The following is a 56,600-nucleotide window of genomic DNA, read 5'->3' as shown; positions in this document are numbered from 1 at the left end:
TATCGACCTGAATACGTTGAAAGCCGCTAACGTTGTTGGTATCCAAATCGAGTTCGTGAAAGTTATACTTTCTGGTGAAGTGGCTCGTCCGGTTACCCTGCGTGGTCTGCGTGTCACCAAAGGCGCTCGTGCTGCTATCGAGGCTGCTGGCGGTAAAATTGAGGAATAAGTGAGCTGATGGCTAAGCAACCAGGATTAGATTTTCAAAGTGCTAAAGGCGGGCTAGGTGAGCTGAAGCGCAGACTTTTGTTTGTCATTGGCGCGCTGATTGTCTTCCGTATCGGCTCTTTTATTCCGATTCCTGGTATTGATGCCACTGTGCTTGCCAAATTGCTTGAGCAGCAGAGAGGCACTATCATTGAAATGTTCAACATGTTCTCTGGTGGTGCCCTCAGCCGTGCTTCTATCTTTGCATTGGGTATCATGCCGTATATTTCGGCGTCGATCATTATCCAACTGCTAACGGTGGTTCACCCAGCGTTGGCGGAAATCAAGAAAGAAGGGGAAGCTGGTCGTCGCAAGATTAGCCAGTACACCCGTTACGGTACGCTGGTGTTGGCCATATTCCAGTCGATCGGTATTGCTACCGGTCTGCCTAATATGCCTGGCATGCAGGGCTTGGTAATGAATCCAGGCTTTGCATTCTACTTTACTGCGGTTGTGAGCCTGGTAACCGGGACGATGTTCCTGATGTGGCTGGGTGAGCAGATTACTGAGCGTGGTATCGGTAACGGTATCTCGATCATCATTTTCGCGGGTATTGTAGCGGGACTTCCGCCAGCAGTGGCCCATACTATTGAGCAAGCCAGGCAAGGTGACCTGCACTTCCTCTTGTTGCTGTTGGTTGCAGTATTGGTGTTTGCAGTAACTTTCTTCGTTGTTTTCATCGAGCGTGGTCAACGCCGTATCGTCGTTAACTATGCGAAACGTCAACAAGGTCGTCGTGTTTATGCTGCACAGAGCACACACTTACCGTTGAAAGTGAACATGGCGGGCGTAATCCCAGCAATTTTCGCTTCCAGCATTATTCTGTTCCCGGCCACGATTGCGTCTTGGTTTGGGGGCGGTACCGGTTGGAACTGGCTGACAACGGTCTCGTTGTATTTGCAGCCAGGGCAACCGCTTTATGTGTTACTCTATGCGTCTGCAATCATCTTCTTCTGTTTCTTTTACACGGCGTTGGTTTTCAACCCGCGCGAGACAGCAGATAACCTGAAGAAGTCCGGTGCCTTCGTACCAGGAATTCGTCCGGGAGAGCAAACGGCGAAGTACATCGATAAAGTGATGACGCGTTTAACATTTGTGGGCGCGATATATATTACCTTTATCTGCCTGATCCCGGAGTTCATGCGTGATGCAATGAAAGTACCATTCTACTTTGGTGGTACCTCGCTACTGATTGTGGTTGTCGTCATCATGGACTTTATGGCTCAAGTGCAAACTCTGATGATGTCAAGTCAGTACGAGTCTGCATTGAAGAAAGCAAATCTGAAAGGTTATAACCGCTAGTCAGATTGGTTTGAGAAGTTACGGAGAGTAAAAATGAAAGTTCGTGCTTCCGTCAAGAAATTATGTCGTAGCTGCAAAATCGTTAAGCGTAACGGTGTTGTTCGTGTGATTTGCAGCGCTGAGCCGAAGCATAAGCAGCGTCAAGGCTGATTATCTCGCATATTTTTCTTGCAAAGTTGGGTTGAGCTGGCTAGATTAGCCAGCCAATCTTTTGTATGTTGCTGCAATGCTATTTGAGTATCCTGAAAACGGGCTTTTCAGAATGGTGTTGCTGTATAAATAGTAGGAGTGCATAGTGGCCCGTATAGCAGGCATTAACATTCCTGATCATAAACATACCGTAATCGCATTAACGTCGATCTTCGGAATCGGTAAAACCCGTTCACAGTCTATCTGTGCCTCTACGGGTATTGCTGAAAATGTTAAGATCAGTGAGCTGTCTGAAGAGCAAATTGAACAACTGCGTGAAGCAGTTGCCAAATTCACTGTTGAAGGTGATTTGCGTCGTGAAGTTACCCTGAGCATCAAGCGTCTGATGGATCTTGGTACATATCGTGGTTTGCGTCATCGTCGTGGTCTGCCAGTTCGCGGTCAGCGTACTAAGACCAACGCACGTACCCGTAAGGGTCCGCGTAAACCGATCAAGAAGTAATCGGGGTGATTGAATAATGGCAAAGGCACCTGTTCGTACACGTAAGCGTGTAAGAAAGCAAGTCTCTGATGGCGTGGCTCATGTCCATGCTTCTTTCAACAACACTATTGTAACTATTACCGATCGTCAGGGTAATGCTTTGGGTTGGGCAACTGCCGGTGGTTCCGGTTTCCGTGGTTCTCGTAAGTCTACTCCGTTCGCAGCACAGGTTGCCGCAGAACGTTGTGCTGACGCAGTAAAAGAATACGGTATCAAGAACCTGGAAGTTATGGTTAAAGGACCTGGTCCTGGTCGTGAGTCTACTATCCGCGCTCTGAATGCGGCAGGTTTTCGCATCACTAATATCACCGATGTGACTCCGATCCCTCATAACGGTTGTCGTCCGCCGAAGAAGCGCCGCGTATAACGCCGCTGTTTTTCGGATTGTTGGAGAAAGAAAATGGCAAGATATTTGGGTCCTAAGCTCAAGCTTAGCCGCCGCGAGGGTACAGACCTGTTCCTGAAGTCTGGCGTTCGTGCGATCGATTCAAAGTGCAAAATTGATCAACCTCCTGGTCAACATGGTGCGCGTAAGCCGCGTCTGTCTGACTATGGTGTACAGTTACGTGAGAAGCAGAAAGTTCGTCGTATGTACGGTGTTCTGGAGCGTCAGTTCCGTAACTATTATAAAGAAGCAGCACGCCTGAAGGGCAACACTGGTGCAAACTTGTTGCAGTTGCTGGAAGGTCGTCTGGACAACGTTGTCTACCGTATGGGCTTCGGCGCTACGCGTGCAGAGTCACGTCAGTTGGTTAGCCACAAAGCAATTATGGTAAACGGTCGTGTTGTTAACATCGCTTCTTATCAGGTATCTCCGAATGACGTAGTCAGCATCCGCGAGAAGGCTAAAAAGCAATCTCGTGTTAAAGCTTCTTTGGAGCTGGCTGAGCAGCGCGAAAAGCCGACTTGGCTGGAAGTTGATGCGCTCAAGATGGAAGGTGTGTTCAAACGTATTCCTGAACGTACTGATCTGTCTGCGGACATTAACGAACACCTGATCGTCGAGCTTTACTCCAAGTAAAGCTTGAGTTTCAAAGAGAGGACACAATGCAGGGTTCTGTGACAGAGTTTCTAAAACCGCGCCTGGTAGATATCGAGCAAATTAGTTCGACGCACGCCAAGGTGACCCTTGAGCCTTTAGAGCGTGGCTTTGGCCATACTCTTGGCAACGCACTGCGCCGTATTCTGCTTTCATCTATGCCGGGTTGCGCGGTGACCGAGGTTGAGATTGATGGTGTACTGCATGAGTACAGCACCAAAGAAGGCGTACAGGAAGATATCCTGGAGATCCTGCTCAACCTGAAAGGGCTGGCGGTGAGAGTTCAAGGAAAAGACGAAGTTATTCTTACCCTGAATAAATCTGGCATTGGCCCTGTGACCGCTGCCGATATCATCCATGATGGTGATGTCGAAATCGTCAAGCCGCAGCATGTAATCTGCCATTTGACCGATGAAAACGCTGCTATCAGTATGCGTATCAAAGTTCAGCGTGGCCGTGGTTATGTGCCGGCTTCTGCCCGAATTCATTCGGAAGAAGATGAGCGCCCGATTGGTCGTCTGTTGGTTGATGCCTGCTTTAGCCCTGTAGAGCGTATTGCCTACAATGTTGAAGCAGCGCGTGTAGAACAGCGTACTGACTTGGACAAGCTGATAATCGAGATGGAAACCAATGGCGCGATCGATCCTGAAGAAGCGATCCGCCGTGCGGCTACCATTCTGGCTGAACAACTTGAAGCTTTCGTTGATCTGCGTGATGTACGTCAACCGGAAGTAAAAGAAGAGAAACCAGAGTTCGATCCAATCCTGCTGCGCCCTGTTGACGATCTGGAATTGACTGTCCGCTCTGCTAACTGCCTCAAGGCAGAAGCTATCCACTACATCGGTGATCTGGTACAGCGTACCGAGGTTGAGTTGCTGAAAACGCCGAACCTGGGTAAAAAATCTCTTACTGAGATTAAAGACGTGCTGGCCTCACGGGGTCTGTCTCTGGGCATGCGCCTGGAAAACTGGCCGCCGGCAAGCATTGCTGACGAGTAACCGGATCACAGGTTAAGGTTTTACTGAGAAGGATAAGGTCATGCGCCATCGTAAGAGTGGTCGTCAATTGAACCGTAACAGCAGCCATCGACAGGCTATGTTCCGTAACATGGCCGGCTCTTTGGTTCGTCATGAAATCATTAAGACGACCCTGCCAAAAGCGAAAGAGCTGCGTCGCGTTGTTGAGCCGCTGATTACTCTTGCCAAGACCGACAGCGTAGCTAATCGTCGTCTGGCATTCGCCCGCACTCGTGATAACGAGATCGTGGCAAAACTGTTTAATGAGCTAGGCCCGCGTTTTGCGAGCCGTGCTGGGGGTTACACTCGTATTCTGAAGTGTGGCTTCCGTGCGGGCGACAACGCACCGATGGCATACATCGAGCTGGTTGATCGTGCTGAGTCTCAAGCAGAAGTGGCAACTGCAGAGTAATCTGTAGACACGTAAAAAAACCGGGCTTGCCCGGTTTTTTTACGCCCAAATTCCCATTGATCTTAAGCTCCCTATCCCTTTAACTAAGTCGACATGATATCTAAGTGTGTTGCAGGGTAAATTTAGCTGGGAGGAAAAGTGATGTTCAAAATCGGTCAATTGGCGAAGCTCGCTGACGTAACTCCAGATACGATACGCTACTATGAGAAGCAAGGCATGATGGATCATAATGTCCGTACAGCAGGAGGCTATCGGCTGTATAGCGATCAGGATCTGCAACGCCTACGTTTTATCCGCTATGCCAAACAATTAGGTTTTACGCTAGAGATGATCGCCGAACTGTTGTCGATCCGCATCGACCCAGAGCATCATACCTGCAAGGAGTCGAAGTCTATCGTTGATGCTCGCTTGAATGATGTTGAAAACAAGTTGGCTGAGTTAACCCGGATGCACGGGTCCTTGAAGCGGTTGAGCGATGCCTGTTGCGGTGCCGCCCACTCCAGTAACTATTGTTCTATCCTTGAAGCGCTGGAACAGGGTGCCAGGGATGAAAAGTGCGAAAAAGGCCACTGAGGAACCTTTAATTTTTACATGGACGACAATATCAACAGTACACTAACCTTTCATCGCCATATCAACAATGGTCTGATGGGTTGCGGGTTTAGCGCTGTTGTAGCGATAGCTGAGCTGGAAGGTTTTCAGGCAGTGTTTACAGCGATAAAGCTGTGCTCCTGAGCGGGAATGGCTGTTCCGAATTACCCTCTTCGTTTCAGAACAATGAGGATAAACCACATCAATCTTTGTCATAGGTGCATTCAAAAGCCGAAAGAGTACACCAACACTACATCGGCGTCACGACCGCTTTTATTTGAATGGGTCTAGTCTGTATTCTACAGTTTTGGTTGTTGTTGGCTCAGCAAATCACGAATTTCAGTCAGCAGTTTTTCTTCTGCGGTTGGTGCTGGTGGGGTAACAGGCTTTTCTTCCTGTTTACGACGCGCTTTGTTCATTAATTTAATCGCTAGGAAAATAGCGAAAGCAACAATAACGAAATCGAAAATGGTCTGAATAAATGAACCGTAGTTTATCACTACAGCAGGAACAGTGCCTTGAGCTTCGCGTAATACCAAATGGAATTGTTTGAAATCAACACCACCGATCAGTAAGCCCAGTGGTGGCATGATGATATCCGCAACCAAAGATGAAACGATCTTGCCAAACGCCGCACCAATAATAACCCCCACGGCTAGATCAACCACATTGCCACGTATGGCAAATTCACGGAACTCTTTCAACAAACTCATAGATCGCACCCCTTGCAGAAATTAATAACTCAAGTTTAACAAAGTACTTCCCCTTTGCCATAAATGGAGGAAAAAGTTTTATCTCTTTCCTCGGCAGAGAAGAATATCTGTTAATAGATTTGTTCTACAGGAAGAATGGACTTGGCTGAAATAGCCGCTCTACATCAGGGACGAATTTCTTGTCGGTAATAAACATAATAACGTGATCGCCCTGCTCAATTTTGCTGTTGCGGTTAGCGATAATAACGTCATCACCGCGCACAATGGCACCGATGGTAGTGCCTGGTGGCAGTTTGATCTCTGCCACGATCCGCCCAACCACTTTCGAGGTACTTTCATCACCGTGGGCGATGGCTTCAATTGCTTCGGCTACACCGCGGCGTAATGAAGAAACACTGACAATATCTGCTTTGCGTACGTGGCCCAACAATGCTGAAATCGTTGCCTGCTGTGGCGAAATAGCGATATCAATCACGCTTCCCTGTACTAGATCGACATAGGCACGGCGCTGGATCAACACAATTACTTTCTTGGCACCCATCCGCTTTGCCAGCATGGCAGACATAATGTTGGCTTCATCGTCGTTGGTGATAGCGATAAATACGTCCACTTGATCGACGTGTTCTTCTGCCAGTAGTTCCTGATCAGAGGCGTCACCATAAAACACGATAGTATCATGAAGCTGCTCGGCCAGTTCGGTGGCACGTTGCCGATTACGCTCAATCAGCTTCACGTTGTAAGACTTCTCCAGCCTCTGAGCCAGCCCAGCGCCAACATTGCCACCACCGACGATCATGATGCGTTTATAGGGTTTCTCCAACCGTTGCAGTTCGCTCATTACGGCACGGATATGCTGTGAAGCGGCGACAAAGAATACCTCATCCCCAGCTTCAATAATGGTTGAACCTTGTGGGCGAATGGGTCTATCCTGCCGGAAAATGGCGGCGACACGGGTGTCGATGTGCGGCATATGCTCGCGCATTGAGGATAACGCATTACCTACCAGCGGCCCACCATAGTAGGCTTTTACCGCCACGATGCTGATCTTGCCTTCGGCAAAGTTCACCACTTGTAGTGCGCCGGGGTATTCGATCAGCTTGTAAATGTAATCGATAACTAGTTGTTCCGGTGAAATCAGGTGGTCAATTGGCACCGCTGCCGGTTGGAATAGCTTCTCTGACTCGCGGATGTAGTCTGGCGCACGTATACGGGCAATACGATTGGGGGTATTAAACAGCGAATAGGCGATCTGGCAGGCGACCATATTAGTTTCGTCAGAGTTGGTGACGGCGACCAGCATATCTGCGTCTTCGGCACCGGCTTCGCGTAGTACACGCGGATGAGAACCGTGCCCCTGCACCACTCGCAGGTCAAATTTATCCTGTAATTGCCGTAGGCGACCAGAATTAGTATCGACGACGGTGATATCGTTATTTTCGCCTACCAGGTTTTCCGCCAGCGTACCGCCAACCTGGCCTGCACCAAGAATAATTATTTTCATTTGGTTCCCTGCTTCACACTGAAAGATTTAGGGGGCTGGGGCATGCCCTGAAGAATTATATTTTAATCAGCTTAGCGTAAAAGAAGCCATCACCATCCTTGGGATGTGGAAGGTTCTGTCGGCCCGGCTGCTCTGGGCTACCGGTCTCGACCAACCTGGCGTCGTAATGGTGTTGCAGGAAGGCGGCGATTTGTTCGCTGTTTTCTTCCGGCAGGATCGAGCAAGTGGCGTAGACCATCACACCGCCGGATTTCAAATGTGGCCATATCGCTGCCAGCATTTTCGCCTGTAGGCCAGCTAACTCGGCGATATCACGGTCACGACGTAGCCATTTGATGTCGGGATGCCGGCGAATAACGCCGCTGGCCGAGCAAGGAGCATCCAGTAAAATGCGATCGAACTGTTTGTTGCCGCACCACTGTTGCGGTGTGCAGCCATCGCCCAGTTTTACCTCGGCATGCAAGTGCAGGCGCTGGAGGTTCTCTTTGACACGAGTGAGTCGGTGCTCATCGATGTCAATGGCCATCACCTGTGCCTTGGGCGCGGATTCCAGAATATGGGTGGTTTTGCCACCAGGAGCCGCGCACAGGTCGAGGATTTGTTCACCGTTTTGTGGATCGAGCAGAGCAATACAGCCCTGCGCCGAAGCATCCTGTACAGTAACCCAGCCATCGGCAAAGCCAGGCAGAGCGCTCACAGCGCACGGTGTTAGAAGGCGTAGTGCGTCAGTATATTCAGCGTGAGGTTCGGCTGCTATGCCGGCCTGGGTCATCAGTTGCAGGTATGCTTCGCGGGTGTGATGCAGACGGTTGACGCGCAGCCACATTGGCGGTTTCTGGTTATTGGCATCGACAATCTGCTCCCACTGCGCCGGGTAGGCCTGCTGGATGCGTTTTAACAGCCAGCTTGGGTGTAAGTAGCGGCAGTTGTTATCGGCAGCGTGCTGCATCAACGCGTCTTGTTGACGCTGAAACTGGCGTAATATGCCGTTAATCAGTCCTTTAAGTTGCGGACGTTTCAGCGCTACTGCACCGTTCACCGTTTCAGCTAGCACCGCGTGCGGTGGGATGCGAGTATACAGCAGTTGGTAGAGGCCAACCATCAGTAAATAGTGCAGTGTGCGTTGTTTGCCGATCATTGGCTTGGCCATCAACTGCTGAATGCACCATTCAAGTTGGGGCAGCATGCGTAAGGTACCGAAGCACAGTTCCTGTAACAATGCACGATCCTTGTCATTGATGGTACTTTGCATTGCTGGCAGGACAGTGCTGAGCGACTGACCTTGATCCAGTACCTGGCCGATGGCTTTGGCAGCGTGACTTCGGAGGTTGTAATTGTTTTTCATGATAACGGTCAGCATTAAAAAAGAAACAGCCCGGCGATTAATGGCCGGGCTATGGAGGAGGCTACAACTGGTTGCCAGGGGTAAACCATGCGCGGCGTGAATTCAGTAAATCCTGCGCTGACATCGGTTTTTTCCCTGCTGGCTGCAACTGGGTTAGGTTAAGAATGCCGTTGGCAGTCGCCACCTGAATGCCGTGCTTGTCGGCATGGACAATGGTGCCTGGTTCTGCGTCTGCGGTTTCCACCAGCACACTGGCTTGCCAAACTTTCACCGGCTGCCCATCCACGGTGAAGTAACTGACCGGCCATGGGTTAAAGGCGCGAATGCAACGCTCTAACTGCGCAGCGGACAGGCTCCAGTCCAGGCGCGCTTCTTCTTTGCTCAGTTTCTCAGCGTAGGTCACCTGCGCCTCATTCTGAACTTCACGTTTAACCGTGCCATCTGCCAACAGTTGTAACGTTGTCAGCAGCCCCTGCGGGCCAAATTCGGCCAGTTTGTCATATAGGCTGGCGCTGGTATCTGTTGCTTCGATAGGACAAACGATCTTGTGTATCATGTCGCCGGTATCCAACCCCACATCCATCTGCATGATGGTCACCCCGGTTTCGTTGTCGCCTGCCCACAAAGAACGCTGGATTGGTGCCGCACCACGCCAGCGTGGCAGCAGTGAACCGTGCACGTTAATGCAGCCCAAATGGGGCATATCCAATACTGTTTTCGGCAAAAGCAGTCCATAAGCCACCACAACCATCACATCGGCGTTAAGATCGGCAACCAGTTGCTGATTCTCTTCAGGCCGTAATGATTTCGGCTGAAACACCGGCAGTTGATGCCGTTCCGCCAGCACCTTGACTGAACTCGGTGTTAGCTTATTGCCACGTCCAGCCGGACGATCGGGCTGGGTAAATACGCCGACGATCTGGTGCTCAGATGATAACAACGCGTCAAGGTGACGCGTTGCGAAGTCTGGTGTTCCGGCGAAAATAATCCGTAAAGAGTCAGACACGCTGATTTCCTGATCGGTTAGGCACGGGCGTTAAGCTTGGCCATTTTTTCCAGTTTCTGGCGGATGCGCTGGCGCTTGAGTGGCGACAGGTAATCTACGAACAGCTTGCCCACCAGGTGATCCATCTCGTGTTGGATGCAGATCGCCAACAGGTCGTCCGCTTCCAGCTCGAAAGGTTTGCCGTCGAAGTCGAGCGCGCGGATCTTCACGTTGGCTGCGCGCGGTACCAGAGCGCGTTGCTCGGGTAACGAAAGGCAGCCTTCTTCGATGCCTGTTTCGCCGCTTTTTTCCAGCAGTTCCGGGTTGATCAGCACCAGGCGCTGATCGCGGTTATTGGAAATATCAATAACGATAATGCGCTGGTGGATATCCACCTGAGTTGCAGCCAAGCCAATGCCTTCCTCTGCGTACATGGTTTCAAACATGTCATCCACGATGCGCTGGATATCTGCATTGACTTCTTTTACCGGTGCTGCAATTTTGCGCAGCCGATCGTCTGGGAAATGTAATACCTGCAAGACTGACATATATCTTTAGATCTGTATCCGAGTGATAAACGAGGTTTAGCTTTCATTCTAGACATTTCCCTGCCTGATTGACAGCATTGTACATCAATTGCTCGAATGGGTAATACCAGCGCTTTCTGCGAGGGAAAGGGTGATGCAGCCAGAAGAAATTAGCTTACGGATGCGTGGGGTGAAGGGGCTGGACACGTCATTAGCTAGCCAGATTATGCGGCAGTTGATAGCGGCCGGTACTGAACCTTGCAAGTTGTTGCGGGAGATAGGGCTGAATGACCGGCAGCAAGCTCAATTTCAGCAGGCGGATGCCCGCTATTTGGCCTCCACACTGCGCTGGTTGGAGCAGGTGGGCTGCCAGATGCTGCTCTATGGTGAGGTCGGATACCCAGAGCGCTTGAAGCATATTAATGATGCGCCGTTGTTGTTGTTAGTGCAGGGCAACCCGCAAGTACTGCAACAGCCACAAATTGCTATGGTCGGCAGTCGGCAATTTAGCCACTACGGTGAGCATTGGGGGCGCTACTTTGCTGGTGAATTAACGTATTGTGGCCTTACCATTACCAGCGGCTTGGCTATTGGCATTGATGGTATCTGCCATCGCGCTGCACTGGCGGCCAGTGGTTGCACCGTGGCAGTCTTGGGCAGCGGGTTGGCCAACGTCTATCCGCGTCAGCATTGGCGGCTTGCTGAGCAGATTGTTGAACAGGGCGGTGCGGTAGTTTCTGACCATCTGGTCACCGATTTGCCGTTGGCCGCACATTTTCCACGGCGTAACCGTATTATCAGCGGCCTGAGCCTGGGCGTGCTGGTGATTGAAGCCTCGCTGCACAGTGGCACCCTGATCACCGCCCGCTATGCGTTGGAGCAGGGGCGTGAGGTGTTCGCTCTTCCTGGCGCGCTAGGGAACCCGATGAGCGAAGGCACGCATTGGCTCATCCAGCAAGGCGCTTATCTGGTCACTAGCCCGAAAGACATCGCCGAACAGTTGGGAAGTAGTCTTCATTGGCTGTCAATGAACGAAAATACACCTATTTGTGTATCTGAGGCCGAAGTTGAATTGCCATTTGCCGATGTGTTGGCTAACGTAGGGGATGAGGTGACGCCTGTTGATGTCGTCGCTGAACGTGCCGGCCAACCCGTGACAGAAGTAGTGATCAAGTTATTGGATTTGGAGCTAGCAGGCTGGATTGCAGCGGTACCTGGTGGTTATGTCCGAATAAGGAAGGCAAGTCATGTTCGACGTACTTATGTACTTGTTTGAAACTTATCTCCACAATGGATCAGAGTTGCACGTCGATCAGGATCAACTGACCGACGATCTCGCTCAGGTGGTCTTTCATCCAGATGATTTCTTCAATTCATTGAATTAGTTATAAAATTTTCTGATTTTCAGGTGGAAGAAAATGCATCTTACTTTATCGATACTGACCCACTAACGATGCGGATTTACACCAAAAAGGAGAACGTGCGTTTGGATGCCAGTTGCCGTGGTTTCCTCCTATTTTTGGAACAGATTCAGGTATTAAACCTTGAAACCCGTGAAATGGTTATCGATCGTGTTATGGCCTTGGACAACACGGAGTTTGATCTCGAAGATCTAAAATGGGTGGTGCTGATGGTACTGTTTAATATCCCCGGATATGAAAATGCCTATCAGCAAATGGAAGAACTGTTGTTTGAAGTAGAAGGCTATCTGCACTAAACCGGTTACACGCATAGAAAAAGTTATGACCAAAACAGCGATTTTTGCCACCAGGCAAAATGAATCCTGTCCGGAATGCGGGGCTAAATTGGTGATCCGCTGTGGTCGCCATGGCCCCTTCTTGGGCTGTTCTCATTATCCCGAATGCCAGCATATCCGGCCGCTTAAGGCACAGGCCGATGGTCATATCGTCAAGGTATTAGAAGGGCAGTCATGCCCGAAGTGCCAGGCGATGCTGGCGCTGCGTCAGGGGCGTTATGGTATGTTCATCGGCTGCTGTAATTATCCAGAATGTGACCATACCGAATTGATTGATAAGCCGGACGAAACCAGCATCACTTGCCCGCAATGCAGACAGGGAAAACTGCTGCGGCGCAAGTCGCGTTACGGTAAAGTGTTCCATTCCTGTGATCGTTATCCGGGGTGTCAGTTTGCTCTCAATTTTAAACCAGTTGCTGGCGAGTGCGCCTACTGCCACTATCCATTACTGATGGAGAAGCGTACGGCAAAAGGGTTGATCCTCTGCTGTGCTAATAAACTTTGTGGAAAACCCGTAGCAACCACCGAATAACCACATAATGAACTCAGAACCTACTTCCACCCTCGCGTCTATTATTGACGCGCTGCATAATCAGCAGGTTATCGCCTATCCTACCGAAGCTGTATTCGGTCTGGGATGTGACCCCGATAGCGAACAGGCGGTTAATACGTTGCTGTCCTTGAAACAGCGGTCGTGGGAGAAGGGATTGATCCTTATCGCCGCCGACTACCAGCAGTTAATCCCGTATATTAATGACAGCGCGTTGAGTGAGCCGCAACGTGCTGCGATATTCGCCAGTTGGCCGGGGCCGGTAACTTGGGCGATCCCTGCCCGGCCTGAAACTCCGCGCTTTCTGACTGGCCGTTTCAACTCGCTGGCGGTGCGCGTCAGTGCCCATCCGCTGGTGCAGCAACTGTGTCGGCAGTATGGCAAACCATTGGTATCGACCAGCGCTAACTTCAGCGAGCGAGAACCCTGCCGTAATACAAATGAGGTGACACAGCAGTTCGGTACTGCGTTCCCGGTGTTGGTGGGTAAAGTTGGTGGTTACCTCAACCCTTCAGAAATCAGAGATGCTTTGAGCGGCGAACAGATCCGCCAGGGTTAGACAGAGGTAATGTGCATGGAGAAATTTGCGGTATTCGGCAACCCTATCAGCCACAGCAAATCACCGTTGATTCATGCGTTGTTCGCCGAACAGACAGGAATTGATCACCCGTATGGCACCGTGCTAGCACCCCTAGAGAGTTTTGAGGCCAGCCTGCAAGCGTTTATCCGTGCGGGTGGTCAGGGGGCGAACGTCACGGTACCTTTTAAGGAGCGTGCCTTTCAAGCCGCGTCTGAGCTGAGTGAGTTCGCCTCGCTGGCTGGTGCTGTGAATACGCTTAAGGTGTTACCAGAAGGCGGTTTGCTGGGAGATAACACGGATGGCATCGGCCTATTAACCGATCTTGAACGCCAACAACTGATCTGGCCGCAGGATCACATTTTGCTGGTGGGGGCAGGTGGTGCAGCGCGTGGTGTGATCTTGCCGCTGTTGTCCTTTGGCTGTGAACTAACGATCACCAACCGAACTTTCAGCCGGGCGAAGGAACTGGCTCAGCTCTTCCAACACCGTGGTGAGATCTCGGCGCAACCGATGGATCAGCTTGATCAGCACCGGCCATTCAATCTGGTGATCAATGCCACGGCTTCCGGCATCAGCGGTAAGATACCGGCGTTGCCAGTCGGTGTGGTCAACTGCCAAACTCGGTGTTATGACATGTTCTATCAGCAGGGAAGGACACCGTTCCTCGCTTGGGCGCAGCAACAGGGGGCAACGGAGTTTGCCGATGGTCTGGGGATGCTGGTGGGGCAGGCTGCTCATGCGTTCTTGCTGTGGCACGGTGTAATGCCTGAGATCGAACCGGTATTGCGCTGTGTGCGTAGTCAGTTGGCGGCATAAGCGAAGCACCTGTTCCCGATCAGGTAATAGGTGCTAGTCAGATAGCTTTCGGCAGGTATTCGTCTTTCCAGCGCACATAGTTGTTGGCAGAGTAGAGTAATCCATCCAACTCGGCGGCGGTCAGCGGGCGAACCTGGCGCGCTGGGCTACCCATATAGAGATAACCGCTGACCAGCCGTTGACCTGGTGTCACCAGGCTGCCAGCACCAATCATCACATCATCTTCTACTACTACACCGTCTAGCAGGATCGAACCCATACCTACCAATACCCGATTGCCGATGGTGCAGCCGTGCAGTATGGCCTTATGGCCAACAGTAACGTCATTGCCAATCAATAATGGGTAACCTTCGGGGTTATGTTTCGATCTATGGGTCACGTGCAGCACACATCCATCCTGAATATTGCTGCGTGCGCCAATCTTAATCGCATTAACGTCACCACGAATGGCGACCAGAGGCCAAATACTGACATCGTTGGTCAATTCAACATTGCCGATCACTACGCTGGAGGGATCGATCATGACGCGTTGACCGAGTTTAGGAGAGTAATGGAGATAAGAACGTACTGCATCGGACATGGTAATAGCCTCATCGGGATCATATTTATCGGCAATACTAGACTTTGATGATGAAATTACAATTATTTACGGCGACGGATTAATGATATTTATCGCACAAGAACCACCCAAAAGGATGAGAAAGTGTGCAAGAAAAAAGAAAGATCAAAAAAGGGGTTGTGCAAAAAAATTGGAACCCTATAATGCGCCCCCACTGGCCCGGTATTTCGGCAGATACGCCGCCGGATCAGCAAGGGAAAAGTCAAAATAATGGCTTGACTCTTCAGAGGGAAAGCGTAGTATACGCCACCTCAAGTTTGCCGCCGTGCTGCGGCTGACTTACCGCTCTTTAACAATTTATCAGACAATCTGTGTGGGCACTCCACAAGACAATATCCCGTCCCTGTTGGGACGAAAAAATATCAAGTCTTGAAGAGTGACTACCTGAAGTAACATTCATGCAGTAAATCTTTGAGCAGCGCTTCACAAGTTGAAGCATATCAAGCTTTGAATTGAAGAGTTTGATCATGGCTCAGATTGAACGCTGGCGGCAGGCCTAACACATGCAAGTCGAGCGGTAGCACAAGAGAGCTTGCTCTCTGGGTGACGAGCGGCGGACGGGTGAGTAATGTCTGGGAAACTGCCTGATGGCGGGGGATAACTAGTGGAAACGGTAGCTAATACCGCATAACGTCGCAAGACCAAAGTGGGGGACCTTCGGGCCTCACGCCATCAGATGTGCCCAGGTGGGATTAGCTGGTAGGTGGGGTAACGGCTCACCTAGGCGACGATCCCTAGCTGGTCTGAGAGGATGACCAGCCACACTGGAACTGAGACACGGTCCAGACTCCTACGGGAGGCAGCAGTGGGGAATATTGCACAATGGGCGCAAGCCTGATGCAGCCATGCCGCGTGTGTGAAGAAGGCCTTCGGGTTGTAAAGCACTTTCAGCGAGGAGGAAGGGTAATGTGTTAATAAGACATTGCATTGACGTTACTCGCAGAAGAAGCACCGGCTAACTCCGTGCCAGCAGCCGCGGTAATACGGAGGGTGCAAGCGTTAATCGGAATTACTGGGCGTAAAGCGCACGCAGGCGGTTTGTTAAGTCAGATGTGAAATCCCCGCGCTCAACGTGGGAACGGCATTTGAGACTGGCAAGCTAGAGTCTTGTAGAGGGGGGTAGAATTCCAGGTGTAGCGGTGAAATGCGTAGAGATCTGGAGGAATACCGGTGGCGAAGGCGGCCCCCTGGACAAAGACTGACGCTCAGGTGCGAAAGCGTGGGGAGCAAACAGGATTAGATACCCTGGTAGTCCACGCTGTAAACGATGTCGATTTGGAGGTTGCGCCCTTGAGGGGTGGCTTCCGTAGCTAACGCGTTAAATCGACCGCCTGGGGAGTACGGCCGCAAGGTTAAAACTCAAATGAATTGACGGGGGCCCGCACAAGCGGTGGAGCATGTGGTTTAATTCGATGCAACGCGAAGAACCTTACCTACTCTTGACATCCAGAGAACTTTCCAGAGATGGAGGGGTGCCTTCGGGAGCTCTGAGACAGGTGCTGCATGGCTGTCGTCAGCTCGTGTTGTGAAATGTTGGGTTAAGTCCCGCAACGAGCGCAACCCTTATCCTTTGTTGCCAGCGATAAAGTCGGGAACTCAAAGGAGACTGCCGGTGATAAACCGGAGGAAGGTGGGGATGACGTCAAGTCATCATGGCCCTTACGAGTAGGGCTACACACGTGCTACAATGGCGTATACAAAGAGAAGCGACCTCGCGAGAGCAAGCGGACCTCACAAAGTACGTCGTAGTCCGGATTGGAGTCTGCAACTCGACTCCATGAAGTCGGAATCGCTAGTAATCGTAGATCAGAATGCTGCGGTGAATACGTTCCCGGGCCTTGTACACACCGCCCGTCACACCATGGGAGTGGGTTGCAAAAGAAGTAGGTAGCTTAACCTTCGGGAGGGCGCTTACCACTTTGTGATTCATGACTGGGGTGAAGTCGTAACAAGGTAACCGTAGGGGAACCTGCGGTTGGATCACCTCCTTACCGAAAGATATTGATTTGTGTGGCGTGCTCACACAGATTGTCTGATGAATGTCGATGAGCAAGAAAACCCTTTCGTTGAAAGGCGCTAGAGGCGACTGAGTGGTTAACACCGTGGTTGCTTGACTTTGCCAGCAGAGTTGCGCCTTTACACGGAAATAGCCAATCAGCGATTTGCCAGGCAATTTCTGTGTCCCCATCGTCTAGAGGCCTAGGACACTGCCCTTTCACGGCTGTAACAGGGGTTCGAATCCCCTTGGGGACGCCATTGTGATAATGAGTGAAAGACATTATCACCGACTATCTCAAAGCTGACTTGCGAGTCGGGTTTGAGATAGTGCTCTTTAACAATCTGGAACAAGCTGAAAATTGAAAAATGACGGCTGAAGCTTATCCCTGCGTAGAGGTATTGGGGTAAGGGTCAAGCTGTCATGGTGACACTCACCTGTTTGCAATGCGAAGTGAGACACCTTCGGGTTGTAAGGTTAAGTGACTAAGCGTACACGGTGGATGCCTAGGCAGTCAGAGGCGATGAAGGGCGTGCTAATCTGCGAAAAGCACCGGTAAGGTGATATGAACCGTTATAGCCGGCGATACCCGAATGGGGAAACCCAGTGTGATACGTCACACTATCGTTAAGTGAATACATAGCTTGACGAAGCGAACCGGGGGAACTGAAACATCTAAGTACCCCGAGGAAAAGAAATCAACCGAGATCCCCCCAGTAGCGGCGAGCGAACGGGGGCCAGCCCAGAACCTGAATCAGCGGGTGTGTTAGTGGAAGCGTCTGGAAAGTCGCGCAGTAAAGGGTGATAGCCCCGTACACAAAAATGCACTGGCTGTGAGTTCGATGAGTAGGGCGGGACACGTGACATCCTGTCTGAATATGGGGGGACCATCCTCCAAGGCTAAATACTCCTGACTGACCGATAGTGAACCAGTACCGTGAGGGAAAGGCGAAAAGAACCCCGGCGAGGGGAGTGAAAAAGAACCTGAAACCGTGTACGTACAAGCAGTGGGAGCACCGTTGAGGTGTGACTGCGTACCTTTTGTATAATGGGTCAGCGACTTATATTTTGTAGCAAGGTTAACCGCATAGGGGAGCCGTAGGGAAACCGAGTCTTAACTGGGCGAAGAGTTGCAAGGTATAGACCCGAAACCCGGTGATCTAGCCATGGGCAGGTTGAAGGTTGGGTAACACCACCTGGAGGACCGAACCGACTAATGTTGAAAAATTAGCGGATGACCTGTGGCTGGGGGTGAAAGGCCAATCAAACCGGGAGATAGCTGGTTCTCCCCGAAAGCTATTTAGGTAGCGCCTCGTGAATTCATCTTCGGGGGTAGAGCACTGTTTCGGCTAGGGGGCCATCCCGGCTTACCAACCCGATGCAAACTGCGAATACCGAAGCATGTTATCACGGGAGACACACGGCGGGTGCTAACGTCCGTCGTGAAGAGGGAAACAACCCAGACCGCCAGCTAAGGTCCCAAAGTCATGGTTAAGTGGGAAACGATGTGGGAAGGCCCAGACAGCCAGGATGTTGGCTTAGAAGCAGCCATCATTGAAAGAAAGCGTAATAGCTCACTGGTCGAGTCGGCCTGCGCGGAAGATGTAACGGGGCTAAACCATGCACCGAAGCTGCGGCAGCGGCGCTGATGCGTTGTTGGGTAGGGGAGCGTTCTGTAAGCCGTTGAAGGTGTCCTGTGAGGGGTGCTGGAGGTATCAGAAGTGCGAATGCTGACATAAGTAACGATAAAGCGGGTGAAAAACCCGCTCGCCGGAAGACCAAGGGTTCCTGTCCAACGTTAATCGGGGCAGGGTGAGTCGACCCCTAAGGCGAGGCTGAAAAGCGTAGTCGATGGGCAACAGGTTAATATTCCTGTACTGGGTGTGACTGCGAAGGGGGGACGGAGAAGGCTAGGCAGGCCGGGCGACGGTTGTCCCGGTTTAAGCGTGTAGGGGGGCGTTTTGGGTAAATCCGGAACGCCATACAGAAACCCTGAGGCGTGATGACGATGCACCAAGGTGCAGAAGCTGTTGATGCCCTGCTTCCAGGAAAAGCCTCTAAGCATCAGGTCACCTTTAATCGTACCCCAAACCGACACAGGTGGTCAGGTAGAGAATACCGAGGCGCTTGAGAGAACTCGGGTGAAGGAACTAGGCAAAATGGTGCCGTAACTTCGGGAGAAGGCACGCTGGCATGTAGGTGAACTCCGTATCGGAGGGAGCTGAAGCCAGTCGCAGAGACCAGCTGGCTGCAACTGTTTAATAAAAACACAGCACTGTGCCAACACGAAAGTGGACGTATACGGTGTGACGCCTGCCCGGTGCTGGAAGGTTAATTGATGGGGTTAGCCGCAAGGCGAAGCTCTTGATCGAAGCCCCAGTAAACGGCGGCCGTAACTATAACGGTCCTAAGGTAGCGAAATTCCTTGTCGGGTAAGTTCCGACCTGCACGAATGGCGTAATGATGGCCAGGCTGTCTCCACCCGAGACTCAGTGAAATTGAACTCGCTGTGAAGATGCAGTGTACCCGCGGCAAGACGGAAAGACCCCGTGAACCTTTACTATAGCTTGACACTGAACATGGAGCCTTGATGTGTAGGATAGGTGGGAGGCAGTGAATCGTGGACGCCAGTCTGCGAGGAGCCACCCTTGAAATACCACCCTTTAATGTTTGATGTTCTAACTTTGCCCCGTGACCCGGGGTGAGGACAGTGTCTGGTGGGTAGTTTGACTGGGGCGGTCTCCTCCCAAAGAGTAACGGAGGAGCACGAAGGTCAGCTAATCACGGTCGGACATCGTGAGTTTAGTGCAAAGGCATAAGCTGGCTTGACTGCGAGAGTGACGGCTCGAGCAGGTACGAAAGTAGGTCTTAGTGATCCGGTGGTTCTGAATGGAAGGGCCATCGCTCAACGGATAAAAGGTACTCCGGGGATAACAGGCTGATACCGCCCAAGAGTTCATATCGACGGCGGTGTTTGGCACCTCGATGTCGGCTCATCACATCCTGGGGCTGAAGTAGGTCCCAAGGGTATGGCTGTTCGCCATTTAAAGTGGTACGCGAGCTGGGTTTAGAACGTCGTGAGACAGTTCGGTCCCTATCTGCCGTGGGCGTAGGAAGATTGAGAGGGATTGCTCCTAGTACGAGAGGACCGGAGTGAACGCACCGCTGGTGTTCGGGTTGTCATGCCAATGGCATTGCCCGGTAGCTAAGTGCGGAACAGATAAGCGCTGAAAGCATCTAAGCGCGAAACTGGCCTCGAGATGAGTCTTCCCTGGGTCTGAGAGGTCCCTGAAGGCACGTTTAAGACGAAGACGTGGATAGGCTGGGTGTGTAAGAGCAGCGATGCTTTGAGCTAACCAGTACTAATGAGCCGTGAGGCTTAACCTTACAACACCGAAGGTGTGTTATAGGCAGGGGTGGAGTTATTTTCAGCGAGTTCCGAGATTGGTTCTGGTGGTTACGTGAGTAACGGCCGAGAATGAAACAGACTTTGCCTGGCGGCAATAGCGCGGTGGTCCCACCTGATTCCATGCCGAACTCAGCAGTGAAACGCCGTAGCGCCGATGGTAGTGTGGGGTCTCCCCATGTGAGAGTAGGACACTGCCAGGCATCAAATAAAGTAGAAAGCCTCATGCGAAAGCATGGGGCTTTTTGCTTTGTGAGTTACCGAGAGTGAATGGCCTGGGCCTGTGCAGGTGAAACGAAAGAGTCGGGAAAACGTTAGGCGTTGCTTGACAGCGACCTGAAGGGGAGTGAGCAGGAAAGCCCGCTGACGGGCCTTCACCTGCGGCGATATCCGGTAGGTGTGAGCTTAGAATGAGCTGAACACTGTTGGTATCAAATAGTAAGCCAAGAGGCCATCCGTGAGGAGACCTCCTGGTTTTTCTGCCTTGAAAAAACTGCCGATTTCTACCTGGCACCACAGCGATGAAATATTTTCACCTTCCCACTGATTACGCGACATCCATTTTTGAAAACGCTATTCTTGGGTATCTAGATAGCTAAACATCCAAGTTGATATGTGAGAGTCAAGTAATGCCGATTCGTGTTCCTGATGAGCTACCCGCGGTGAGTTTCTTGCGTAATGATAATGTCTTTGTGATGACATCTTCTCGGGCAAAAACACAAGAAATCAGACCGTTGAAAGTGCTGATCCTGAATCTGATGCCAAAGAAGATCGAGACAGAAAACCAGTTTTTACGTTTGCTCTCCAATTCTCCATTGCAGATTGATATCCAACTGCTGCGTATTGATAGTCGCGAATCAAGGAATACGCCGACCGAACACCTGAACAATTTCTACTGTAATTTTGAGGATATTCAGCAAGAGAACTTTGATGGACTAATCATCACCGGAGCGCCGCTGGGCCTGGTTGATTTTTGCGATGTTGCCTATTGGCCGCAGATTGAACGGATTATCAATTGGGCTAAGAACCACGTCACTTCCACGCTATTTGTTTGTTGGGCAGTGCAGGCTGCGCTAAATATCCTATATGGTATCCCCAAGATGACGCGTGAGGTGAAGATCTCCGGCGTCTACCAGCATCAGACGCTGCAGCAGCATGCTTTGCTGACCCGTGGTTTTGACGAGACCTTCCTGGCACTGCATGCGCGTTATGCCGACTTCCCGACTGAGATCATCGGCCAATATACCGATCTGGATATCTTGGCCGAATCGGAGCAAACCGGTGTTTATCTGTTTGCCAGCAAGGACAAACGCCTGGCGTTTGTCACCGGTCATCCAGAGTATGATGCGCTGACTCTGGCGAGTGAATATTTTCGCGATAGCGACGCAGGCCTTAACCCCGCTTTACCGCTCAACTACTTCCCCGGCGATAACCTTGAACGCATCCCGAAAGCTACCTGGCGTAGCCATGGTCATCTGCTGTTTTCCAACTGGCTTAACTACTACGTCTACCAGATCACACCGTTCGATCTGCGGCATATGACCCCCACGTTTGAGTAACTTTTTTCTTTTGTCAGTGACCAGAGTTTGTAGGGGGGTAGGGTTCGCTACCGCATTCAAATTCGCGGCCTAGAGCTGCGGGCTGATGTGACAAACTTGACCGTGACCCGACAGTGCAGATCTTGGGCTACACTTGGAACCTGTTGTATTGTGGGCATGGGGTGAATAGCATCTCCGGCAGACTCCGATGTAGCCTGAAACCCATTGGGTAAAGGTCATTCTCTTGTTGGGCATTTAATGGAGTATATCTTCCGTGTTGACCCTTCTTCACCTGCTTTCGTCAGTCGCGCTGCTGGTATGGGGTACCCACATTGTACGCACTGGGATCATGCGGGTATACGGTACCAACTTGCGCCGCATTTTGAGCGACAGTATTGAAAAAAAGCCACTGGCCTTCATTTCTGGCATCGGCGTTACCGCGCTGGTACAAAGCAGCAACGCCACCGCGTTGTTGGTCACTTCATTTGTCGCGCAGGGACTAGTAGGGCTAGCACCTGCACTGGTGATCATGCTCGGTGCGGATGTCGGTACCGCGCTGATGGCAAGGGTACTGACTTTTGATCTTTCTTGGCTGTCGCCGCTGCTGATTTTGGTCGGTGTATTCTTGTTCCTCAGCCGTAAGCAAACCCGTATTGGTCAAATGGGGCGTGTGAGCATCGGCCTTGGGCTGATCATACTGGCGTTGGAGCTGATTGTTGCGGCGGCCACACCGATCACCCAGGCGTCCGGTGTAAAGGTATTGTTCTCATCGCTGACTGGTGATGTGATGCTGGATTCCCTAACCGGCGCGTTGTTTGCTATTGTCAGCTATTCCAGCTTGGCAGCAGTATTGTTGACCGCGACCCTGACTGCATCCGGTGTGATCTCGTTGAAGGTAGCGCTTTGCTTGGTGATCGGTGCCAATCTTGGCAGTGGCCTGCTTGCGGTGATCACCACCAGTGGCCAGAACGCTGCTGGTCGCCGGGTGGCGCTCGGCAGCCTGCTGTTCAAACTGCTCGGTTGCGTACTGGTGCTGCCGTTCGTCGTTTATTTGGCCGATATGATGAGCCGAGTACCTGGTAGCAATAAAGAGTTGGTGATCTACTTCCATGTATTTTACAACTTGATCCGTTGCCTGGTGCTAATCCCACTGACAGGGCCGATGGCAAAGCTGTGCGGTATGCTGATCGCCGACGTGGCGGCCGACGATCCCCGTCTGCGGCCACGGCACTTGGATGCCAGCGCACTGGATACCCCAACGTTGGCACTGGCTAATGCAGCGCGTGAAACCTTGCGTATGGGCGATGTGGTGGAGCACATGATGATACTGCAACGGGAAGTGCTGCATGGCAAGCGTGGGCAAGATAAAGAGGTGCGTCGGCTAGACGATGATGTTGATGTGCTGTACACCGCCATCAAACTTTATCTGGCGCAGATTCAGAAAGAGGATCTGGGTGAAGAGGATTCCCGCCGCTGGGCGGAGATCATCGAAATGGCTCTTAACCTGGAGCAGGCTGGCGATATCATTGAACGCATGGCAGGTGACGTGGCAGCTAAATCGTACGCGGTGCGGCGAGCGTTTTCAACTGAGGGGCTGGCAGAGCTGGATGCGTTGCATGAGCGGCTAATCGACAATCTACGCCTGAGCCTGTCGGTGTTCCTGTCCGGTGATATTGCTAGCGCTAAACGGCTGCGTCGCTCCAAACACCGTTTCCGCATTTTAGATCGTCGTTATGCGCATGCGCACGTTGACCGTCTGCACCAGCAAAATGTGCAGAGCATCGAAACCAGCTCGCTGCATCTCGGATTGTTAGGGGATATGAAAAGGTTGAACTCACTGTTCTGTGCGGTGGCCTACAATGTGCTGGATCAAGATGAAAAGGATGCCAGGTCGTGACTGAAAAGATAACCCAAGTATGCTGAAAAATTGTGGGGCGCAAATGTTTGCGCCCTGAGAAAGACGACTTACTTATTCGAACAGATTATGATGTAGAGTGCGGACTACCTGATCGGCATCGTCACCCGGCACCAGAAAGCATAGGTTATAACTGCTGGCACCGTAGCAGATCATGCGGATGTTGAAGGGATCGAGTACCCCGAACACTTCTTTGCCCACGCCACAGGCCTGAGATAGCTTATTGCCGATTAACGCCACCAGCGCCAGGTTTTCCTCCACTTCCGTCCGGCACAGCGATGACAGTTCGGTTAACAGTGAAGTGGTCAGCAGGTTACCGCTGATAGAGGTAGAGCCGGTGGTGTCCATGGTCAGCGCTACGCTGACTTCTGAAGTAGTAATCAGGTCAACCGAGATATTATGCCGCGCTAGAATGTTGAACACTTCGGCCAGAAAGCCGCGTGCATGCAGCATATTCAGGCTGTGCAGCGTCAACAGGGTTTGTTTGCGACGCAGTGCTAGCGCGCGGAACAGCGGCAGATCCTCGGTAGTGTTGCATACCAGCGTGCCGCCAGCGGCTGGCTCCTTGCTGGAACCGACAAACACCGGAATATCGTTGCGCACCGCTGGCAGCAGGGTGGCCGGGTGCAACACTTTGGCACCGAAGGTGGCCATTTCCGCCGCTTCTTCGAAGGTGATTCTATCGATGCGTTTGGCCAGCGGCACCACGCGTGGATCGGTGGTATAGATGCCTGGCACATCAGTCCAAATATCAATCTGGCTGACATGCAGCGCTTCGCCCAACAGTGCGGCGGTGTAATCGCTACCGCCACGCCCCAGCGTGGTGGTACGGCCTTTCGGGTCGCTGCCGATAAAGCCCTGAGTAACCACTAGCGCCTTCTGTAGACAGGGTTTCAGCATCGTCTGGGTAAGTTCCCTCAACGCGGTGCTGTCCGGCACGGCACGGCCGAAGTGATCATCGGTACGCATCACTTTGCGCACGTCAAACCATTCAGCCTGCACGTTGCGGGCGCGTAAAATATCGACAAACAGCAGGGTGGACATCAGTTCCCCGTGACTGACCAACTCGTCGGTCAACGCCGGGGAGGTAGCTAACGCTGCGGCTTCCGACAGCATGGCAATATTTTCCAGCATGCGATCGATTTCTTTACGGCTTGCGTCCGGCGCGTTGAGGCGATCGAGGATGGTGTATTGGATGCGGCGGATCTCATCGAGCCGACAGTTGCGGTTGTCGGCATCGCAACCTTCGGCCAGAGCCACCAGCAGGTTGGTGATGCCTGCCGAAGCGGACAACACCACCAGGCGCACCTGAGGGTTAGCGAGCACGATATCGGCGCTGCGGTTCATGGCTGCGAAGTCGGCAACGCTAGTGCCGCCGAACTTGGCTACCACGGTAGAATTTTGGGGTACTGCTTGGATCATTAAAAACCTCGTGTCAGGGATGCTATCTTCAGACAGCATTTTATTTCATAGCCTTGGCACAAGGGGAGAGCGGTAAACAGGGAGCAGGCGTAGAGGTTAAAGCTACGATACACCCAGGAGCGCTCCACCTTGCTGACCGCCCCATAGGGGTGATCTTGGTGACAACTCAGGGGATTCAGCCCCTGTAGCCGATACGATGATTGCCGTGCATCATCCTATCTCGGCATCGCACCCCCTCTAGTGCCGTCATTGGAAAACGGTTCCTCTGACACCTTACCTGGGCGATGCACCTCTTCTGGCTTGCGCATCCGGTACGCAAGTAAGGCTGTTAGGAATAGCGGGTTATTGCGTGGCTGTCAACGGGCCGATGTTGCGGGATGTGTCGCACCTGGCGCAAACGATGCCATAGGCTTTGATAATGAGTACCTATCGCAAGAAAAGAGATCATAATCACAGTCGAACAAGGCTACAATCAGACAATTGTTTCACATTATTCTCGAGTCTAAGAGTATTGCTATGAAAAGTATCAATCCAACTCAAACTGCTGCTTGGCAAGCCTTGCAGCAACATTTTGCACAGATGAAAGATGTTCGTATCGCCGATCTGTTTACGCAGGACAGTGAGCGTTTCTCCAAGTTTTCCGCCACTTTTAACGACCAAATGCTCGTGGACTACTCCAAAAACCGCATCACTGTGGAAACGCTGGAGAAACTACAGGCGCTGGCGAAAGAAACCGATCTGCAAGGTGCAATCGCGTCGATGTTTGCCGGTGAGAAAATCAACCGCACTGAAGACCGCGCGGTGCTACACATTGCCCTGCGCAATCGCAGCAACAGCCCGATTCTTGTTGATGGCAAAGACGTCATGCCGGAAGTTAACGCCGTGTTGGTAAAGATGAAACGATTTTGCGTCCGGGTGATCAGCGGCGATTGGAAAGGCTATACCGGCAAACCGATCACTGATGTGGTGAACATCGGCATCGGCGGTTCTGATCTTGGCCCTTATATGGTGACTGAAGCGCTACGGCCCTATAAAAATCACCTGAACATGCATTTTATCTCCAATGTTGATGGCACCCATATCGCTGAAACCTTGAAGCCGCTGAACCCGGAAACCACGCTGTTCCTGGTGGCGTCCAAGACTTTCACCACTCAGGAAACCATGACCAACGCCCACAGCGCGCGCGATTGGTTGCTGAATAACGCTAGCGACCAGCAGCATGTAGCGAAGCACTTTGCCGCGTTGTCCACCAACGGCAAAGCGGTGGCCGAGTTCGGAATCGACACTGACAACATGTTTGAATTCTGGGACTGGGTGGGTGGCCGCTACTCCTTGTGGTCGGCGATCGGCTTATCAATTGCGCTGTCAGTGGGTTATGATAACTTTGAACAGTTGCTGAGTGGCGCACACGCAATGGATAAACATTTTGCAAAAACCCCGCTGGAGCAGAACCTGCCGGTGCTGTTAGCGCTAATCGGTATCTGGTACAACAATTTCTTCGGCGCTGAAACCGAAGCTATTCTGCCTTACGATCAGTACTTGCACCGTTTTGCCGCCTACTTCCAGCAGGGCAATATGGAGTCCAATGGTAAATACGTGGATCGCAACGGCAATCTGGTTGATTACCAGACCGGCCCCATCATCTGGGGGGAGCCGGGCACCAATGGCCAACATGCGTTCTACCAGCTCATTCATCAAGGCACGAAGTTGATTCCTTGCGACTTTATCGCCCCGGCAGTCAGTCATAACCCACTGAGTGACCATCATGCCAAACTGTTATCGAACTTCTTCGCCCAGACCGAAGCCTTAGCCTTCGGCAAATCGCTGGAGGTGGTGGAAGCGGAGTTCACCGCTGAGGGCAAAAAGCCGGAAGATGTCAAGCATGTGGCACCGTTCAAGGTATTTGAAGGCAACTGTCCGACCAACTCTATCCTGCTGCGAGAAATTACCCCGTTCAGCTTGGGCAGCCTGATTGCTCTGTATGAGCACAAGATCTTCACTCAAGGTGCCATTTTGAACATTTTCAGCTTCGACCAGTGGGGGGTGGAGCTAGGTAAACAGTTGGCTAATCGCATACTGCCGGAACTGGCAGGCAACGAGAAGGTCAACAGTCACGATAGTTCGACCAATGCCTTGATCAACCGCTTTAAAGAATGGCGTTAAACATCGCCTGAGTTGCTGCCAATAAAATCGCTCATCACCCGACGGTCAGGCGATCGTCGGCGTAGCGCTTTTGGCTAAAGCTTTGTGGGCTACCGGGTTATCACCCGTTTTCGCGGCCATGGATCTACAGGGTTCCAGCCTACTTTTCGATCTGTCAAATTGACGAACTGCAACCCCCACGAACCCGCCTGCCGCTTTTGTATTTCTAGGTTACAATGCGACCCTGTTAACAGTTTGTATCGTCTGGCGTGGTCTGTAAGGGGCGGCCCCAGACGTGGAGTAGAGCAATGTCTGGTAATAAGGATTCCATCCTACCACCGCTTGAGTGGTTGTTCGATCAGTATCCGCCACTGCCTGCTGCCATCAGCGACTGGCTGATGGAGTTGGGTTCCATGACCTGTCGTTTTGAGCGCCATTGCACGCGGGTACACATCGAACTGCAGCGCGAATGTTTTTTGACCCGTGATCAATTGGGCGAAGAAGCCGAGTATCTACCGGACAGCCCGCGCTACTGGCTGCGAGAAATTGTGCTACTGGGCGACAATCAACCCTGGCTGTTGGGGCGCACGGTGATCCCACAGGAAACACTGACTGGCCCGGAGCAGGTGCTGGTGGATCTGGGGACGCAGCCGCTGGGACGCTATTTGTTTAACAGCGGCAATATGACCCGAGATTATATTCATATTGGTCGACAGAATGCGCTATGGGCGCGCCGCTCCCGCCTGAGGCTAGCGGGCAAGCCGCTGTTGCTGACTGAGCTGTTTCTACCGGCTTCACCGCTGTATGTGTAACCCATATAGACAAATATACCTTGGAGGAAGTGTGACTCAAAGCAAATGGCGGGCTTACAGCCATCTGATGCGCATCGATAAACCGATCGGTAGCCTGCTACTGCTGTGGCCAACGCTGTGGGCGCTGTGGCTAGCCGGGCAGGGTGTGCCGCCGTTGTCGATCCTGCTGGTGTTCGTGCTTGGCGTGTTCCTAATGCGTGCTGCTGGCTGTGTAGTGAATGACTATGCCGATCGTGCCATTGATGGCCACGTGAAGCGCACTGCCGAACGTCCAATGCCGAGTGGTCAGGTGAGTGAAAAAGAGGCCAAAGTGCTGTTTGTGGCGCTGGTACTGATCTCATTCGGGCTGGTGTTGACGCTAAATGCGATGACCATCTGGCTATCGCTGGCGGCGCTGGCACTGGCATGGATTTATCCCTTGATGAAACGGGTGACTAATCTGCCGCAATTCGTGCTGGGTACTGCCTTTGGCTGGGGCATCCCGATGGCCTACGCCGCAGTCAGTGAATCGCTGCCACTGAGCTGCTGGCTACTGCTACTGGCCAATATCTGCTGGACTGTGGCCTACGACACACTGTATGCGATGGTAGATCGCGATGACGATCTAAAAATCGGCATCAAGTCTACCGCCATCTTGTTTGGTCGCTATGACAAGCAGATCGTTGGGGTGTTGCAGTTTGCCGCCCTGCTGCTGCTGCTGTGGGTTGGCTATCTGGCGCAACTGGGTGAGGTATTTTACGGGGCGTTGTTGCTAGTGGGCGTGCTGTTTATCCATCAGCAAAAGCAGATCGCCACGCGTGAGCGTGAAGCCTGTTTCAAAGCATTTCTGCACAACAATTACGTTGGGCTGGTGGTATTTATCGGTATTGCGCTGAGTTATTTGACAACTTAGAACCTATCCCAGTAGGCATACATTGTTACAGCCAGTTTGGACACCGACAGCGTGCAACAACCGGCGCGTACAGGGAGTCCGTGAGGATGGTGAGCATTAGGGCCAAAATGGCAAATAAAATAAGGGTTCTTAACGGACTGCGGGTAATAAACCAAGGCACCTCTCGGTGCCTTTGGCGTATTTGTTACAGGTTGCCGTTCAGTCCTCTTTCGCTTCCTCGGTAGCCGCTTCATGTTGCGCGTTGATTTCTACCGGCATGCTGACGCTTTCGATAGTCAGCCTGATTTCTGGGGTAATCAGGTCGCTCAGCATGGTGTAAACCTCCAAAGTAGGCTCACGGATCGCATCGCCGATATCGTTGATGTAGCCCTCTTCACGCAGCGTCGCCACCAAGGTGGCGAATACTGCTTTGTCGAAGAACTCCGGCGCGTTGATGCCGTGTAGCATCGACAAGCGCTGTGCCATGATACGGCTCTCTTTCTCCAGCGCACCACGGTTGATGCTTGGGTTAGTGCTGAGCACTGACATGGTGATGGCATAGCGTTGCAGGGTTTCACGCACGCCAGCGGCCAGCAACTGCAATGGACGGATACGAGCCGGATTTAGCACCAGATCCTCGTTTTTACCACAGATCAACTGTTGACGAATCATTTCATTGATTAGCGGCTGTAGCACCTCCGCCAACTGTTCCTTTTCGTAATGCAGGAACAATTCAGCCTTCAGCATGGGGTAAATCAGGTCAATCTGCCGCAGTAACTCGCTGCGCGACACTTTGCGGTGATGCATCACTATAGTGGCGATCAGTGAAGGCAGTACCAGCAGGTGGTGAATATTATTGCGGTAATAGGTCATCAGCACCGCTTGCTCACGCGGCAAGATGATGATATCGCCGATGTTATCCTGCTCTACCGCGAACTTGTTCATACTCAGCGCATGATCCAACAATTCATCCGGCGTCTGAGCCGGCACGGTAACATCGTGGGCGTAAGGCACGTTACGCATTAATTGCAGGTAGCACTCAAGTTGTTCAAGCAATTGCTCGCGGGTCAGCGAATGTTGGCGGGAGGCCAGCAGCGCGGTAGAGCATAGATTTACGGCATTGGCCGCAGCGGCATTGTTGATGCGCACCATGATTTTTTCCGCCAGATCGTTGACCGTTGGTGTCATCCAACTTGGGCGTTGGGCTTCGATCGGATCGATCGATTCACGCCACTGCGGCACATGCTGGTTCAGATAGGCGGTCAGTGGTAGCGGATCGCCGAAGTTGACGTAACCCTGGCCCAGGTTGCGTAGCTTGCGCAAGCCGCGCAGCATCTGAAGCAGACCCTCTTTTTCCTTAGTGGCACCGCGTAGTTCTTTGGCGTAAGTGCCCACTTCCATCACATGTTCGTAGCCGATGTAAATCGGCACCAAAGTGATCGGCCGGGTGCCGCCGCGCAGCATCGCCTGAATGGTCATCGACAGAGTGCCGGTCTTTGGCTCCAGCAGGCGTCCAGTGCGAGAACGGCCACCCTCCACAAAGTATTCTACCGAATAACCCCGAGTGAACAACTCACCGAGATATTCGCGGAACACCGTGGAGTACAGCTTGTTGCCCTTGAAGGTACGGCGGATGAAGAATGCGCCCAGGCGACGGAAGATCGGCCCGGCTGGCCAGAAGTTGAGGTTGATGCCGGCCGCGATGTGTGGCGGCACCAGCCCTTGATGATACAGCACATAGGACAGCAGCAAATAGTCCATGTGGCTACGGTGGCAGGGTACATAGACGATCTCGTGGCCGTCTTGGGCCAGTTGGCGAACGCGCTCAGCATTGGTAACGTTGATGCCCTGATACAGCCGGTTCCAGGTCCAGCTCAACACGCGGTCGGAAAGGCGCACGGCCTCGTAGGAGAAATCAGCGGCGATCTCTTCCATTAACACGATGGCGTTCTGTCGGGCTTTATCAAGGGAGATTTTCTTGCTGTGTGCTTCGTCTTCGACGGCTTTTTCGATCGCTTTGGAAGCCAGCAGCTTGTTGAATAGATCCTGACGTGCTGGCAGGCTGGGGCCGACTGCGGCCAGACGCTGGCGCGAAAAGTGCATGCGCGCCACGCGTGCCAGTTTCTGCGCGATGGCTTTGTCTGTGCCGTATTCGGAGGCCATGCGGCGCAGCGAAACAGTATTGGAGAAACGTACGAAGCTGTCACGGCCGAGCCACAGCACAGCTAATAATTTCTGCACGCCGTTCAGCAGGCGCAGGTGTGGTGTGCCTTGGCCTTCTCGCCCAGGTGAACGGCCAAACATCACCGAGACCGGCAGCATCTGGATATTGAGACGCGGATTACTGCGGTGCAGATCCAGATAGTCGTGGAACAGCTTTACTGACTCTTCCTTCGGCGTGTAATAACGGAACAGGCGCGGGCCATCGTGAATAAACACGTGGCTCGGCAGCACCGTGCCGTCGATTTCCAATAGGTCAAGAGGATCGGGCAGATCCTGCTCCAGGCACTGAGTGCGTAGCGTCAGCAAATCCGTCTTGGAATTATAAGGCAAAACATACAAAATCGGCCGTGAGGGATCTAATCCTAACTCCCTGACAGGATCTGAAGGGATAACCTTGCTTCTTACCAATAATTTGAGTGGTAAATTCAATAATTTATAATAAATTTTACGCCAACCTGACATAACTACGTGAAGCCTCTTGTTAGCAATGCAACACAAGCATACCAGAAACCGGGTAGCAGATCTGCGGTGTTGGAAAACGAGAGCCGACATCACTAAGTGATCTAGACTCTTTTTATGATTTACCCCTGAGAAAGGCACAGAAACATGGCAAATCAAGCAACCAGCCTGACCCGTATTATTAAAGCCGCTGGCTATTCTTATAAAGGACTTGCCGCTGTTTGGCGGCATGAGGCGGCATTCCGCCAGGAATTGGTGGTGGCCATGCTGGCTATCACACTGGCAATTTGGCTGAATGTAGGTGCGATAGCGCGCATTTTATTGATCGGATCGGTGGTATTGGTGCTGATTGTTGAGATCCTGAACAGCGCGATAGAGGCGGTGATCGATCGGGTAGGTAGTGAATATCATGAACTGTCTGGCCGTGCAAAGGATATGGGGGCAGCGGCAGTGTTGCTGGCGATCGTGTTGGCGCTGTTCGTTTGGGGGTCGATTTTGTTGCAACACTTCATTTGAACGGGGCGTGACACCCTGATTTTATTCATTCGTCGGTTCCCAATTCAGGCATGCCTGTATATACTTACAGCAAAACTGTATAAACGAACAGGGGGTGGAATGAAAGCACTAACTACCAGGCAGCAAGAGGTTTATGAACTGATTCGCGATCATATTTTGCAGACAGGCATGCCGCCGACACGTGCTGAGATCGCTATGCGTCTGGGGTTCCGCTCACCAAATGCCGCCGAAGAACATCTGAAGGCGTTAGCGCGCAAAGGGGTCATCGAGATCATCTCCGGCGCGTCGCGCGGCATACGCCTGCTGATGGAAGATGAAGCAGGTTTACCGCTGATTGGTGGTGTGGCTGCTGGCGAGCCACTGTTGGCTCAACAGCATATTGAAGGCCACTATAAGGTAGATCCTTCCTTATTTAAACCAAACGCGGATTTCCTGCTGCGGGTTATCGGCATGTCGATGCGCGATATCGGCATTTTGGATGGCGATCTGTTAGCGGTACACAAAACTCAGGATGTGCGCAATGGCCAAGTCATAGTGGCGCGCATTGAAGATGAAGTTACCGTCAAACGACTGAAAAAAAGCGGTAACATGGTTGAATTGCTGCCGGAAAACAACGAATTTCAACCGATAGTGGTCGATCTGCGCCAGCAAAATTTCACTATCGAAGGTCTGGCAGTCGGTGTGATCCGCAATGGCGACTGGATTTAAGCGTCACGCCTAACTAAACCGTTGTCCCCTGATTTAACCCGCCCCTGTTTTGGGGCGGTTTCGTTTTACTCCACCTAATGTGGCAACTGCACTACCATGGGAACATTGCATAATGCACCTGATCTCTGCCTTTACCAGCGACACCGATAAAGCCCTGTGGCACCTGGCCCTGCCGATGATCTTCTCCAATATCACCGTGCCGTTGCTAGGGTTAGTGGATACTGCTGTGATCGGCCATCTTGATAGCCCGATCTATTTGGGCGGTGTGGCGATCGGCACGATGGTCAGTAATTTCCTGTTTATGCTGCTACTGTTTCTGCGCATGAGCACTACCGGGTTGGCCGCCCAAGCGCTGGGAGCGCAGAGCCAGCAGAGGCTGGCGCGTGCCTTTATGCAGCCGCTTCTATTGGCACTATTGACCGGGTTGGCAATGGTGCTGCTGCGCCACCCGCTGATTGATTTGGCGCTGCGGATCGTTGGTGGCAACGTTAAGGTACTGGAACAGGCGCGACTGTTTCTGGACATTCGTTGGTTGAGCGCCCCGGCAGTACTGGTCAATATGGTGCTACTCGGCTGGCTGCTCGGCGTGCAGCATGTGCGTGCGCCGGTGATCTTCCTGATTGTCGGCAACCTGCTGAATATTGTGCTGGATATCTGGCTGGTAATGGGACTGGGCTGGAAGGTGCAAGGGGCAGCGATGGCGACTGCCATCTCAGAATATGCCACGCTGCTACTGGGGCTAGGGCTAGCGTGGCGGGTAATGCGCATGCGTGGGATATCGTTGCTGATGTTGCAACAGGCTTGGCGCGGCAACCTTAGGCGCTTGCTGGCCCTAAACCGCGACATCATGTTGCGCTCGTTGCTGCTACAACTGTGCTTCGCCTCGCTGACCCTCTTTGCCGCACGCCTAGGCAGCGAGGTGGTGGCGGTAAATGTGGTATTAATGAACCTTCTGGCCTTCTCCGCCTACGCTTTAGACGGCTTTGCCTATGCGGTTGAAGCACATTCGGGTCATGCCTATGGTGCGCGTGATGACAGCCAACTGAGAAAAATATGGCACGCTGCCTGTCGTCAGGCTTGCCTGGTAGCGTTGGCCTTTGCTGTGCTCTACTTCTTGGCTGGTCAGCAGATAGTGGCGGCCTTGACCTCGCTGCATGAATTGCGTGCGTTGGCTCATCATTATTTGCTGTGGCAGGTTGTCTTGCCGTTGGTTGGCGTGTGGTGTTATTTGCTGGATGGTATGTTTATTGGTGCCAGCCGTGGTGCAGAGATGCGCAACAGCATGGCGGTGGCGGCCGTTGGCTATGTATTGACACTGTTTAGCGTACCGTGGCTAGGCAACCACGGGTTGTGGCTGGCGCTGGCGGTATTCCTCATACTGCGTGGTCTGACGCTGGGCTGGCGCTGGCATCTCCATAGGGTGCATGGCAGTTGGTTTGCAGCACCAGAATGATGGAAATATCTAATACGCATTGATGCTGCCAGAAAAAAGAGGCGGCTGAGAAAGAAGTGAAATCTTGGGGAACTTACAACAAGTAGCGCTAATAGCACCAGAGGCATTCGCGGATTGACGCCTGAAGCTACTATAGCTGGCTTGACGATAGCTACAAAGAGATCCTGTTAGCCCAGCCTATTTCCTTTTGATGGCGATGCTATGGTCGTGTTCGCCACAATCATGCTTGCTGTCGCAAGCTTCAACCTCAACACAGCCAGTACACAGACCGTGTGCTTCCACCACGCTGTGGCGCAGCGCAAACCCTGACTCTTTCGCTAGCTTTTGCAGCGTTTTTTCCACGTCCTCGGTGGTGCGCTCGGTCACTTGGCTACAGCGATCACAAATAAACAGCGCAGAGGTATGCATCGGCTGGCCAAAATGGTGGCACAGTATATAGCTATTAGCCGACTCTACCCGATGGATAAACCCTTGATCCATTAGGAAATCGAGCGCGCGGTAAACCGTGGGTGGCTTAGCCTGTGGCTCGGCGATCCGCAGCAGGTCGAGTAGGTCGTATGCGCTGATTGCACCGGGCTGCTGTGACATCAGGCGCAGTACTTCCAGCCGCTGCGGCGTTAATCGCACATTGCGTTGCCGACAGAGTTGTTCAGCCTGCGCTAACAGATTTTCCTGGGTGGTTGAATTCATCGCAAATACCGCTCCCGGAGTTAAATGACCTATTTTAACATAATTACGGCGAATCACCGAGACAACGGATTCTATTTGGGTTACCCAGGTAGCAGCGCCAGCTTTTGCGAACCTATGGGGTCAGAATATTTTGCTTTCACGATAAATACACTTGCCGTCTTATTGCACGCCCGCAATGTAACGGTAGTGGAAGCAACCTGATAGGCTCTCCCCATTTTCTGCACCACGACTGGAGTATCAGCGGATAGAGTTTTGTCGCATTAACACAATAAAGTTAGCCGGATAGATATCGGTGATAATAATCGCAATGTGGCTGCGGCATCCCGTTTAGCGGTCAGCAGGAACTCACCGGCACACACGCTCAGTGGGCCTTCGGTATACAGCGAAACACTTACGTCCAGGGTATCCCGCACCGCCATGGCCAACGTTCAACGTCTGTTCACCCTGTGCCTGCATCAGCCCGCTGTTGTTAAGCATCTGTGCCGTTATCTGGCTGTTACGACTGGCGGCCAGTTGGCCCGCGTTATTCAGATTATTGGCCTGTCACGCCAGATCGCGCCCGGCAGTGAGTTGCCCCAGCCAATCCGCGTTGCCACTGAAGGTGAAATGAAGATCCTGTTGTGCGCTGAGTACGCTGCTGGCTGCACTTTGCAGGCTGGCACCCTGCACGGTGAAATCCCCACCGGAACTAGCTTTCCCCGCCAGATTCAGCGCGCCACCCTGCAGCGTTACGCCACTCAGCCCGGTCAGTTGGGAGCCGCCATCCAGCACCAAGCCACGCAGGGCTTCGGCAATCACAGTCCCAGCCCCAAGTTGGCTGTTCAGCCACTGCTACTTACCGGCTGTTACCGCAAGCCGCTGCGTGGCGGTCAAGTTACCTTGTACGTCCGTGCCTGCCAGCAGGGTGCTGTTGGTCGAACGCAGCAAACCCGCAGCACTCAACCGGATATCCTGTGCCGCGCTGAGCGTGGTTTGCTCGAGCGCCAGTTCACCGCCATTGAGCGCGATCTGTTGACCGGCTTTCACCGAGGTGTTGTTCAGTGCCAATTAGCCCTGGCTGTTCAAGGTGACGTTCTGAGCGGACTGATGGCTGCCACTCAGTGCAATATCGGCTGCATTGACGCTCAGGCTCCCCTGCGCCAGCGAGTTATTCAGCGTCAGTTTGCCGCTGGCATCAAGGGTAATATCCCCATCACGGGCATTGAGGTTGCCGCGGTTGACGCCAACGCCGGTTTCACTGGCGACCAGATGAATGCGATTGGCATACATCCCGCCTAGCGCGCCAGTGTACCTCGACCTGACCGGCGTTCGGCGTAACGTTGCCTTGTGCATCCACCCGGTTGGCTCTGAGCGTGATGGCCGCGTCTTTGGCATGCAGTTGCACGTTGATGTCGGTGGCGCGGGCAATCAGCGCGAACTTGTCGCTCTGGCTGGCATCCAGCCCTTTGCCCTGAATGCTGATTGCCCCCCTGGGTCACTTCCAGCGCCTGCAAGCTACCATCGGCACTCAGAACCGGTTTGCCGGTGGGCAATATTGCATTCGGGGTGTTGGGGTGGTGACAGCACCTTGCTGAACAGCGGTATGTAACGCAACGAGGGCACAGAACGCGAGGTGGGCGAGGTCTTCACGGTCTGATCAGGAGGCGTTTGTCATTGATGCCATCATGTTGACTAACGTGGAGGCAAAGGGTAACTAAGCCAGATGCGTGGGGCAACCTCAGTCATTGAGCATGGCGGCGTCACAGACCCAAAATCCCGTAGTAAAGGCATAGGTATAAACTGAATAACGTGCAGTAGCGGCTTTTGGGGCGGGCTAGGGCCATTTGCAGTGACGAGCCGCTTATTATTTGGCCCACTAAACTTCACCGCCTGCACCTGGGCTGCGTGTTCAAATGACCCCAGCGCTCACCTGCCATTGCCGGATATCGCCTCGCACAGTTGCGAGGCGATATCTGCTTGGTGCCCATAGGTGCCGTTTTAGGAGTGCTGCCAGCGTAGACCTTTCCTCCGTTATCCAAGCATGGGTGGGTATGCCTGTAGCGCGCTGTAACATTTGTCTAGTCATTAATTTATCTTATTAGTTATTGCATTATTTTTTTTTTGACTATAATAGATTCCGTGAGGTAATTCTTCCTCACATATCATGTTACTAATTATTAACCTAAACAAAGAAGGGTGATTTTTATGAACAAATTCAGTAAATTACTTGCTTCAGCATTGCTTGCTGGTACCGCGTTTTCTGCTGCTACTGCTTATGTCCAAGCTGCCCCTGCACCTATCCAATGCCAGGATGATGAAATTGCAGTGAATGTTGCTGGCAAATGGGTATGCGTTAAGGTTAAGTAATCCTTAACATTAAGGGTGATTGCTAAATCACCCGCATGATTTTTAAACAGTAGTGCGCTGCGGCGTGCTACTGTTTCGCTTAGTGTAAAATAGTGCTAACTCTGTGACGTTTCGTTGCGAGGGTACGGTAGTAGAACGTTAAATCAGCGCGTTAAAACTGCATGAAATGGGTTTTACTGAGCCAAAAATTTTCAGATCAATATAAAGGCGGGGAGCCGAGTGGCCGAGTTTTGAAACGGCGGTGTAGCCACATATATTGCTCTGGCGCGCGCATGATCTCCTTTTCCACCACTTTATTCATGTAGGCAGCCGCCGCTAGTTCATCGGTGAGCGGATAATCTTCCAGCGCCGGTTGGATCAGCAGGTCATAGCCACGGCCTTTCTCGCGGCGGATCAGCACCACTGGCACCATCGCTGGCTTGGCCATGCGCGCCAGCATAAAGGTGCCGCTGGTGGTAGCAGCTTGCTCGACGGCGAACAGCGGGGCGAACACACTGCCACGTGGGCCATAGTCTTGATCTGGAGCGAACCAGACAGCTTCACCATGCTTCAGTGCGCGCACCATACCGCGCAGATCCTTGCGATCGAGCATGGTTTTATTGGAACGCATGCGGCCTTTAGTCTGCGCCCATTCCATCGCCTTGTTATTGTGCGGGCGGTACATCGCCATCATCGGTTGGCACAGGCCCATGGCGCGGCCACCCAGCTCCAGCGACATAAAATGCACGCCAATCACCAACACGCCGCGTTGGTTCTGCTGCGCCATTTTCAGGTGATGGATGCCGGTAGCCTTGAACCAGCGTTTGACACGCTTGTCCGACCAGAACCAGGCCATACCGGTTTCCATCAGACCCATGCCCAGCGATTCGAAGTTGCCCACTACTTTGCGTTCGCGCTGTGCTTCATCCATATCGGGGAAGCACAGCTCCAGGTTACGGTGGGTAATGGAGACTCGGCGTTTCAGAAAGCGCATTGAGCTGCGGCCCATCCACCTACCAAGCCGATGCAACAGCGGATAGGGGAGTTGAACCAGCAAGAATAACGAGACCAGACCGAACCAGGTTAGCCAATAACGTGGGTGCAGCAGCGCCGATTGAAATTTTTGCGGATGCTTCATATGAACTCATTTATGCATTTGGGAACGGCAACCGGTGACCGTTAACGGAACCATTCAAAAGCGATACAATTTCTCAGACCCCGAGTAACACCATGGCTTAGGCAGATTCTTGACTCATTGATATTCGAAGGTGGTATACGTTGCTAATCTGGCTTCAGAGGGATAGCTGTTGGCTAGTCGAAAGCGACGCTAAGTATATCTATCCTACCATAGAATCGAGAGACAATAGGCAAGAGAACATATCTTCACTCTAGTCTTTCGTCTGAATCACAAAACTGACTATCAATCATTACGTTAAAGCTAATGTTGCTCTGGTCGCCGGGTTTAAAGCTGACCGTAAAGGAAATCTCTGCACCGGAGCCAGCACCGAAGATACTCCAGCGTTAGTAGAAGCCACCGCTTTCCACGATGTTGTGAACACACAGCGGACAACGAACGCCTTCCTTAAGGGGGGCAAAGCACGATGAACATTGACACCACTAATCCCCAGTATTTCGCCAGTACGGGCGATATTCCTGCTCTCCATAAACGTCATGAAAATTTCGCGCTTTCGGAAGGTGACCGCAACGTCTATTTTCATGGCAAGGCTCGTTAAAATTAAGAAAGGCGATACATTATCTTACCCGACTACCCCGGAACCGATGCTACAAGGGCAGGGGAAAAGTGTAAACGGCCGGTTTTGTTGGTAGATCGGCGATGGCGGTGATAATGCCCACCTCGGATAAATACCGCCATTCTGCTGCACCTGTTATCCGCTGGTAAAAAAGGGCTGGCGAAAGTGTGACGGCATCAGGAAGCGCTATTTAGGATTGAAAATCGTCTCTAACCTACTATAGCCTTTATCTATATCTATCTCTCAAGGTACAGCCAATCCGCTGTGCCCTTTCGTTAGGATCAGAGCATCACATGCGCATACCCCGTATTTACCATCCGCAGCCATTGACCGACTATGAGGAAATCGCCCTGAGCGCTGAGGCGGCCAACCACGTTGGGCGCGTACTACGCATGAGCATCGGTCAGGCGTTGGCGCTGTTCGACGGCAGCAATCAGGTGTTCGATGCCAAGATCCTCCAGGTGGATAAGAAAAGTGTTCAGGTGCGGCTCGGTGCTGGCCGGGTGGAAGACCTTGAGTCACCGCTCAACCTGCATCTTGGCCAAGTGCTCTCGCGTGGCGAGAAGATGGAGTTCACCATCCAAAAATCCATTGAGCTGGGCGTCAACGTCATCACCCCGCTGTTTTCTGAACGCTGCGGCGTTGTGCTTTCTGGCGAGCGCCTGATAAAAAAAATTCAGCAGTGGCAGAAGATCGCCATCGCCGCTTGCGAACAGTGCGGCCGCAACCGCATTCCTGAAATTCGCGCGGCGATGCCGCTGGAGGCCTGGTGCGCCGAACAGGACGGCAGCCTGAAACTGAATTTGCACCCATGCGCCCGCCACAGTATCAACACCTTGCCGCTGCCAGTGGATCACCTCCGCCTGCTGATCGGCCCAGAGGGCGGTTTATCCGCCAACGAAATTGCGATGACCACCGGCCATGGATTTACTGATATCCTGCTGGGGCCACGCGTTCTGCGTACAGAAACTACAGCGCTCACCGCAATTACCGCTTTGCAGGTACGTTTCGGCGATCTGGGATAAAGGAGAAAAGATGATCAAGCTCGGCATCGTGATGGATCCTATCGCTTCCATCAACATTAAGAAAGACACCAGCTTTGCCATGCTGCTTGAAGCGCAGCGCCGTGGCTGGGAGCTGCACTACATGGAGATGAACGATCTCTATCTGCACGCTGGTGATGGCCGCGCATGCACGCGGCGGCTGAGCGTAAAAGAAAACCAGGAAAGTTGGTATAGTTTTGCTGCCGAGCAGGATCTGGCGTTACAAGATCTGGATGTGATCCTGATGCGCAAAGATCCACCGTTCGATACTGAATACATTTACGCGACCTATATACTGGAGCGTGCAGAGGTTAAAGGCACGCTGGTGGTCAATAAACCGCAAAGCCTGCGTGACTGCAACGAGAAGCTATTCACCGCCTGGTTCCCTGAACTGACGCCGGACACCTTGGTCAGCCGCCGTGCCGCACATATCCGCAATTTTCACCAGCGGCACGGCGACATTATCCTCAAACCGTTGGATGGCATGGGCGGCGCATCGATCTTCCGTGTGCAGCAGGATGATCCGAACCTGTCAGTGATCATCGAAACCCTGACCGAGCACGGCAAGCGCTTCTGCATGGCGCAGAATTTCCTGCCGGCGATCAAGGAAGGCGATAAACGTATTCTGGTGGTCGATGGTGAACCGGTGCCTTACTGCCTAGCGCGTATTCCTGCTCATGGTGAAACCCGAGGCAACCTGGCGGCTGGTGGTCACGGCGAAGTGCGTCCGCTGAGCGAGAGTGACTGGAAAATCGCCCACGCGGTGGCTTCAACGTTAAAGGCAAAAGGGCTGTTCTTCGTCGGCCTGGACGTGATTGGTGACCGCTTGACTGAGATCAACGTCACCAGCCCCACCTGTGCGCGTGAGATCGAGGCAGCCTTCTCGGTGTCTATCACTAGCCTGCTGATGGAAGCGATAGAAAAGCGTCTGGCGGCGAAGTGAATCTGCAATGCGGGCGGAAAACCGCCTGCCATTGCCCCTTTCGCGCCGTGATTGTCGCTTTAGGCCAGGCTATGGCTTGAAAGGTTACGGGTATGGCCGCATACTGGCGGTTGTTTAATTTATCCCCCATCAATCACCCTGATAACGCCATGAATCTACAGCACCATTTTCTGATCGCCATGCCATCACTTCAGGCTTCTTGCTTCACACGATCGGTCATTTACATCTGCGAGCATAATGAAGAAGGCGCTATGGGGTTAGTGATCAATAAGCCGCTGGAGCAATGCACGGTAGCGATGGTGTTAAACAAGCTGAAGATCATGCCCCAAACACGCGATCCGGCGATCAACCTGGAAAAACCGGTATTTGCTGGTGGCCCATTGGCAGATGACTGCGGCTTTATCTTACATACGCCATGCCAGGGCTTTGGTTACAGCATGGCGATCTCAGAGCAAACCATGATTACCACCTCGAAAGACGTGTTGGAAACACTGGGTACTCCAGAGCAGCCGGACAATGTGCTGGTAGCGTTGGGCTATGCCGGTTGGGAGCCAGGCCAATTAGAGCAGGAAGTGCTGGAGAATGTTTGGTTGACCCTCGAAGCCGACACCGACACTCTGTTTCATACGCCGATCGCCAAGCGTTGGCGTGAGGCTGCTAACCGCTTGGGCGTCGATATCCGCAGCATCGTCAACCACGTAGGACACGCCTGATGAGCAATCGCACCGTTATCGCCTTCGATTTCGGCAGCAAAAGCATTGGCGCGGCGATTGGCCAGGAGTTGACGGGCAGCGCCCGCGCACTGGCGGCTTTCAAGGCGCAGGCTGGTTCACCAGACTGGCAGAAAATCGCCAAGCTGCTGCAAGAGTGGCAACCGGATCTGGTGGTGGTTGGCTTGCCGTTGAATATGGATGGCAGCGAGCAGCCGGTGACCGAGCAGGCACGCAAGTTTGCCAATCGCCTGCATGGTCGTTTTGGTGTGCAGATTGCCTTGCATGATGAACGTTTGAGTACCGTTGAGGCCCGCGCCAACTTGTTTGATCGCGGCGGCTTCCGCGCTCTGGATAAGGGTAGCGTAGACTCCGCCTCGGCGGTGGTTATTCTGGAAAGTTGGTTCGGGCGTCAGCAGGGCTAAAACCGCCTGCCTCCGCGCCATTTCCGCCCAGCAAACCCGCCTCGATCCGCTGTTGCAGCCCTTGTTCAAAGGTCTGCATGCCGGACTGCGCCCCCGTTTGCAGCACGCTGTTAAGTTGATGGGTTTTGCCTTCGCGGATCATGCTGCTGACTGCTGCCGTTGCTGTTAGCACTTCAAAGATAGCCACCCTTCCACTACCGGGGCGTCTTAGCAGCTTTTGGGCGATCACCGCCTGCAAGCTACCGGCCAATTGGGCGCGGACACAGTGCTTTTCCTCGGCTGGAAACACGTCTACCAGTCGCTCAATCGCCTGCGCTGCGCTGCGGGTATGCAGAGTCGCCAGCACCAAATGGCCGGTTTCCGCTGCGGTAAGCGCGAGGCGTATGGTCGTGGTATCGCGCAACTCGCCCAGCAGGATCACATCCGGATCTTCTCGTAGCGCAGCGCGCAATGCCCCATCGAAACGGTGGCTGTCACGGCCAATTTCGCGCTGTTGAACCAACGAACGCTGGCTGTGATGAATAAATTCGATCGGGTCTTCCAGCGTCAGGATGTGCCGCCGCTGGTGCCGGTTGATCTCATCGATCATCGCTGCCAAGGTGGTGGACTTACCGCTGCCGGTGGCACCAGTGACCAAAATCAGGCCATCTTCGCGCCGCAGTAACGTCGGGAGTATTGCTGGCGCTGCCAACGCCGCCAGCGTTGGGCAAAGGTCGGTAATGCGGCGCAGCGCCAAAGAGATCCCTTGCCGTTGCATAAACGCATTGGCGCGCAGCCGAGTGCCATCTGGCTGTTGCACAACAAAATCGGCCTGCCCTTGCTGCTGTAGCTCGCGGCGTTGCGGGGAAGCCAACAGTGCATCACACCAGGTTAACATCTGTTCTGGCGTTAGGTTTTCCGCCCCTGCCAGCGGCTGCAATTCGCCATCAATGCGCAACATTGGTGGATGGTCAGCACAAAGGTGCAGATCGGAGGCATTATGCTTTACACTAAGGGCGACTAATTCACCGATATCCATATCAATCTCCTAGGTCAATTATGCGTACTATCCAACAGAATCTGCAGGATGTCCGAAACCGCATTGCGACGATGTCGCAAGACTGCGCGCGCGCGCCAGAAGAAGTGACCTTGCTTGCCGTCAGTAAGACCAAACCTGTGGCGGTGATCGCTGAAGCTATCGCTGCGGGTCAACGCACATTTGGTGAAAACTACGTGCAGGAAGGGGTAGACAAAATTCAGCATTTCGCCGCTTTGCCGGAAGGGACGGCGCTAGAATGGCACTTTATCGGCCCACTACAATCGAATAAGAGCCGTCTGGTGGCGGAACATTTCGCTTGGTGCCAGACAGTGGATCGGCTACGTATCGCCGAGCGGCTGAACGATCAACGCCCGGCCACGATGGCACCGCTTAACGTGCTGATCCAAATAAATATCAGCGATGAGCAGAGCAAATCTGGCATTGTACTGGATGCGCTGCCAGCGCTGGCCGAGGCGATCGTCGCGCTGCCGAACCTGATGTTGCGTGGGCTGATGGCCATTCCAGCACCGGAAGTGGTTTACCCACGGCAACTCGCGGTGTTCGGCCAGATGAACGATGCTTTTCTGGCGCTACGGCAACGTTACCCGCAGGTAGACACACTGTCGATGGGCATGAGCGATGACATGGCGGCGGCTATCGCCGCAGGCAGCACCATGGTACGCATCGGCACTGCAATTTTTGGTCACCGTGATTATTCACCCGCCTGACAAAGAGAGGGATTTGATGCAATATCGCAAGATTACCTTTATTGGTGCTGGCAATATGGCGCGCGCTATCATCGCTGGCTTGGTGGCGGACGGTTATCCGGCCAAATTCATCCGTGTTTGCGCCCCCTCAACCAAGAACCGGGATGCGCTGATGGCGAGCTTAGGCATCGTCAGCAGTGGTGATAATATCGCCAGCGTGCGCGAAGCCGAAGTCGTGGTGCTGGCGGTCAAACCACAGATGATGGCGGAGGTGTGTCAGCCACTGCGGGAACACGTCGACTTTACTGGCAAGCTGGTGCTGTCGATCGCCGCCGGTATCCAGGTCAGCCGTTTCTATCAACTGTTGAGCGACAAGCTGAGCTTGGTGCGCATCATGCCAAACACCCCATCACTGGTTGGCAAAGGCATGAGCGGGCTGTATGCGCCACCGCAGGTTAGCCCGCAGGATCGTGAATACACCGCCGATCTGATGAGTGCGGTCGGCAAAGTCTGCTGGGTTAATGACGAAAACGGCATCAATAGGGTGATCGCCGCAGCGGGCAGCGCCCCGGCCTATTTTTTCCTGTTTATGGAAGCAATGCAAAATGAGGCCGAGCGTATGGGGTTTGACTGCCAAACCGCGCGCGATCTGGTGCAGCAGGCCGCCTCCGGTGCTGCCGCCTTGGTGGAAGCCAACCCGAATACGCCATTGTCCACGCTGCGCGAGCAGGTGACTTCCAAAGGTGGCACCACCGCTGAAGCGCTGAGGGTGTTTAACCAACAGCAACTGCCGGAAACCGTAGCCAAAGCTATGCAAGCGGCGGTATCGCGCGCGCAGGAAATGGAAAAATTATTTTAAATAACATAATGTTAATGGGAAGGGCTGTAACATGCTAACGCTGACTTTTTTGGTCAAGACCGTTATTGATCTTTACGTGATGGTACTACTACTGCGCATTTGGATGCAGTGGACGCACATCGATTTTTACAACCCGTTCTCACAGTTTGTGGTCAAGATCACCCAGCCAGTGGTCGCTCCGCTGCGCTGCATCATCCCTTCGCTGGGACCGATTGACAGCGCCTCGCTGCTGCTGGCGTTCCTGCTGATGACCATCAAGTACCCACTACTGCTGCTGATCCAGGGTGGCGCGATATCGCTTAACCCGTATAACCTGTTGTTTGGTTTGATCTCGTTGGTCAAATCCGTCGGTTACTTGATATTCTGGGTGATGATTATCCGTGCGCTGATGAGCTGGATCAGCCAGGGGCACAGTCCGATTGATTATGTGATGTACCAGTTGACCGAACCGTTGATGGCACCGATCCGCCGCATCATCCCGGCGATGGGGGGCATCGATTTTTCCGCTATGGTGGTGATCTTGATCCTGTATCTGCTCAACTATTTGGGTATCGATCTGTTTGGCGAACTGTGGTTCTTGCTGTGAGTGCAGTCATCCCCGTGGCGGATGGGCTGGCGATCAGGCTATATATCCAGCCGAAAGCTAGCCGCGATCAGATCATCGGTTTGCATGGCGACGAAGTTAAAGTTGCCATTACCGCCCCGCCAGTCGACGGCCAGGCCAACGCCCATTTGATCAAGTTTCTCGCCAAGCAGTTCAAAGTGGCGAGAAGTAACGTCACCATTGAGAAAGGCGAACTGGGGCGGCATAAACAATTACACATCATTCATCCGCAGCAGATCCCCGCCGTGGTCGCGGCGCTATACACAGCATAATTGAATCATTTTCAAGGTAGTTGCTATGCAAAACGTTGTTCTTGCCACCGCTAACCCAGGCAAAGTGCGTGAATTCGCCGAGCTGTTGGCCGATGTTGAATTCAAGGTGATTGCACAAACGGAACTGGGTGTCGATCCCGCCGAGGAAACCGGCCTGACGTTTATCGAAAACGCCATCCTGAAGGCGCGTCACGCGGCGCAGGAAACCGGCCTACCGGCGATCGCGGACGATTCTGGCCTGGCGGTGGACGTGCTAGGCGGCGCGCCGGGCATCTACTCTGCTCGTTACGCGGGAGATAACGCCTCTGATCGGCAAAACCTCGACAAATTACTCGCGGCGCTGAAAGACGTGCCGCAGGGCAGCCGTGGGGCGCAATTCCACTGCGTGCTGGTCTACATGCGCCATGCACAAGACCCCACACCGCTAGTGTGCCATGGCAGTTGGGTGGGTGAAATCACCATTGGAACCCTGGGTGAAGGCGGCTTCGGCTATGATCCAGTCTTCTACCTGCCAGAGCTGGGCCGTACTGCCGCCGAGTTGAGCCGCGAGGAGAAAAGCGCGCTGTCGCACCGTGGTAAAGCATTAAAGCTGATGCTGGCTGCCATGCGCAATGCTTAAACTGCCCCCGCTGAGTTTGTACATTCATATCCCGTGGTGTGTGCAGAAATGCCCGTACTGTGACTTCAACTCGCATGCATTGAAGGGGGAGGTGCCGCATCAGGAGTATGTCGATCACCTGCTTGCCGATCTGAATGCCGATCTGCCGCTGGCGGGGGATCGTGAAATCAGCACCCTTTTTATCGGCGGCGGCACCCCCAGCCTGTTGAGCGCCGAAGCGATGCAGGCGTTGTTAGACGGCGTGCGCTCACGCATCCGCGTTGCCGACGACGCTGAGATCACTATGGAGGCCAATCCTGGCACCGTCGAGGCCGATCGCTTTAGTGGCTACCAGCATGCCGGTGTGAACCGCATTTCGATCGGTGTGCAGAGCTTCAACGCTGAGAAGTTAATCCGTCTGGGGCGCATCCATGGTGCGGAAGAGGCTAAACGTTCGGCGCATTTGGCGACTGGCCTCGGTCTGCGCAGCTTCAACCTCGATTTGATGCATGGCCTGCCAGACCAGTCATTGGAAGACGCGCTGGATGATCTGCGCCAGGCGATCGCCCTTAACCCGCCACACCTGTCGTGGTATCAGCTAACCATTGAGCCGAACACCCTGTTCAGTTCGCGCCCGCCGGTGTTGCCGGACGACGATGCGTTATGGGATATCTTCGAGCAAGGCCATCAGTTGCTAAGCGACGCCGGCTATCAGCAGTATGAAACCTCGGCCTATGCAAAGCCGGGTTATCAGTGTCAGCACAATCTCAATTATTGGCGTTTTGGCGACTATTTGGGGATCGGCTGCGGTGCGCACGGCAAACTGACTTTCAGCGATGGCCGCATCCTGCGCACGGCGAAGACCAAACATCCGCGTGGTTTTATGCAGGGAAAATATAGGGATAAACAGCATGAAGTGGTGCTAGCGGATCGGCCGTTCGAATTCTTCATGAACCGCTTCCGCCTGCTAGAGGCTGCGCCACGCGCCGATTTTGTCAACTACACTGGGCTGGCGGAAAGCGCCATCCGCCCGCAGTTAGAGGAAGCGCTGATGAAAGGTTATCTGAAGGAGACGCCGGAATATTGGCAAATTACTGAGCAAGGCAAGCTATTCCTCAACGCGTTGCTAGAGTTGTTCCTGGTGGACGAGGCTTTGTTGAATAAATCAGATTTTGGGTCAGCAGCCCCGTGATAGCTCCGACGCTCAGGCAATGCGCCCACTTTTTGGCATACCTACCTTGGTCATTTTATTCAGAGCACGCACTATGGCCAAAGCCTCTGTAACCTGACCCTCGTAGTTATGTAACGTTGGCGATGCGTGATCTGCTCCTGGGTGAGGGCAAAAGTTCGATTTATTCAACAAAGCCGCTGAACGAATACAACAGCGAACGCCCCCATGGACTCCTGAATAACCTGACGCCGGAAGAGTACCGGCTGATGGCTGAAAACCCGGAAATCTCAAAAAGTGCGTGGAACTAAGACAGGTGTGTTTACCGTTGAAAAGATAAATTGCACGGACCACTGGTTGGTTACAAGTAACGGGGAATTGAACATTGGGCGGGCATCATAAAAATCGATGCCTGTAGGTCGTATCTGCTTTGAAAAAGACTGATGCAGGATATCCCTAACATCTTTTAATGCAAAACACGCGCCTACCCATCGCCCGAATGCAAATATTCTATGGCTTATTTCTCTATGCCAATTGAGATTAGGTAACAGATGCTGACTATATGTTGTATCTCTATGCGGATAAAAACTGTTCGTTTTTACTAATCCTAAACTAACACTTCTATCAGCCGGATTAAATGCCAACGCTATTCCTTACATTATATTTTGACCCAGTACTCTTTGCGTGACTATTTCATGTTGGAACTGTGCTATTGCCAGCTCTGCTGCACTTGATTCCGTACCTCACTCTGCAAGATAATCTATTGAATGCCGAAGTTCATAAAAACTACTGTCGGTATCCATCCTGTATAAGTAAAGGTTCCATGTGAAATTGGGATTGGAGTAATATGCAACTGCAATAGCTAACATGTTGTCAAGGCTTGATGTAGTAGCAACATATGCACTATCCCTACTTCCCGCCATGCATGAAGCTCCTCGGAAATGCGGCAGAATATCATTGTTAGTACCAAGGGGTGAAAACCATCACTGAATACAACATCAGGGGGGCTGCTATCTACTCTATAACCCCAGCTATCCGCTGATGATGGCAATTAAACACCTATTAAAAATGAGTAAAAATAAATTTAATAAAGCGAAATAAAAAAACTATCATTTTCCATATATGCCCCTCTTTTTATAACGCAAACTCTAACTAGTGATTATTTTTTAAAGGGCGAATGGTGATACCTTAAATGAGTAGAACAAGTGTTTTTCCATGCAGGCAGCGATGACGTTTTCATGTAGCTCAATCGAACGTTATCCGCATTTCGTCTTGCAAACCAGCCATTTAATACGGATGCTTGATGTCAGCAGCTTGTTACGCTCAATGCGTTGAGTGAAAGTTTTGCCATTCAGGTGTTTATCCTTCGAGTATAATTGCCCTGTTCGTCGCTGGTTATCATATCGATGTTGCAGGACGTGAACAGCGGCAACGGTTCCCGAACCTACTACTAACGAGAATCCATCGTTTGGCAACTTCGCAGACAAGTGCGACATCAACATGGTCTGCTAGCAAATAAATTAGTCGGATAAATAGTAGCTTGGTATTCAAGTTGACAAAAAACAAGCAAATCAGCAATTGTTATGCATGCATGATGCCTGGGGCGGGGTTGGTTTCAATCAGAAAGCATACCGACTTGCCCGTTTCCGTGGCCAGCTGGATGCCCGGTGGTGAGAAGGTGCTGTGCTTGATGGCGTTATTCAGGAACAGGATTTTCGCCGGTTCAATGAAGATTGATGCCAGTGGAAGCAGGTGGTTCACTTCCATGGCATGTATGCTGGCCGTCAGCAGTTTGGGTAAGGCTTCCACCAGTGGGCCGATACCCAGGAGGGCCAGGATCGCCAGTAGCATGCCGGTGACACCTACGGAGAAGTTGTTCACCAGCATCTCAAAGTCGCTTTTGATCTTGCCGTCTACCCAGTGATCAACATGCATGATTGTCCAGCCACCTAATGGGCCGGTAATCATGGTGCCAAGGAACATCGGCATGTCTGCGTCGACGATCACGCCGATGGTGGTGATGGTGCCGACCAGCTTGGCGAGGGCTTCATTCGGCAGCCAGCCGGAAGGAATGAGTAACGCGGAGCGATAAAGGTAGCGATGTTGGGCATGACCATGTTACTCAGGAAGCGGTCAACGTTTTGAACTTTAACTCTGATGTTTGGTGAAAACATAAAACCCACCCCTATTTATTACGCGTTGACAGCAGAGTGCGTGATTATTGTTGTGACGTGCCAGCCGTGTTTATTGCGTTATGCGCAGTGGACTCTATCACGTTGTTTTATTAGGTGAACCTCATGGGTGTTTGTGACATAAATCACGTATAACATCCGGTGGTAGGGGTATTTTTAGTGATGAACAGCACATTAATGGATAAATTCCGCACAAAAATGTGATCAAGTTATTTTTCGACGTGATGGGAGCCAGGCTAGAAAGTGATTTTCCCTGGGAGTCTTTTCCCGCTGGGGAATAGCAATACGATTAATTGAAGTGCCAGAAGTTGTGGGAGCTAGCAGCGCGTGAGTTATTGGAAAGGCTGAGAGGAATTAACCCAGGCCGGCTGTCGGCCTGGGGTTTTGAATAGAAAGAACTTATTGCATTAAGGGCTGAATGGTCTGCTGTGCTTTCAGTAAATCCTGCTGTTTGGCCACCAGATTCAATATCATGGCGTTATATTGCGTCGCCTGCTGAGCTGTGCGGAACTGCACACCATTGTTGTTGAAGCTCACCTGGTTGCCTTGAGCCTGCAAAAAATCCCCAATGTGTACCAGATCCTGGATGAAGCTGGTGGTGGTTGGGATCGCTGGCATCAGTGCGTGAGTTGGCACAGTGACAATGTTGTCATAAACCTGGTTGTACACCGCTTTTAGATCATCTGGCTGTTTCAACGCCATACGCGCGGCATCTGCCTGCGACTTGGCTGATTGGATCTGTTGACCCAACAAGTTGAGCGCCCCAATTGACTGCTGTAAGGCATCACGCTTGCTCATATAATCCTGGGCAACGCGGATTTGGTTGATCTGATCCAGCGCTGGCGTCAGGCTCGCACCGATGGATTTGGACAACTGCTGGGAAAAGCCGACTAAAATGGCGTAATCGCCGTTATAGTTGCTGAACTTCTTTTGCTGATCTTCGCTCAGTGTGGGGAGTCTCGCCCCGCTGTACATCACCGTATTCTGTAAGTAGTCAATGAACGCTTTGCGTTGTTCTGGCTCTTTATCGCCACAGGCGGTCAGTTGCATGATCATCAACAACGCCAATACTGGCAACCACCAACGCGTGAAGCCTCTATTTTGGATCCCTAATGCCATGTGACATAACCCCTGTTATCAACCTGCTTTTTCATCGGACTCCCTGCCTTTTGCTGCACTCCGTGCGCCTATAAGAATAGATCAACTGACAACGATGCGATACGCGATTGCGTGCCAGATAAACATTACTGTGGCCGATGGCCGCAGGGTGGTCAATAACGGGCTGCTGCGCAGGTAAAGCGCACATGATACACTTTTGTATCCTTTATCACCTATCGTCAGGCTAACTTGCGCATGTCGTTTTATCAGCCTCCGTTGACCATCACCTCTTGCATACTGCATGACCAGGCGCTTAACGCCAGCAAGCAGAAAACCGACTGTACGCCTTTGGTCGAATGTATGCTGGAGATGATTCTGCAAGCGCTTGAGCAGAGCCTTACCCCCCAAGTCACCGAATTGCTGGCGGTATTGCGGGGAGAAATGGCGCGGGGAGCGATACAGAACGCATTGCAGCTATAGGATCGGAAATCTTTTCGCGAACGTTATCTGCAACCGGCCTTAAATGCAGGATGGATAGAAATGACACTGCCAGATAAACTCAACAGCCGCTTGCAACGTTATCGGTTAACGGCTGCCGGTTGCCAGAAGTAACAAAGGCGCTCGTAAGCGCCTTTTCACCACAAAGTACCGGTTACTGCAATACAGAAATATCCGCCACCTGCAAAAACAGCTCACGCAGCTTGCTTAGTAGTGTCAAACGATTCACGCGCACTGCATCGTCCTCGGCCATCACCATGACATTCTCGAAGAAAGCATCTACCGGCTCGCGTAGGGTAGCCAACTCCACTAGTGCGTCCTGATAATTGCCAGCAGCGAAATATGGCTCCAGCTTGTCGCGCAGTACCACCAGATGGCTCGCCAGTTGGATCTCAGCGGCTTCCTGTAATACTGAAGCTTGTACGTGGTTGTTCAACGTATCCGTGGATTTAGCCAGGATATTGGAGACGCGCTTGTTGGCTGCCGCCAACGCCGCCGCTTCTTCCAAAGTACGGAAGTGGCTGACGGCCTTGACGCGAGCATCGAAGTCGGCCGGCTTGGTCGGCCGGCGCGCGAGCACTGCCTGAATAGTGTCTAGCGCATGCCCTTCTTCCTGATACCAAGCGCGGAAACGGCCTAACATGAATTCCACTACCTCATCGACCACCTTGACGTTGGTCAGCTTGCTGCTGTAAAGGTGCACGGCCTCTTCGGTCAGGATTTGTAGATCCAGCGGTAGGTTTTTTTCGACGATGATGCGCAGCACACCCAGTGCGGCACGGCGCAGGGCAAACGGGTCTTTGTCGCCTTTTGGATGTTGCCCGATGCCAAAGATACCGGCTAGGGTGTCCATTTTGTCGGCGATTGCCAGTGAACAGGCGACCCGCGACTGTGGCAACCTATCCCCGGCAAAGCGTGGCTGATACTGCTCATTCAGCGCAACGGCGACGTCTTCCACCTCACCGTCATGACGCGCATAGTGCATGCCCATCACGCCTTGGGTGTCGGTGAACTCGAACACCATGTTGGTCATCAGGTCGCACTTCGACAGTAGGCCCGCACGGGTAGCGTGGTTGACGTCGGCACCAATCTGGCCAGCAATCCAGCCCGCCAACGCCTGAATGCGATCGGTTTTGTCGCGCAGAGTGCCCAATTGTTGTTGGAAGAGTACAGTGTCTAAACGTGGTAGGTGGTCTTCTAGACGTTTTTTACGGTCAGTGTTGAAGAAGAACTCAGCATCCGCCAGACGCGGGCGCACCACTTTCTCGTTACCAGTGATGATTTGCTGTGGGTCTTTGGATTCAATGTTGGCCACGAAGATAAAGTTTGGCAGCAGGTTGCCTGCGCTGCCGTACACTGGGAAATACTTTTGGTCGCCTTTCATGGTGTACACCAGCGCTTCCGCTGGCACCGCCAGGAATTCCTCTTCGAACTTGGCGGTCAGTACCACTGGCCACTCCACCAGCGAGGCGACTTCTTCCAGCAGGCTTTCGCTCAGATCGGCCTTGCCGCCAATCTTTGCCGCCGCTCGCTCGGCGTCACGCTTGATCAGAGCTTTACGTGCTTCGTAATCGGCGATCACTTTACCGCGCTCCAGTAGGATCTGCGGGTAGTGATCAGCATTGTCGAGGGTGAACTCGGTTTCGCCCATAAAGCGGTGGCCGCGTATGGTACGCGCAGATTCAACTCCTAGCACGCTGCCAGGGATCAGTTCTGCGCCTAGCAGCAGGGTTACGGTATGCACCGGACGCACGAACTGCACCTCGGAATCACCCCAGCGCATCAGCTTCGGGATCGGCAATTTAGACAGCGCAGTGTTGACCATGCTGGCCAGCAGTTGCTGCACAGGCTGTCCTTTAACGTGGGCACGGTACAGCAGCCACTCGCCTTTGTCGGTCACCAGGCGTTCGGCCTGATCGACAGTGATGCCGCAGCCACGCGCCCAGCCTTCGGCCGCTTTGTTAGGTTTGCCTGTAGCGTCGAACGCTTGGTTGATCGCCGGGCCGCGTTTTTCAACGATGCGATCAGCCTGTGCCGCGCTCAGATTAGCCACTTTCAGTGCCAGACGGCGAGGAGTGGCGAACCAACTCACTGAACCGTGTTCGAGGTTGGCATTTTCCAGCTCGGTGGTAAAGTTGGCGGCAAAGGATCCCGCCAGCGAGCGAAGAGCCTTCGGCGGCAACTCTTCCGTGCCGATTTCCACCAGGAAAGTCTGTTGAGTCATGGCTGCCTCTGAGTTCTCGTTTTGCACATTGGGAAGCCCAGCGCTTCACGGGAAGCGTAGTAGGCTTCGGCAACGGCTTTAGTCAGTGTGCGGATGCGTAGAATATAGCGCTGGCGTTCGGTCACCGAGATAGCCTTGCGGGCATCCAGCAGGTTAAAGGTATGGCCAGCCTTTAGAATACGTTCGTAAGCGGGCAGCGGTAACGGTTTTTCTAGCGCCAGCAGCGATTGGGCTTCTTTCTCGTACTGCTCGAAGCAGGAGAACAGGAAATCTACATCGGCGTAGGTGAAGTTGTAGGTGGATTGTTCCACTTCATTCTGATGGAATACGTCGCCGTAGGTGATGATGCCCTGCGAACCGTGGCTCCACACCAGATCGTAAACGCTGTCCACGCCCTGGATGTACATCGCTAGGCGTTCCAGGCCGTAGGTGATCTCACCAGTAACGGGTTTGCACTCCAGGCCACCGACCTGTTGGAAATAGGTGAACTGCGTCACTTCCATGCCGTTCAGCCAAACCTCCCATCCTAGACCCCAAGCGCCGAGGGTTGGGTTTTCCCAGTTGTCTTCCACGAAGCGAATATCGTGAATAGTCGGGTCTAGCCCCAGTTCCTTCAGCGAGCCGAGGTACAGCTCCTGAATGTTGTCCGGAGAGGGCTTAATCACCACCTGGAATTGATAGTAGTGCTGAAGGCGGTTCGGATTTTCACCGTAGCGACCGTCGGTCGGGCGACGAGAAGGCTGCACGTAAGCGGTGGCCATGGGCTCTGGGCCGAGTGCACGTAGGCAGGTCATCGGGTGTGAGGTTCCTGCGCCGACTTCTATGTCCAATGGTTGAACAAGGGTGCAACCTTGGCGCGCCCAGTAGTCCTGTAGTGTCAGGATCAGACCCTGAAAGGTCATGGTATCAAACTTTTGCATGTTGAATTCGCACGCGATACAAGTGGATTTAGATGGAATGCGCCAGTATACCTGTTGACCGTAGGATATACAGCCCGAATCCAGCGACATGTGTGAATCGGTTAAGCTGCATAGAATTATTATGCACCCAAATGAGGCTATAGCGCCCGCAGCTTGTGGTTTGCCGCCGATGATTCTTTAAACAAGTTAGCTTCAGCAGGTCAATTTGCTAACCGGTGCGATCATCTCGCTGGTTTTTGTCTTATCGTTAAAAAACACACAAAGAAGTAAATGAAATGAAAAGAAAATAAAAATATAGCTCAGTGTTATTGATGGCTCCAATTTACTTGCCATAGTGACTATGGTAGGGTAATTAGCCATAGCTATATAAAAAAATTAAACGATCAACTTGATTGGGGGAAATAGTTAGAATGATGAAGTTCTATGATGTAGGCTATAATCTACTTTCCAATAATAGATCAAAAGAGTTATTCTCTTTGAGAAAAAAAACGTTTAAAGATCGTCTCGACTGGATAGTGAATTGTGAAAATAGCATGGAGTTTGATGAGTACGATAGTCATCATACCACCTATATTTTTGGTGTTTATCAAGATCATGTTATTTGCAGCCTGCGATTTATTGAAACTAAGTATCCTAATATGATTTCTTGTGGGGAATTTAACGCTTACTTTAATAATAAAATCACTCTGCCAGCAGGGAACTATGTTGAAGCGAGCAGACTATTTATTGATAAAGAACGAGTACGAACGCTAGATCTCGGTCAACAGCCGATCAGCTCAATACTTTTTTTATCCATGATTAATTTCGCCAGAAACTTTGGATATCAAGGGATTTACGCGATCATTAGCCATGCTATGCGGATTATTTTTCAACGCTCAGGTTGGGATATATCGGTAGTGGAACGTGGCTGTTCTGAGAAAAATAAAAATATTTATCTGGTTTATATGCCATTAGATGACGACAACCAACACCGAATGATCGAGCGCATCACCCATCAAGCTTTCCTATCGGGCAATCCTCTGGACTCCTGGCCATTATCCTTCCCCATCAGTGAGAAGCGGCCGGATCAGCTGTAACTCAATACTTAGTCTGATGGCATGCTTAGCGTTGGTAACGCCCAGTTTTTTAACCACGTTGCCAATATGATATTTTACTGTAGTAAGCTTTATCCCCAGGATAAGCGCGATTTCTTGATAGGATTTTCCCATGCTTGCCCAGTAAATAATCTCGTTCTCGCGCTTAGAAAATATCTCCCGTTGGTTCATTTTTTCAAAATCTGTGGGAGTATTCACACGCTGATAATTAGCAGTGAGTTCTTCGTGCGTAGTGAGCAACAGCATCTGAATTTTGTCTTTATTATTTTCGATCTGTTCTCCTATATTATCGTCACAACATTTATCCAACATGATGGATAGCACCACAAGATTGTGGTTGTTATCGTGTAACACAAATGTGTATCCATTTAGGATATTGTAATTCTTAGCCATAACAAAAACTTTTGGCAACTTAATCCCCGAACTGATCGTGAGATCCTTATCCCATGTGAACGGGGTGATTCTGTGTGAGGCAGTAATCAGCACAGGATCGATAAATTGATAGTTATTCTTTATATAAAACTCAAACCATTCGGTTCTGTTTGATATTATAGAAAAATTAGTGGGATTATTCTTATTCATTATCGCATAAGCATATTTAATGTTGCTGTATTCACTTAGCTCCTTTTCCAACTTATTTTTTATCGAGGTATTAATTATTTCATCACTAAAAAATGAATTAGACACGGATCAGTCTCCTTGAGAATCATTATTCCAATAAATCAACAAGCGAAGTATAGCACCAATTTATAACATGAGTATAACCTTATTAAAAATCTAGTTAACTTTATGTATTTACTGGTATTTTATAATGCCAACAGATTGTTATAATAAGGTGATTACCAGATGCATAATAAATTATTTTTATTTATTAGTGGGTTATTAGTAATACCAAAAACTTAAGCACTGTTTTTTTGTAATACATTAATAAAGCATATCAATATCATTTTTTTAACAATTTATCGTGTGTGTAGTTGTGCTACAACAGAAGGAGAGAAATAAAATGAGTGGCGTAAGCAAGCGGATCGATGGATTGAACACCTGCGACCTTGCGGCCGCAGGAGAAAGAAATCAACAGTGAATATTTTATTATATGAGAATAAAAAAGGGTTCCCTGGTGTTAGCCAAATGGCTATCTGATCCTTAATGGGATCAGCTTTTATGCCTAGATTTGAAATGTCTTATTATTAATAAATAGTAGGGGTATTTATTTACGAATAATAGTTGTACTAAAGTACAGTATCTGACCGATATCCTAAATAATTCACGTTGCAGGAAGGCGGCAATACAGCGACAAAGCTGAACACGGTTGATTGGTGTGATCCTCACCGATACGCTACTCGGTAGACG

At 52.0% G+C, this 56,600-nt stretch carries 51 protein-coding genes, 1 tRNA gene, 3 rRNA genes, 9 pseudogenes and 1 riboswitch (1 of these 65 running past the window's edge); of the genes and pseudogenes, 42 read left to right on the top strand and 22 right to left on the bottom strand.

The features are described 5' to 3' along the window. The 9 genes from rplO to zntR all read left to right on the top strand — a co-directional run. Positions 1 to 169, top strand: partial view of a 50S ribosomal protein L15 gene (gene rplO / locus SYMBAF_RS14525; protein WP_006709761.1) — the end only. Its footprint begins 266 nt before the window's first position; the window shows 169 of its 435 coding nt (coding positions 267-435); its start codon lies off the left edge, out of view; the stop codon is at positions 167 to 169. Positions 170 to 177: 8 nt separating this feature from the next. Beyond that, positions 178 to 1,509, top strand: coding sequence for a preprotein translocase subunit SecY (gene secY / locus SYMBAF_RS14520; protein WP_040263562.1), 1,332 nt, complete (start codon positions 178 to 180; stop codon positions 1,507 to 1,509). A gap of 33 nt (positions 1,510 to 1,542) precedes the next feature. Continuing rightward, positions 1,543 to 1,659, top strand: coding sequence for a 50S ribosomal protein L36 (gene rpmJ, locus SYMBAF_RS14515; protein ID WP_071837516.1), 117 nt, complete (start codon positions 1,543 to 1,545; stop codon positions 1,657 to 1,659). Positions 1,660 to 1,804: 145 nt separating this feature from the next. Further along, complete coding sequence (gene rpsM / locus SYMBAF_RS14510; protein WP_004951130.1) at positions 1,805 to 2,161, top strand: 30S ribosomal protein S13; 357 nt, start codon at positions 1,805 to 1,807, stop codon at positions 2,159 to 2,161. 16 nt (positions 2,162 to 2,177) lie between these two features. After that, positions 2,178 to 2,567: a 30S ribosomal protein S11 gene (rpsK, locus tag SYMBAF_RS14505; protein WP_004951128.1), complete on the top strand. Its 390-nt coding sequence runs from the start codon at positions 2,178 to 2,180 to the stop codon at positions 2,565 to 2,567. Positions 2,568 to 2,600: 33 nt separating this feature from the next. Continuing rightward, entirely contained in the window at positions 2,601 to 3,221 is a 621-nt protein-coding gene (rpsD, locus tag SYMBAF_RS14500; RefSeq protein ID WP_006709758.1) for a 30S ribosomal protein S4, read from the top strand. A 26-nt stretch (positions 3,222 to 3,247) separates the two neighbouring features. Continuing rightward, positions 3,248 to 4,237, top strand: a complete 990-nt coding sequence (locus SYMBAF_RS14495) for a DNA-directed RNA polymerase subunit alpha (RefSeq protein WP_040263555.1) — start codon at positions 3,248 to 3,250, stop codon at positions 4,235 to 4,237. A gap of 40 nt (positions 4,238 to 4,277) precedes the next feature. Then, a complete protein-coding gene (gene rplQ / locus SYMBAF_RS14490; protein ID WP_004929726.1) occupies positions 4,278 to 4,667 on the top strand; it encodes a 50S ribosomal protein L17 in 390 nt (129 codons plus the stop codon). Positions 4,668 to 4,808: 141 nt separating this feature from the next. After that, positions 4,809 to 5,240, top strand: coding sequence for a Zn(2+)-responsive transcriptional regulator (gene zntR / locus SYMBAF_RS14485; protein WP_040263552.1), 432 nt, complete (start codon positions 4,809 to 4,811; stop codon positions 5,238 to 5,240). A 45-nt stretch (positions 5,241 to 5,285) separates the two neighbouring features. Here the strand turns inward: zntR and SYMBAF_RS17950 are convergent. The 6 genes and pseudogenes from SYMBAF_RS17950 to def form a co-directional block, all read right to left on the bottom strand. Further along, positions 5,286 to 5,474, bottom strand: a pseudogene (locus tag SYMBAF_RS17950) (IS1/IS1595 family N-terminal zinc-binding domain-containing protein); the annotation flags it as partial. Between the two features lie 83 nt (positions 5,475 to 5,557). Next, on the bottom strand, positions 5,558 to 5,971 hold the full coding sequence (gene mscL / locus SYMBAF_RS14480) for a large-conductance mechanosensitive channel protein MscL (RefSeq protein WP_040263547.1): 414 nt from the start codon (positions 5,969 to 5,971) through the stop codon (positions 5,558 to 5,560). A gap of 124 nt (positions 5,972 to 6,095) precedes the next feature. Further along, a complete protein-coding gene (gene trkA / locus SYMBAF_RS14475; protein WP_040263545.1) occupies positions 6,096 to 7,472 on the bottom strand; it encodes a Trk system potassium transporter TrkA in 1,377 nt (458 codons plus the stop codon). Positions 7,473 to 7,527: 55 nt separating this feature from the next. Further along, positions 7,528 to 8,817 (bottom strand): 16S rRNA (cytosine(967)-C(5))-methyltransferase RsmB, encoded by a 1,290-nt coding sequence (gene rsmB / locus SYMBAF_RS14470; RefSeq protein ID WP_040263904.1) that lies wholly within the window; start codon positions 8,815 to 8,817, stop codon positions 7,528 to 7,530. Positions 8,818 to 8,878: 61 nt separating this feature from the next. After that, positions 8,879 to 9,823: a methionyl-tRNA formyltransferase gene (gene fmt / locus SYMBAF_RS14465; protein WP_040263544.1), complete on the bottom strand. Its 945-nt coding sequence runs from the start codon at positions 9,821 to 9,823 to the stop codon at positions 8,879 to 8,881. 17 nt (positions 9,824 to 9,840) lie between these two features. Next, positions 9,841 to 10,350 (bottom strand): peptide deformylase, encoded by a 510-nt coding sequence (gene def, locus SYMBAF_RS14460; RefSeq protein ID WP_006708428.1) that lies wholly within the window; start codon positions 10,348 to 10,350, stop codon positions 9,841 to 9,843. A 133-nt stretch (positions 10,351 to 10,483) separates the two neighbouring features. On the opposite strand from def, the gene dprA reads away from it, so the two are divergent. The 5 genes and pseudogenes from dprA to aroE all read left to right on the top strand — a co-directional run bounded on the left by dprA (position 10,484) and on the right by aroE (position 14,031). Then, a complete protein-coding gene (dprA, locus tag SYMBAF_RS14455) occupies positions 10,484 to 11,605 on the top strand; it encodes a DNA-protecting protein DprA (RefSeq protein WP_040263543.1) in 1,122 nt (373 codons plus the stop codon). Beyond that, a pseudogene (locus SYMBAF_RS14450) lies at positions 11,577 to 12,046 on the top strand (DUF494 family protein). The gene dprA and the pseudogene SYMBAF_RS14450 overlap by 29 nt, the downstream one beginning before the upstream one ends. Positions 12,047 to 12,071: 25 nt before the next feature. Next, complete coding sequence (locus SYMBAF_RS14445) at positions 12,072 to 12,617, top strand: DNA topoisomerase family protein (RefSeq protein WP_040263542.1); 546 nt, start codon at positions 12,072 to 12,074, stop codon at positions 12,615 to 12,617. A 7-nt stretch (positions 12,618 to 12,624) separates the two neighbouring features. Continuing rightward, positions 12,625 to 13,194 carry an L-threonylcarbamoyladenylate synthase type 1 TsaC gene (tsaC, locus tag SYMBAF_RS14440; protein ID WP_006708429.1) on the top strand — a complete coding sequence of 190 codons (570 nt, stop codon included), beginning with the start codon at positions 12,625 to 12,627 and terminating at the stop codon, positions 13,192 to 13,194. A 15-nt stretch (positions 13,195 to 13,209) separates the two neighbouring features. Continuing rightward, positions 13,210 to 14,031: a shikimate dehydrogenase gene (gene aroE / locus SYMBAF_RS14435; RefSeq protein WP_040263539.1), complete on the top strand. Its 822-nt coding sequence runs from the start codon at positions 13,210 to 13,212 to the stop codon at positions 14,029 to 14,031. Positions 14,032 to 14,068: 37 nt separating this feature from the next. Here aroE and SYMBAF_RS14430 read toward each other — a convergent pair whose 3' ends face one another. Next, the gene (locus SYMBAF_RS14430) at positions 14,069 to 14,611 is read right to left on the bottom strand and encodes a gamma carbonic anhydrase family protein (RefSeq protein ID WP_040263537.1); all 543 of its coding nucleotides are present in this window, start codon (positions 14,609 to 14,611) and stop codon (positions 14,069 to 14,071) included. Between the two features lie 488 nt (positions 14,612 to 15,099). Between SYMBAF_RS14430 and SYMBAF_RS14425 the strand changes: the two genes are divergently transcribed. The 6 genes from SYMBAF_RS14425 to SYMBAF_RS14400 all read left to right on the top strand — a co-directional run bounded on the left by SYMBAF_RS14425 (position 15,100) and on the right by SYMBAF_RS14400 (position 23,487). Next, positions 15,100 to 16,641, top strand: a 16S ribosomal RNA gene (locus SYMBAF_RS14425). A gap of 189 nt (positions 16,642 to 16,830) precedes the next feature. Continuing rightward, positions 16,831 to 16,906 (top strand) — tRNA-Glu (locus SYMBAF_RS14420). 215 nt (positions 16,907 to 17,121) lie between these two features. Beyond that, positions 17,122 to 20,033 (top strand): 23S ribosomal RNA (locus SYMBAF_RS14415). Between the two features lie 106 nt (positions 20,034 to 20,139). Then, positions 20,140 to 20,255, top strand: a 5S ribosomal RNA gene (gene rrf / locus SYMBAF_RS14410). The 16S, 23S and 5S rRNA genes sit together here with 1 tRNA gene alongside, the layout of an rRNA operon. Positions 20,256 to 20,681: 426 nt before the next feature. Beyond that, on the top strand, positions 20,682 to 21,611 hold the full coding sequence (metA, locus tag SYMBAF_RS14405) for a homoserine O-acetyltransferase MetA (protein ID WP_040264256.1): 930 nt from the start codon (positions 20,682 to 20,684) through the stop codon (positions 21,609 to 21,611). A 253-nt stretch (positions 21,612 to 21,864) separates the two neighbouring features. Beyond that, positions 21,865 to 23,487 (top strand): Na/Pi cotransporter family protein, encoded by a 1,623-nt coding sequence (locus SYMBAF_RS14400; RefSeq protein WP_040264254.1) that lies wholly within the window; start codon positions 21,865 to 21,867, stop codon positions 23,485 to 23,487. Between the two features lie 72 nt (positions 23,488 to 23,559). Here SYMBAF_RS14400 and lysC read toward each other — a convergent pair whose 3' ends face one another. Beyond that, positions 23,560 to 24,927: a lysine-sensitive aspartokinase 3 gene (gene lysC, locus SYMBAF_RS14395; RefSeq protein ID WP_006708058.1), complete on the bottom strand. Its 1,368-nt coding sequence runs from the start codon at positions 24,925 to 24,927 to the stop codon at positions 23,560 to 23,562. A gap of 109 nt (positions 24,928 to 25,036) precedes the next feature. Continuing rightward, positions 25,037 to 25,230: riboswitch (Lysine riboswitch) on the bottom strand. Between the two features lie 213 nt (positions 25,231 to 25,443). On the opposite strand from lysC, the gene pgi reads away from it, so the two are divergent. From pgi to ubiA, 3 genes are all read left to right on the top strand, one after another. Beyond that, entirely contained in the window at positions 25,444 to 27,090 is a 1,647-nt protein-coding gene (pgi, locus tag SYMBAF_RS14390; protein WP_040264252.1) for a glucose-6-phosphate isomerase, read from the top strand. A gap of 287 nt (positions 27,091 to 27,377) precedes the next feature. Further along, complete coding sequence (gene ubiC, locus SYMBAF_RS14385) at positions 27,378 to 27,881, top strand: chorismate lyase (protein WP_040264250.1); 504 nt, start codon at positions 27,378 to 27,380, stop codon at positions 27,879 to 27,881. Next, on the top strand, positions 27,874 to 28,773 hold the full coding sequence (gene ubiA / locus SYMBAF_RS14380) for a 4-hydroxybenzoate octaprenyltransferase (protein ID WP_040264248.1): 900 nt from the start codon (positions 27,874 to 27,876) through the stop codon (positions 28,771 to 28,773). The genes ubiC and ubiA overlap by 8 nt, the downstream gene beginning before the upstream one ends. 198 nt (positions 28,774 to 28,971) lie before the next feature. On the opposite strand, the gene plsB is transcribed toward ubiA, so the two are convergent. Then, entirely contained in the window at positions 28,972 to 31,437 is a 2,466-nt protein-coding gene (plsB, locus tag SYMBAF_RS14375) for a glycerol-3-phosphate 1-O-acyltransferase PlsB (protein ID WP_040264246.1), read from the bottom strand. A 144-nt stretch (positions 31,438 to 31,581) separates the two neighbouring features. Here plsB and SYMBAF_RS14370 point away from each other — a divergent pair, with 144 nt between their 5' ends. The 3 genes from SYMBAF_RS14370 (at position 31,582) to dinF (ending at position 34,111) form a co-directional block, all read left to right on the top strand. Beyond that, complete coding sequence (locus SYMBAF_RS14370; protein WP_040264243.1) at positions 31,582 to 31,950, top strand: diacylglycerol kinase; 369 nt, start codon at positions 31,582 to 31,584, stop codon at positions 31,948 to 31,950. A gap of 99 nt (positions 31,951 to 32,049) precedes the next feature. After that, positions 32,050 to 32,658: a transcriptional repressor LexA gene (gene lexA / locus SYMBAF_RS14365; RefSeq protein WP_040264241.1), complete on the top strand. Its 609-nt coding sequence runs from the start codon at positions 32,050 to 32,052 to the stop codon at positions 32,656 to 32,658. Between the two features lie 112 nt (positions 32,659 to 32,770). Beyond that, entirely contained in the window at positions 32,771 to 34,111 is a 1,341-nt protein-coding gene (gene dinF / locus SYMBAF_RS14360; protein WP_040264238.1) for an MATE family efflux transporter DinF, read from the top strand. A 177-nt stretch (positions 34,112 to 34,288) separates the two neighbouring features. Here dinF and zur read toward each other — a convergent pair whose 3' ends face one another. From zur to SYMBAF_RS18545, 4 genes and pseudogenes are all read right to left on the bottom strand, one after another. Continuing rightward, entirely contained in the window at positions 34,289 to 34,801 is a 513-nt protein-coding gene (gene zur, locus SYMBAF_RS14355; RefSeq protein ID WP_006708067.1) for a zinc uptake transcriptional repressor Zur, read from the bottom strand. A gap of 543 nt (positions 34,802 to 35,344) precedes the next feature. Then, complete coding sequence (locus SYMBAF_RS17945; RefSeq protein WP_040264236.1) at positions 35,345 to 35,599, bottom strand: hypothetical protein; 255 nt, start codon at positions 35,597 to 35,599, stop codon at positions 35,345 to 35,347. 33 nt (positions 35,600 to 35,632) lie between these two features. Continuing rightward, entirely contained in the window at positions 35,633 to 35,848 is a 216-nt protein-coding gene (locus tag SYMBAF_RS17940; RefSeq protein WP_040264234.1) for a hypothetical protein, read from the bottom strand. 72 nt (positions 35,849 to 35,920) lie between these two features. Next, positions 35,921 to 36,363: pseudogene (locus tag SYMBAF_RS18545) on the bottom strand (two-partner secretion domain-containing protein); the annotation flags it as partial. A 622-nt stretch (positions 36,364 to 36,985) separates the two neighbouring features. Here SYMBAF_RS18545 and SYMBAF_RS14345 point away from each other — a divergent pair. After that, positions 36,986 to 37,147: a hypothetical protein gene (locus tag SYMBAF_RS14345; RefSeq protein WP_160289780.1), complete on the top strand. Its 162-nt coding sequence runs from the start codon at positions 36,986 to 36,988 to the stop codon at positions 37,145 to 37,147. 196 nt (positions 37,148 to 37,343) lie between these two features. On the opposite strand, the gene lpxP is transcribed toward SYMBAF_RS14345, so the two are convergent. Further along, positions 37,344 to 38,264, bottom strand: a complete 921-nt coding sequence (lpxP, locus tag SYMBAF_RS14340) for a kdo(2)-lipid IV(A) palmitoleoyltransferase (RefSeq protein WP_040264228.1) — start codon at positions 38,262 to 38,264, stop codon at positions 37,344 to 37,346. 302 nt (positions 38,265 to 38,566) lie between these two features. Here lpxP and SYMBAF_RS14335 point away from each other — a divergent pair. Further along, a pseudogene (locus SYMBAF_RS14335) lies at positions 38,567 to 38,674 on the top strand (malonate decarboxylase subunit alpha); the annotation flags it as partial. A gap of 3 nt (positions 38,675 to 38,677) precedes the next feature. On the opposite strand, the pseudogene SYMBAF_RS18540 reads toward SYMBAF_RS14335, so the two are convergent. Beyond that, positions 38,678 to 38,844 (bottom strand): annotated as a pseudogene (locus SYMBAF_RS18540) (LysR family transcriptional regulator); the annotation flags it as partial. A gap of 326 nt (positions 38,845 to 39,170) precedes the next feature. Between SYMBAF_RS18540 and rsmE the strand changes: the two are divergent. The 4 genes from rsmE to ruvX all read left to right on the top strand — a co-directional run bounded on the left by rsmE (position 39,171) and on the right by ruvX (position 41,998). Continuing rightward, entirely contained in the window at positions 39,171 to 39,902 is a 732-nt protein-coding gene (gene rsmE / locus SYMBAF_RS14330) for a 16S rRNA (uracil(1498)-N(3))-methyltransferase (protein ID WP_040264226.1), read from the top strand. 10 nt (positions 39,903 to 39,912) lie between these two features. After that, positions 39,913 to 40,863: a glutathione synthase gene (gene gshB / locus SYMBAF_RS14325; RefSeq protein ID WP_040264223.1), complete on the top strand. Its 951-nt coding sequence runs from the start codon at positions 39,913 to 39,915 to the stop codon at positions 40,861 to 40,863. Positions 40,864 to 41,012: 149 nt separating this feature from the next. Continuing rightward, positions 41,013 to 41,576, top strand: a complete 564-nt coding sequence (locus tag SYMBAF_RS14320) for a YqgE/AlgH family protein (RefSeq protein ID WP_037389254.1) — start codon at positions 41,013 to 41,015, stop codon at positions 41,574 to 41,576. Then, the gene (ruvX, locus tag SYMBAF_RS14315; RefSeq protein ID WP_040264221.1) at positions 41,576 to 41,998 is read left to right on the top strand and encodes a Holliday junction resolvase RuvX; all 423 of its coding nucleotides are present in this window, start codon (positions 41,576 to 41,578) and stop codon (positions 41,996 to 41,998) included. Before SYMBAF_RS14320 ends, ruvX begins: the two co-directional genes overlap by 1 nt. Here the strand turns inward: ruvX and SYMBAF_RS14310 are convergent. Continuing rightward, positions 41,961 to 43,016 carry a type IV pilus twitching motility protein PilT gene (locus tag SYMBAF_RS14310; RefSeq protein WP_052447660.1) on the bottom strand — a complete coding sequence of 352 codons (1,056 nt, stop codon included), beginning with the start codon at positions 43,014 to 43,016 and terminating at the stop codon, positions 41,961 to 41,963. The two genes, ruvX and SYMBAF_RS14310, sit on opposite strands and share 38 nt — an antisense overlap. A gap of 20 nt (positions 43,017 to 43,036) precedes the next feature. Between SYMBAF_RS14310 and SYMBAF_RS14305 the strand changes: the two genes are divergently transcribed. The 6 genes from SYMBAF_RS14305 to hemW are packed head-to-tail and all read left to right on the top strand — an operon-like array spanning position 43,037 to position 47,248. After that, positions 43,037 to 43,744: a YggS family pyridoxal phosphate-dependent enzyme gene (locus tag SYMBAF_RS14305; protein WP_040264219.1), complete on the top strand. Its 708-nt coding sequence runs from the start codon at positions 43,037 to 43,039 to the stop codon at positions 43,742 to 43,744. A 16-nt stretch (positions 43,745 to 43,760) separates the two neighbouring features. Further along, the gene (gene proC / locus SYMBAF_RS14300; RefSeq protein WP_040264212.1) at positions 43,761 to 44,582 is read left to right on the top strand and encodes a pyrroline-5-carboxylate reductase; all 822 of its coding nucleotides are present in this window, start codon (positions 43,761 to 43,763) and stop codon (positions 44,580 to 44,582) included. A gap of 31 nt (positions 44,583 to 44,613) precedes the next feature. Then, the gene (locus SYMBAF_RS14295) at positions 44,614 to 45,168 is read left to right on the top strand and encodes a YggT family protein (RefSeq protein WP_040264209.1); all 555 of its coding nucleotides are present in this window, start codon (positions 44,614 to 44,616) and stop codon (positions 45,166 to 45,168) included. After that, positions 45,165 to 45,458 (top strand): DUF167 family protein YggU, encoded by a 294-nt coding sequence (yggU, locus tag SYMBAF_RS14290; protein WP_040264207.1) that lies wholly within the window; start codon positions 45,165 to 45,167, stop codon positions 45,456 to 45,458. The genes SYMBAF_RS14295 and yggU overlap by 4 nt, the downstream gene beginning before the upstream one ends. Positions 45,459 to 45,483: 25 nt before the next feature. Continuing rightward, on the top strand, positions 45,484 to 46,077 hold the full coding sequence (rdgB, locus tag SYMBAF_RS14285) for an RdgB/HAM1 family non-canonical purine NTP pyrophosphatase (protein WP_040264205.1): 594 nt from the start codon (positions 45,484 to 45,486) through the stop codon (positions 46,075 to 46,077). Beyond that, the gene (gene hemW / locus SYMBAF_RS14280) at positions 46,070 to 47,248 is read left to right on the top strand and encodes a radical SAM family heme chaperone HemW (RefSeq protein WP_040264203.1); all 1,179 of its coding nucleotides are present in this window, start codon (positions 46,070 to 46,072) and stop codon (positions 47,246 to 47,248) included. Before rdgB ends, hemW begins: the two co-directional genes overlap by 8 nt. Positions 47,249 to 47,260: 12 nt before the next feature. On the opposite strand, the pseudogene SYMBAF_RS14275 reads toward hemW, so the two are convergent. Further along, positions 47,261 to 47,371 (bottom strand): annotated as a pseudogene (locus SYMBAF_RS14275) (IS5/IS1182 family transposase); the annotation flags it as partial. A 53-nt stretch (positions 47,372 to 47,424) separates the two neighbouring features. Here SYMBAF_RS14275 and SYMBAF_RS14270 point away from each other — a divergent pair. Continuing rightward, positions 47,425 to 47,535 (top strand): annotated as a pseudogene (locus SYMBAF_RS14270) (integrase); the annotation flags it as partial. Between the two features lie 1,282 nt (positions 47,536 to 48,817). On the opposite strand, the pseudogene SYMBAF_RS14265 reads toward SYMBAF_RS14270, so the two are convergent. Beyond that, positions 48,818 to 49,398, bottom strand: a pseudogene (locus SYMBAF_RS14265) (PTS mannitol transporter subunit IICBA); the annotation flags it as partial. A 417-nt stretch (positions 49,399 to 49,815) separates the two neighbouring features. Next, the gene (locus SYMBAF_RS14260) at positions 49,816 to 50,535 is read right to left on the bottom strand and encodes a DUF3053 domain-containing protein (protein WP_040264201.1); all 720 of its coding nucleotides are present in this window, start codon (positions 50,533 to 50,535) and stop codon (positions 49,816 to 49,818) included. A 234-nt stretch (positions 50,536 to 50,769) separates the two neighbouring features. Between SYMBAF_RS14260 and SYMBAF_RS17920 the strand changes: the two genes are divergently transcribed. Both SYMBAF_RS17920 and SYMBAF_RS18205 read left to right on the top strand, forming a co-directional pair. Continuing rightward, a complete protein-coding gene (locus tag SYMBAF_RS17920; RefSeq protein WP_040264199.1) occupies positions 50,770 to 50,994 on the top strand; it encodes a hypothetical protein in 225 nt (74 codons plus the stop codon). Positions 50,995 to 51,006: 12 nt separating this feature from the next. Further along, a pseudogene (locus SYMBAF_RS18205) lies at positions 51,007 to 51,126 on the top strand (Fic family protein); the annotation flags it as partial. A 40-nt stretch (positions 51,127 to 51,166) separates the two neighbouring features. Here the strand turns inward: SYMBAF_RS18205 and glyS are convergent. Both glyS and glyQ read right to left on the bottom strand, forming a co-directional pair. After that, complete coding sequence (glyS, locus tag SYMBAF_RS14250) at positions 51,167 to 53,236, bottom strand: glycine--tRNA ligase subunit beta (protein WP_040264198.1); 2,070 nt, start codon at positions 53,234 to 53,236, stop codon at positions 51,167 to 51,169. After that, positions 53,233 to 54,156: a glycine--tRNA ligase subunit alpha gene (glyQ, locus tag SYMBAF_RS14245; protein WP_040264259.1), complete on the bottom strand. Its 924-nt coding sequence runs from the start codon at positions 54,154 to 54,156 to the stop codon at positions 53,233 to 53,235. The genes glyS and glyQ overlap by 4 nt, the downstream gene beginning before the upstream one ends. Before the next feature lie 410 nt (positions 54,157 to 54,566). Between glyQ and SYMBAF_RS14240 the strand changes: the two genes are divergently transcribed. After that, a complete protein-coding gene (locus tag SYMBAF_RS14240; RefSeq protein ID WP_040264196.1) occupies positions 54,567 to 55,232 on the top strand; it encodes an acyl-homoserine-lactone synthase in 666 nt (221 codons plus the stop codon). Here SYMBAF_RS14240 and SYMBAF_RS14235 read toward each other — a convergent pair. After that, entirely contained in the window at positions 55,191 to 55,937 is a 747-nt protein-coding gene (locus SYMBAF_RS14235) for a helix-turn-helix transcriptional regulator (protein ID WP_040264194.1), read from the bottom strand. The genes SYMBAF_RS14240 and SYMBAF_RS14235 overlap by 42 nt on opposite strands. Positions 55,938 to 56,600 lie beyond the last annotated feature (663 nt).

The sequence above is a fragment of the Serratia symbiotica genome (assembly GCF_000821185.2).
In the GTDB taxonomy this organism is placed as follows: Bacteria; Pseudomonadota; Gammaproteobacteria; order Enterobacterales; family Enterobacteriaceae; genus Serratia; species Serratia symbiotica.
The sequence above is the reverse complement of the archived record's forward strand: the minus strand, read 5'-3'. Positions and strand labels throughout refer to the sequence as shown.

Bases quoted from the DNA above. Each gene is read 5' to 3' on its own strand.
- secY (WP_040263562.1), top strand. From the start codon at position 178: ATGGCTAAGCAACCAGGATTAGATTTTCAAAGTGCTAAAGGCGGGCTA.
- rpmJ (WP_071837516.1), top strand. From the start codon at position 1,543: ATGAAAGTTCGTGCTTCCGTCAAGAAATTATGTCGTAGCTGCAAAATC.
- rpsK (WP_004951128.1), top strand. From the start codon at position 2,178: ATGGCAAAGGCACCTGTTCGTACACGTAAGCGTGTAAGAAAGCAAGTC.
- rpsD (WP_006709758.1), top strand. From the start codon at position 2,601: ATGGCAAGATATTTGGGTCCTAAGCTCAAGCTTAGCCGCCGCGAGGGT.
- SYMBAF_RS14495 (WP_040263555.1), top strand. From the start codon at position 3,248: ATGCAGGGTTCTGTGACAGAGTTTCTAAAACCGCGCCTGGTAGATATC.
- rplQ (WP_004929726.1), top strand. From the start codon at position 4,278: ATGCGCCATCGTAAGAGTGGTCGTCAATTGAACCGTAACAGCAGCCAT.
- zntR (WP_040263552.1), top strand. From the start codon at position 4,809: ATGTTCAAAATCGGTCAATTGGCGAAGCTCGCTGACGTAACTCCAGAT.
- mscL (WP_040263547.1), bottom strand. From the start codon at position 5,971: ATGAGTTTGTTGAAAGAGTTCCGTGAATTTGCCATACGTGGCAATGTG.
- trkA (WP_040263545.1), bottom strand. From the start codon at position 7,472: ATGAAAATAATTATTCTTGGTGCAGGCCAGGTTGGCGGTACGCTGGCG.
- rsmB (WP_040263904.1), bottom strand. From the start codon at position 8,817: ATGAAAAACAATTACAACCTCCGAAGTCACGCTGCCAAAGCCATCGGC.
- def (WP_006708428.1), bottom strand. From the start codon at position 10,350: ATGTCAGTCTTGCAGGTATTACATTTCCCAGACGATCGGCTGCGCAAA.
- dprA (WP_040263543.1), top strand. From the start codon at position 10,484: ATGCAGCCAGAAGAAATTAGCTTACGGATGCGTGGGGTGAAGGGGCTG.
- SYMBAF_RS14445 (WP_040263542.1), top strand. From the start codon at position 12,072: ATGACCAAAACAGCGATTTTTGCCACCAGGCAAAATGAATCCTGTCCG.
- tsaC (WP_006708429.1), top strand. From the start codon at position 12,625: ATGAACTCAGAACCTACTTCCACCCTCGCGTCTATTATTGACGCGCTG.
- aroE (WP_040263539.1), top strand. From the start codon at position 13,210: ATGGAGAAATTTGCGGTATTCGGCAACCCTATCAGCCACAGCAAATCA.
- SYMBAF_RS14430 (WP_040263537.1), bottom strand. From the start codon at position 14,611: ATGTCCGATGCAGTACGTTCTTATCTCCATTACTCTCCTAAACTCGGT.
- metA (WP_040264256.1), top strand. From the start codon at position 20,682: ATGCCGATTCGTGTTCCTGATGAGCTACCCGCGGTGAGTTTCTTGCGT.
- lysC (WP_006708058.1), bottom strand. From the start codon at position 24,927: ATGATCCAAGCAGTACCCCAAAATTCTACCGTGGTAGCCAAGTTCGGC.
- pgi (WP_040264252.1), top strand. From the start codon at position 25,444: ATGAAAAGTATCAATCCAACTCAAACTGCTGCTTGGCAAGCCTTGCAG.
- ubiC (WP_040264250.1), top strand. From the start codon at position 27,378: ATGTCTGGTAATAAGGATTCCATCCTACCACCGCTTGAGTGGTTGTTC.
- ubiA (WP_040264248.1), top strand. From the start codon at position 27,874: ATGTGTAACCCATATAGACAAATATACCTTGGAGGAAGTGTGACTCAA.
- plsB (WP_040264246.1), bottom strand. From the start codon at position 31,437: ATGTCAGGTTGGCGTAAAATTTATTATAAATTATTGAATTTACCACTC.
- SYMBAF_RS14370 (WP_040264243.1), top strand. From the start codon at position 31,582: ATGGCAAATCAAGCAACCAGCCTGACCCGTATTATTAAAGCCGCTGGC.
- lexA (WP_040264241.1), top strand. From the start codon at position 32,050: ATGAAAGCACTAACTACCAGGCAGCAAGAGGTTTATGAACTGATTCGC.
- dinF (WP_040264238.1), top strand. From the start codon at position 32,771: ATGCACCTGATCTCTGCCTTTACCAGCGACACCGATAAAGCCCTGTGG.
- zur (WP_006708067.1), bottom strand. From the start codon at position 34,801: ATGAATTCAACCACCCAGGAAAATCTGTTAGCGCAGGCTGAACAACTC.
- SYMBAF_RS14345 (WP_160289780.1), top strand. From the start codon at position 36,986: ATGAACAAATTCAGTAAATTACTTGCTTCAGCATTGCTTGCTGGTACC.
- lpxP (WP_040264228.1), bottom strand. From the start codon at position 38,264: ATGAAGCATCCGCAAAAATTTCAATCGGCGCTGCTGCACCCACGTTAT.
- rsmE (WP_040264226.1), top strand. From the start codon at position 39,171: ATGCGCATACCCCGTATTTACCATCCGCAGCCATTGACCGACTATGAG.
- gshB (WP_040264223.1), top strand. From the start codon at position 39,913: ATGATCAAGCTCGGCATCGTGATGGATCCTATCGCTTCCATCAACATT.
- SYMBAF_RS14320 (WP_037389254.1), top strand. From the start codon at position 41,013: ATGAATCTACAGCACCATTTTCTGATCGCCATGCCATCACTTCAGGCT.
- ruvX (WP_040264221.1), top strand. From the start codon at position 41,576: ATGAGCAATCGCACCGTTATCGCCTTCGATTTCGGCAGCAAAAGCATT.
- SYMBAF_RS14310 (WP_052447660.1), bottom strand. From the start codon at position 43,016: ATGGATATCGGTGAATTAGTCGCCCTTAGTGTAAAGCATAATGCCTCC.
- SYMBAF_RS14305 (WP_040264219.1), top strand. From the start codon at position 43,037: ATGCGTACTATCCAACAGAATCTGCAGGATGTCCGAAACCGCATTGCG.
- proC (WP_040264212.1), top strand. From the start codon at position 43,761: ATGCAATATCGCAAGATTACCTTTATTGGTGCTGGCAATATGGCGCGC.
- SYMBAF_RS14295 (WP_040264209.1), top strand. From the start codon at position 44,614: ATGCTAACGCTGACTTTTTTGGTCAAGACCGTTATTGATCTTTACGTG.
- rdgB (WP_040264205.1), top strand. From the start codon at position 45,484: ATGCAAAACGTTGTTCTTGCCACCGCTAACCCAGGCAAAGTGCGTGAA.
- hemW (WP_040264203.1), top strand. From the start codon at position 46,070: ATGCTTAAACTGCCCCCGCTGAGTTTGTACATTCATATCCCGTGGTGT.
- SYMBAF_RS14260 (WP_040264201.1), bottom strand. From the start codon at position 50,535: ATGGCATTAGGGATCCAAAATAGAGGCTTCACGCGTTGGTGGTTGCCA.
- SYMBAF_RS17920 (WP_040264199.1), top strand. From the start codon at position 50,770: ATGTCGTTTTATCAGCCTCCGTTGACCATCACCTCTTGCATACTGCAT.
- glyS (WP_040264198.1), bottom strand. From the start codon at position 53,236: ATGACTCAACAGACTTTCCTGGTGGAAATCGGCACGGAAGAGTTGCCG.
- glyQ (WP_040264259.1), bottom strand. From the start codon at position 54,156: ATGCAAAAGTTTGATACCATGACCTTTCAGGGTCTGATCCTGACACTA.
- SYMBAF_RS14240 (WP_040264196.1), top strand. From the start codon at position 54,567: ATGATGAAGTTCTATGATGTAGGCTATAATCTACTTTCCAATAATAGA.